Below are 57671 nucleotides of genomic sequence, written 5' to 3'. Positions count from 1 at the left end.
GATGTGCGCGATGAGCCACATTGGCTGGATCGGGCGCTGGCTATCGTCGAGCGCTTGATCCATCAACACGCGGCGCCGCGCGACCATCGCATACTCGAACACTTTCATGGCGACTGGTCCGAATGGCCGACGTACAACGCCGAGCAGCCGCATCACGATTTCTACCCGTATGGCGCGACGCCGGGACATGGCTTTGAATGGTCGCGGCTGATGCTGCACCTGGAGGCGGCGCTTCAAGCACGTGACTGTGAGGCGCCTGCCTGGTTGTTCGTGGACGCCGCCGCACTGTTCGAGGCAAGCCTACGTGATGGCTGGGCCAGCGACGGCGCGCCCGGGTTGGTGTACACCGTGGATTGGCAGGGCCAGCCCAGTTCCCGGCGGCGGCGCCACTGGACACATGCCGAAGCGCTGGCAGCTGCCGGTGCGTTGCTGCAGCGCACCGGCGAGGCGCACTACGAGCACTGGTATCGCCATGTGTGGGACTTCATCGACACGACTTTCATCGATCGGGCGCGTGGCGGCTGGTACCAGGAACTGGATCATCGCCTCGCCATCGACCCGGAGCAGGGCGACGTCAAACCCGACCTTTATCACGCCTATCAAGCCACCTTGCTGCCGCGTCTACCGCTGGCGCCCGCGTTGGCCGTGGCGGTCGAGCGCTTGTAAAAGCGTCTTGTGCTTTTGGCCGGCTAGCACATGCGTGCGCCTGCCGGCTTGAACCACTCGTCTCGCGTCCCAAGGATTATCAGACTACCTTTTCAGGCGACTGGATACGTCCCGCCGCTTGGTGAGGCGTGATCCGACGCACAGACCAGGAGGCTTCATGAGCCAAGAAACCGAGTACACCCCACCCCGTGTGTGGACCTGGAAGAGCGAAAGCGGCGGCAAGTTCGCCAGCATCAACCGCCCGATCGCGGGGTCGACCCACGAGAAAGAGCTGCCGGTGGGCGAGCATCCGTTCCAGCTTTACTCGCTGGCCACGCCCAATGGCGTCAAGGCGGGGATCATGTTCGAGGAGCTGCTGGCGCTGGGCCATCAGGGTGCCGAATACGACGCATGGTTGATCAACATTGGGGAGGGTGATCAGTTCGGTAGCGGCTTCGTCGAGGCCAACCCCAATTCGAAGATTCCGGCGCTAATGGACCACAGCAGCGACACGCCGATACGCGTGTTCGAATCCGGCTCGATCCTGCTGTATCTCGCCGAAAAGTTCGGAGAGTTCCTGCCCAAGGAGCATGTGGCGCGCACCGAGGCGCTCAACTGGCTATTTTGGCAGATGGGCAGTGCGCCATTTCTGGGCGGCGGCTTCGGGCATTTCTACAGCTATGCGCCGGTCAAGCTCGAGTACGCCATTGACCGCTATGCGATGGAGGCCAAGCGTCAGCTTGATGTGTTGAACCGTCACCTGGCGGAGAACCGCTATCTGGCGGGCGACGCGTACAGCATCGCCGATATCGCCACTTGGGCATGGTATGGGCAGTTGGTGCTGGGGCGTCTCTACGATGCTGCCGAGTTCCTGCAAGTGCAGGAATACACCCATGTAGTGCGCTGGGCCGAGGAAATCGACGCGCGTCCTGCAGTGCTGCGTGGGCGGATGGTCAATCGCACCTTCGGGGAGCCGGAACTCCAGCTCCACGAGCGCCACGATGTTAGTGACTTTGAGACTCGGACCGAGGACAAGCGCGAGGCATAACGCTCGCGCCGTCAACGAGCGCTACTTCTTCTCCTCCAGCAGTTCCGCAACCGAGTTGAGCACTTCGCGGGGGCGGAAGGGGTAGCGTTCGATTTCCTCCTGCGTGGCGATGCCGCTCATCACCAGCACCGTGTGCAGGCCGGCCTCGATGCCGGCGATGACGTCGGTATCCATGCGGTCGCCGATCATGCCGGTGCGCTCGGAATGCGTGCCGAGTTTGTTCATGGCCGAGCGAAACATCATCGGGTTGGGTTTGCCGACGTAGTAAGGCTCGCGCTTGGTAGCGGCGGTGATCAAGGCTGCAATCGCCCCGGTGGCGGGCAACGGCCCTTCGGGGCTGGGGCCGGTGACATCGGGGTTGGTGGCGATGAAACGCGCGCCGCCGTTGATCAGACGGATCGCGCGGGTAATCGCTTCGAACGAATAGCTGCGCGTTTCGCCGAGTACCACGAAGTCGGGCGCGATATCGGTCATCACGAAGCCCGCTTCATGAAGGGCCGTGGTCAGGCCGGCTTCGCCGATCACGAAAGCTGAGCCGCCGGGTGCCTGGTCGCGCAGGAAGGCGGCAGTCGCCAGGGCGGAGGTCCAAAGCCGGTCTTCGGGGACATCGAGACCCAGGCGCGTCAGCCGGGCGCTGAGATCGCGCGGCGTGTAGATGGAGTTATTGGTGAGCACGAGAAAAGGCGTGCCGTTGGCGCGCCATTGATCGATCAGCTCGACCGCACCGGGCAGGGCCCGGTCTTCGCCGATCAGTACGCCATCCATGTCCGTTAACCAGCAGTCGATCGCGCGTTCGCTCATCGCTTTTGTGTCCTGTTGCTGAATCGATGCGACCAGCATAATGGTAATGTAGCGCCGCCGCAGCCTTCGCATCGGGCATTTTGCCTGGCACGAGGCGAAAATACGGTGTCGACCAAACGAGAAGGAGAGGAAGCGGTGAAAGCATTGTGGCAGGCCTATACGAAGAGCTCGTTGATCCTGCGGGTCACGATTGCGCTGGTGCTCGGCGTCATCGTGGGTCTGGTCGGCGGCCAGGATGTCGCGGATTGGCTGGCGCCTCTGGGGGATTTGTTACTGCGGCTGTTGAAGTTTCTGATCGTGCCCATCGTGTTGTTCACGCTGATGGTGGGCATCAATCAAGGCAGCGCCGGCAGTATGGGCCGTGTCGGGCGCAAGGTGTTCGTCTACTATGTCGGCACTTCGGCGCTGGCGATTGCCGTGGGGCTGACGGTAGCCTCGCTTTTTTCCCCGGGCAGCGGGATGACGCTGGATAGTAGCGCCGAGGTCTCGGTGCCGGAAAATCCCGGTATCGCTCAGGTGCTGCTTGGTGTGGTGCCGGATAACATCATCGGAGCATTCGCCGAGTTGAACCTGCTGGGGATCATCTTTACCGCCATCGTCTTCGGTATCGCCCTATTGAAGCTGCGCACGTCGGAGTCGCACGGGGCGCTGGCCGAGCAGCTGTACCATGTGATCGAGGCGCTCAACGAGCTTACGCTTAAGGTAATGTCGGGCGTGTTGCATTATGTGCCGATCGGCGTGTTCGCCATCGTTGCCGGTACGGTGGCCGAGCAAGGGATGGAGACATTGCTGTCGCTGGGCGACATGGTACTGGTGCTTTATATCGCGCTGGGCGTGCATCTGCTGCTCTATTGCGTCTTGATGGGGGCCTTTGGCGTCAAGCTGCGGCGGTTTTTCCGTGAGGCGCGCACGCCGATGGCGACCGCCTTCGCGACCCAGAGTAGTGCCGGCACGTTGCCCCTGACACTGGACGCCGCGCGGCGCATGGGGCTGTCACGGAGCACCTACGGCTTCAGCCTGCCGTTGGGAGCGACCATCAACATGGATGGCGCGGCGATTCGCATCGCGATTTCTGCGGTGTTCGCGGCCAACGTGATCGGCGCGCCGCTGGATTTTTCCAGCATGCTGGAAATCGTGCTGATTGGCACGCTGGTGTCCATCGGTACAGCGGGTGTACCGGGCGCAGGCATCATCATGATCGCCACGGTGTTCGCACAGGTGGGCCTACCCATCGAGACGGTGGCGTTGCTGACCGCCATCGATGCCTTGGTGGGCATGGGTTGTACGGCGCTCAATGTGACCGGCGACATGGTCGGCGCTTCGATCATCGCTCGCAGCGAAGAAGACGAACAGCGCGACGCATGCGTCGATGCGTCGCGCTCGTGAAAGCGCGTGGCGATGGCATTGCCCGCTATGCTGGGCACCTGAATGCCCCCGCCGCGCCTGACCGGATGGTACGCGCCGGCGCACCCTGTCACGGGAGATGTCATGCAGTGTGAAGCACAACCCGACGCGGCGGATCGGCATACCGATCCCGAGACACACGACGTGGCCGTCGTCGGTGGCGGGGCCAGTGGCTTGACGGCCGCACGCGCGGCAGCCCGGCGTGGGCTGCGCGTGGCCTTGCTGGAACGCACGCCGCAAGTCGGCGGTAATCTGCGCACCCACCGCGATGGTGATTGGCAGATTGAGCAGGGGCCTAACACCCTGGTGATGAAACCGCCGCTGCATGCGTTGCTCGATGAGCTCGGCCTGCTCGACGAGGCGCAGCCTGCTAATCCGAGTGCGCGGCGGCGTTACATCGCCTATCGGGGAAAGCCGGTAGCGTTGCCATCTCATTGGCTCAAGGCGCCTGTCAATTCGCTGATCGGCCCGCGTGGCGTGGGTGCGTTGCTGTGCGAGCCGTTCCAAAGGCGTGCGCCGCAGGTTGAGGAAAGCCTGGCCGATTTCGTCACGCGGCGCTTGGGACGTCGTGCGCTCGATCATCTGGTCGATCCGTTCGTGTCCGGCGTCTACGCCGGAGATCCCGAGCGGCTCTCAGCGCAAGCGGCGATGCCTCGGCTGGTGGCATTGGAGCGCGAGTATGGCTCGCTGGTTCGCGGGGGACTGGTACGGTTGCGCCAGGCACGGCGCGCGCCGCCTTCCTTGCCGCGTGAGTGGCGTGGCCAGTTGGTAAGCTTTCCGGATGGTCTACAGCGCCTCGCCGAGCGCCTAGCCGAAGACATCGCCGCGCAGCCCGACGCGTCGATCCACTGCGAGTGCGAGGTGAGCGCCGTGTATCGCGAGGGTGCATACTGGCGTGTGAAGACGGCATCGGGGCAGGATTTTCGTGCGCGAGAGCTGGTGCTGGCAGTGCCGGCGCCTACGGCTGGCGCGCTACTGGCACCGCTCGATCCGGACTTGGCCGCGCCTCTCGAGGCGATTGCTTATCCGCCGGTCAACGCCGTGTCGGTAGGCTTTCGTCGTGCCGATATCGCTCATCCACTGGATGGTTTCGGCATGCTGATTCCTGGTGTCGAGCATCGCCAGACCCTGGGCGCACTATTTTCCTCGACGCTTTTTCCCGGGCGCGCGCCTTCCGAGCATGTATTGCTCACCGCGTTTCTCGGTGGCCGTCGCCAGCCCGAGGCTGCCACCAGCGATGACGATGCCCAGGTGGCGCAGGTCGTCGACGATCTCCGTGATCTGCTGGGGATTAGCGGCGACCCTGTATGGCAGAGCGTGAGTCGCTGGCCGCAGGCGATTCCGCAATATGAACTGGGGCATCTAGAACGTATCGCCGCCCTCGAGACAGCACTCGAGCGTCATTCGGGGCTCTCGCTGATGGGCAACTGGCGAGATGGTATCGCGGTGGGGGATTGCCTGGAGAACGGACGATGCCTCGGCGAGCGGATCGCCGAGACGTTGGGTGGGGTTTAAACGCGGATAGTTACAGCCGGACGAGCATCTTGCCGGTGTTGCCGCCTTCGAAGAGCTTGAGGAAGGCGTCGGGCGTGCGTTCGAGGCCTTCTTCGATGGTTTCCCGGTAGTCGATCTCGCCACGCGTGACGAGTGGGCCGATCTCTTGCAGAAACTCGGGGTAGTGTTCCCAATTTTCGGCGTCGAGGATGATGAAGCCTTCCATCCGCGCGCGGCGGATCAGTACTCGGGACATGTTGCTGGGGCCGGGCGTGGGTGTCTCTGCGTTATAGGTGTCGATCAAGCCACATACTGCGATGCGCGCGCCGACGCGAATGTTGTCGAGCGCGGCTTCGAGACAATCGCCGCCGACGTTTTCATAGTAGACATCGAACCCATCGGGGCTGGCGGCCTTGAGATCGGCGCTGAGCTGTTGCGCATCTTTACCGCGATAGCTGACCGCGCTCACGCCGAGCGATTCCAGCCACTCGAGTTTTTCCGGCGCGCCGGCGATTCCCACGACATGGCAGCCCTTGGCCTTGGCCAACTGCACGGCCAGCGAACCGACGGCACCGCTCGCCGCGCTAACCAGTACGCGCTCGCCTTCCTTGAGCTGGGCAATGCGGTTGAGCCCGGTCCAGGCGGTCATGCCTGGCATGCCGAGCACGCCGAGGAAGGTCTGCGGTGGCACGTCGAGATCGGGCAATGCCTGCAGGCTGTCGCCGGAAAGCTGCGCGATATCACGCCAGCCGCCCATATGGACGACACGGTCGCCGGGGGCGAAGCGTTCGTCGCGCGATTCGAGTATCTCGCCGATGGCGGCGCCTTCAAGCGGTTCGCCCAAGGTGAAGGGCGGGACATAGGTCGTGACGCCGTCCATCCGCCCGCGCATGTAGGGGTCGACCGACAGCCAAAGGTTTTGCACGCGAACCTCGCCTGCTGCCAAGTCGGGGAGCGTCTGCGACTCCAGCGCGAAAAACTCTTTGGATGGTAGGCCCTGAGGATGGGAATGAATGGTGAAGTAACGTGATTCCATGATGTCTCCCGCGGTAATGACAGGCATGTGTAATGCTGCACACTTGGATGAGTGTGCATGTATTCATGAAATGGGCATGAAGAGGACCCGACGCAAGGGGCATTTCATGGCAGCGTTTTGATAGGCTGTCACTGATGTCTGCCAATCAAGGATATTCCATGAAACGGATCGTTGCCGGCTTGAGTGTGTTGCTCGCCTTCTGCGTCATAGCCGGTTGCGCCATGCAGCAAGAACCGGCCCCCGCCAAGCCGGATGAGTCATTGGTGAATACGTACTGGAAGCTGACGTATCTGGACAGCGCCCCGGTCACGGTCGTTGCCAATCAGCGTGAGCCGCATTTCGTCTTGCATGCCGACCCGGCACGCGTCATGGGAGCGACGGGGTGTAACCGGATGATGGGCAACTACCACGTCAATGGAGACGAACTGCGTTTTGAGGCGTTGGCCAGCACACGGATGGCGTGCCAGCAGGGCGCCCGAACCGAGCAACGCTTTCTCGAAGTGTTGAATGCTGTAGCGGCCTGGCGAGTCGAAGGCGAGCACTTGACGCTTTTGGATGCGCAAGACCAGGAACTCGCGCGCTTCAAGGCAGTGCATTTGCAGTAGGCCATCAAAACAGAGAGGGCGAACGATGAACCGACGTTGGTCTAGCATGGCACGCAGTGGTCGGTAGCGAGATCGCTGCCAACGACGTGGCTTGTGTTGCGGCGATATCCATTAGGACATGAGGATGTCGTCACTCGGTTATTGGTGAAGAAAAGACTGCCCGACTAGCGTGAAATATGAGGCGTCGCATGGGGCGACGTGCTTGCAGATGCGTTATCGGGAGACCGGGGATGACACGATTTCAGACGATTCCGCGCTTGGCGTTGGGCATGGGAATGTCGTGCTTAGCGTTGAATGCGGCACAGGCAGACGAGATGACCACACAAACTCCTTCCGTTGAAAAGCATAGCTTCGGCCAACTTCCCGATGGCCGAGAAGTCGAGGCATACCACCTGCGCAACGGCCATGGCATCGACATGCAGGTGATTACCTATGGCGGCATCATTACGTCCCTGCGCACGCCGGATGCGCAGGGTAACGTCGACGACATCGTGCTGGGCTTCGATTCCCTGGAAGACTATCGTTCCGAGGCATATCGCAAGTCCAATCCTTATTTCGGTGCCCTGATCGGGCGTTATGGCAACCGTATCGACGAGGGGCGTTTCACGCTCGATGGCACGACCTATGAGCTGGCGACCAACGATGGCCCCAATCATCTCCACGGGGGCGATAAAGGGTTCGATAAGCGGCTCTGGCAGGCGCATTCCTTCGAGAACGACACCGGCGTCGGTGTCGAGTTGCGCTATACCAGCGAAGATGGAGAGGAAGGCTATCCCGGCACGTTGGAAACCCGCGTGCGGTATACGCTGACCACTGACGATAAAATGATCATCGACTATCACGCTACCACCGACAAGGCGACGCCGCTCAATTTGACGCAACACAGTTACTTCAATCTCGAGGGCGAAGGCAGCGGCCCGATCACCGACCACCGTTTGATGCTCAATGCCGATGCTTTCACGCCGGTCGGGGAAACATTGATTCCGACGGGTGAGATCCGTCGAGTAGCGGGTACGCCGTTCGATTTCCGCGAGGCCACGGCGATCGGTTCACGCATCGGCGATGACAATACCCAGCTCGAGTACAGTCAGGGCTACGATCACAATTTCGTGCTGGCGCGTGATGACGCCGACGCAGACGAACTGATACAAGCTGCCCGCGTTGTCGCACCGGACAGTGGTCGCGTGCTGGAGATCGCCACGACCGAGCCTGGGGTTCAATTCTACTCGGGGAATTTTCTCGATGGCACGCTAACCGGCAAGGGGGGTGATTCTTACGAAAAGCGCGGCGGGTTCGCACTGGAAACTCAGCACTTTCCGGATTCTCCCAACCAGGCGGATTTCCCGTCGACGATCCTCAAGCCTGGCGAAGCGTATGAGTCGCGCACGGTATGGCGCTTTACCACGCAGGGTGATGACAGCTAAGCGAGGTCAGGGGCGCGCGTAGTACGTCGCCCAGTCCAAAGCTTCACCGAGGGGTAAGGCGGGGCTGTAAAGAAAGCCTTGCCCCATGTCGCAGCCCATGGCGATGAGTTTTTCCTCGGTGGCGTGATGCTCGACGCGGTGAGGCTTGCGTTATCCATTAACACGCCGCGTGTCACGTGCTATGAAACTTCTTGATGAGAAAGGTTGCTTAATACTATCGAGAGGATCGCTTTGATTGATTTTGGTTCATGGTGACTCCTTGTCATGCGGGGCTTGGCGGGCTTCTGTGCCTCATCGACGGTGGTCGGGGAGAGGCTGGTAATGGCCTTTCTGGCCGCCTGGGCAACTGTATATAGGTAGACAGTTCCTGCGATTATTTCCTATACATTGAGTGGGGAGACGGGAGATCCCCCGCCAGATTGCACTATCGCGCCAGCGGTTCGATCCCAAGGCCAGCGGTTCGATCCCAGGGAAAGGGCGTGGCGGCATGCTGTGCCACATACGAAAATGATGGGGAGATATTATCGTGACGCAAGACAATCGCAAGCCGACAACGACAGATGCCGGAATTCCGGTGGCCAGTGATGAGCATTCGCTGTCAGTGGGGCCTGACGGTCCGATCGTAATGCACGATCACTATCTCATCGAGCAGATGGCGAATTTCAACCGCGAGCGGATTCCTGAGCGTCAACCGCATGCCAAGGGCAGCGGGGCATTCGGTCATTTCGAAGTGACCGAGGACGTCAGCAAGTACACCAAGGCGGCCGTCTTCCAGCCTGGCACCAAGACGGACGTACTGATTCGCTTCTCCACGGTAGCCGGCGAACGCGGTAGCCCTGATACGTGGCGCGATCCGCGCGGGTTTTCGATCAAGTTCTACACCAGTGAAGGCAACTACGACATGGTGGGGAACAACACGCCGGTGTTCTTCATCCGCGACCCGATGAAATTCCAGCATTTCATCCGCAGCCAGAAACGTCGCGCCGACAACAATCTGCGCGACCACGATATGCAGTGGGATTTTTGGACGCTGTCGCCGGAATCCGCGCATCAGGTGACCTGGCTGATGGGGGATCGCGGAATTCCCAAGACTTGGCGCCACATGAACGGCTATTCCAGCCATACTTATATGTGGGCCAACGCTCAGGGCGAGAAGTTCTGGGTCAAGTACCACTTCAAGACCGACCAGGGCATCGAATGCCTGACCCAAGAAGAAGCCGACCAGCTGGCCGGTGAGGACGGTGACTACCATACCCGCGATTTGTATGACGCCATCCAGCAAGGCGACTACCCGAGCTGGACGCTCTACATGCAGGTCATGCCGTTCGCTGATGCCGATACGTACCGCATCAATCCGTTCGATCTGACCAAGGTCTGGCCGCATGACGACTATCCGCTGATCAAGGTCGGCAAGCTGCAGCTGAACCGTAACCCGACCGATAACCATGCCGAGATCGAGCAGGCGGCCTTCGAGCCCAACAATCTCGTGCCCGGCATTGGTATCAGCCCGGACAAGATGCTCGTCGGGCGTGTGTTCTCCTACGCCGATGCGCACCGTGCGCGCCTCGGGGTCAACTACAAGCAGATCCCGGTCAACGCGCCCAAGGCCCCCGCGCACAGCTATAGCAAGGACGGGTCGATGCGCGTCAACAAGGTTTCCGATCCGGTCTACGCACCCAACTCCAAGGGTGGTCCGGCAGCGGATGGCGAGCGTTATCCTACTGACTCTACTTGGGAATCCAACGGCCAGATGGTGCGCGCACCTTATGCCCTGCGCAAGGACGACGATGACTACAGTCAAGCCAATGAACTGATCAACAAGGTCATGGACGATGCCGCGCGGGATCGCCTGGTCAATAACGTGGTCGGGCATGCCTCCGATGGTGTCGAGGAGCCGGTGCTGTCACGCGTATTCGAGTACTGGAAGAACATCGATGCCGAGATCGGTCGGCGTATCGAAGAAGGCGTGAAGGCAAACAAGGGACTGTAACGCACGGCCCGCTTTAGCCTTTACCTACTTACTTTATCACTACACGGTCCGCTTCCTTTCAGGGAAGCGGACCGTGCTTTTTGCAAGGTCATCGTTAGTGGCGGGGTTGCTCGTCATGGGCGTGCGCAGGCGTCGGTTCAGCGCTTGGCGTCGGCCAGTTGCTGGCGACGATAGTCGCCCTGGCGTTCGAACATCCAGCCGGGATACTCGGCGGGGAGCGCGCTGACGGCGTCGAGTTCGGCGAGTTCCTCGTGGCTCAGCGCGACCTGTGTGGCGGCAATATTGTCGTCGAGCTGATCGACGCGTTTGGCCCCGACGATGACACTCGTTACCGCCGACTGATGCAGCAACCAAGCCAGTGCGACCTGGGCCACGGAAACGCCGTGTGCCTTGGCGATCTTGCCCATCACATCGATGCAGTCAAAGGCACGCTCTTTATCGACTGGTGGGAAGTCGAAGGTGAGGCGACGGCTGCCCGCTTCGCCCTGACTGTCGCGCGTGTACTTGCCGCTCAAGAAGCCACCCGCGAGCGGGCTCCAGACCATCAGTCCGAGATTTTCGCTCTGCAGCATGGGGATCAACTCGCGCTCGAGATCGCGCCCGGCAAGGGTGTAATAGGCTTGTAGTGACTCGAAACGCGCCAAGCCGTGACGCTCGGCGATGCCCAGTGCCTTCATGATCTGCCAGGCTGCCCAGTTGGAGACCCCGACGTAGCGTACATGACCATGTTGTACGAGGGTGTCGAGTGCACGGACGGCTTCTTCGATGGGCGTGGCGGGATCGAAGCCGTGTATCTGGTAGACGTCGAGATGATCGAGCTGCAGCCGTTTCAGGCTGGCCTTGATGCCCTCCATGATGTGGTAGCGCGACATGCCACGGGCGTTGACGCCGCCATGGCCGGTTTCGCCGAACACCTTGGAGGCGACGACGAGCTCGTCGCGCGGGACATCCAGGTTCTTGATTGCCTGGCCGGTGATGATCTCGGACTGGCCTTGGGAATATACATCGGCGGTGTCGATGAAGTTGATGCCGGCATCCAGCGCGCGACCGATCAGGCGCTCGGCGTCGCTTTGCTGTAGATCGCCGATCTGGCTCCAGCGCTCGCCCTGGCCTCCGAAGGTCATGGTGCCGAGGCACAGTTCTGAGACGAACAAACCGGTATTGCCGAATGGTTGATAACGCATGAAACACTCCTGACGGTGATGAAATCGACCCTCGCAGGTAACCGCCCGGCCTCTTTTCAGTATGGACCCTATAATTACAGATAAAATGCGCGATTCTGTCGAGTTCATGCCCGATCCTGTTGTCAGCTCGTCAGCTCGTCAGCGCTTTCGTTGCGTCTTCCCGCCCAATGGATGGCAAAGGGGGGCAGTATGGCAAGCAGGGCCAGTGCGGACTCACGCCTTCATCACTGGATATCGTCTATAGTGGGGCATGCGCAACGCGGTGGAACCGCGTCAGGAGTAATAGCCGGGCCGGCCCCGGCGTATCAGGGAGGAAGAATCTTGTTCTGTGAGGCTAATGTAACGATCGCATGCCGTCTGGCGGGCGGTGGCGTCATGTTGGGTGCCCTGGCGATGTTGGGAGGTTGCCAAGCATTGTCATCGTCGCCTGAAAGGCTGGATGCCGAGCGCGTGGAGAAAAGCTTCGTCGAGCGTGATTGCCCGGCAGAGCGTTGCGCGACCGTCGAGGTCGACTCGCTGCGTTTTCCCGGCGCACCAGGGCTTAGCGAGCAGCTACGAGAAGAGTTGCTGAGCATGGGCTCGGGTATTACCAATGGCAAAAGCGAAACGATGGCGTCCTCCTGGGAGACATACGCGAAGACGTTTTTCGACGAGGCCAAGGCGACGCGGGAGCGCGTACCTGAATTGCCCGGTTACCAGGCGGTCTTCAAGGCGGAGGTCTATGACCGGCATGCCGATCTAACCACCGTCAAACTCGATAGCTATGTGTTCACCGGTGGGGCACACGGTATGCCGCTGACGGAATTCATGGTCATCGACGAACGCGAGCGACGCGTGGTGACACTCGATGACATGCTGCGCGAGGGGCAGATGCCGGCCTATCGCGAGGCGCTGTCGCGCGCGCATCGACGTTGGCTGGAAGAACAGCAGGCGGGTGCCGACTTCGCTGAATCCTGGCCACTGAGCATGAGCCGCAACGTGGCACCGTTTGCCGACGAATGGCGGGTACGCTACAACGCCTATGACATCGCGCCGTACTCCTATGGGCAACCGGAGCTACGTATTCCTGCCCAGGCGCTCGAAGGGATCATCAAACCGCGCTATCTGGAGCGCTGATTTTCAAGTGCGTTCCGCTAATACCTAGTCCCGGCGCTGCTTGAGCTGTTCCTTCAGGGGGCCGGGCACCTGCTTGATGATCAGGCGATCGCGCTCCGCGTCGAATTCGATGCTGTTGCCGAGCAGGTGAGAGTCGAAGCTGATCGAGACGCCACTGGCGCGCCCAGCGAAGCGCCGGAATTGATTGAGCGCTCGCTTGTCCGGCGGAATCTCCTCGGAGAGCCCGTAATCCTGATGGCGAATGTAGTCATAGAACGCTTTGGGCTGCTGTTCGTCGATGAGTTCGGACAGTTCGTCGAGGGTCACCTTTTCGCCATTCTTGGCCTGGTTGCTGGCGTAGTCGATCACGGCATCGGTCTTCTCGCGGCTCTCGTCGTCGGGCAAGTCCTCGCGCTCGACATAGTCGCTGAATGCCTTGAGCAAGGTCCGGGTTTCACCGTTGGCATCCACGCCTTCCTCGACGCCGAGCAGTTCGCGGAAGCCTTCGGCGAACTTCTTGCCGCCGCGATCCTTGATAAACGACACATACTGCTGTGAATTGCCGCCCTGCCATTGGTCGAGGTCGATACGCACGGCGAGCATCAATTGACCGAGATTGAGCTGCGGCGATTCGGTCACTTCGAGGGCATTGTCGATGGCGAAGCCCTGGCGATGATGGAGGAGTGCCACGCTGACGTACTGCGCTTCGCCGCGCTGATAATGTACGAACAGCAGGTGGCCGCCCACCGAGAGGTGGGCGTCGATCAAGGCATTGACGCGCTCCGCCATCCGCGCACTCCAGGTGACGAAATCGATCGTTCCGGCAAGATATTCGGAGAGTCCTGCGGCGAAGGCGCTGCTACCGGTCTCGCCGAAATGACCCCACGCCTTGGGCTTGGCATGAAAGCTGTCATTAACGCTCGCCAGCAGCGCCTCGAGAGATACCGTCGATGACTGTGCATGCTCGGCGCAGGTCAGCGTGGCGGGTGTCTCGGTATCGGGCTTGTCGATGCGGTGGATGGTACTGGTCAGAATCGGCATGGCGACATCTTGGTGAAAACGAAAATGAGCATAGTAACGCGCAGTATGGGCTGGCTTCTAAGGCCTAGGGCTTGATGTTGTAGCCGGTCTTGAAGATCCAGCCGACCAGGGCCAGACACAGGCCCAGAAATATCAGAATCATTAGCAGGCTGGCGCCGACACTCACATCACTGATGCCGTAGAAGCTCCAGCGAAAGCCACTGACCAGATACACCACCGGATTGAACAGCGTCACCGTTTGCCACACAGGGGGCAGCATGTCGATGGAGTAGAAGCTGCCCCCCAGGAAGGTCAGCGGCGTAATGATCAACAGCGGCACGATCTGCAACTTCTCGAAGCCTTCCGCCCAGATTCCGATGATAAAGCCCAGCAGGCTGAAGGTGATGGCGGTGAGCGCTAGGAACAGCACCATCCAGACCGGATGATCGATGCGCAAGGGCACGAAGAAACTGGCGGTGGCCAGAATGATAAATCCCAGGATAAGTGATTTGGTGGCGGCCGCGCCCACATACCCGAGGACGATTTCGAGATAAGAGACTGGCGCCGAGAGTACTTCGTAGATGGTGCCGGTGAACTTGGGGAAGAAGATCCCGAACGAGGCGTTGGAGACGCTTTGGGTGAGTAGCATCAACATGACCAGTCCCGGCACGATGAAAGCGCCGTAGCTGACGCCTTCGACCTCCTGAATGCGCGAGCCGATGGCAGCGCCGAAGACCACGAAATACAGCGAGGTAGAGATCACCGGCGAGACCAGGCTTTGCAGCAACGTACGCCACGCGCGTGCTAATTCGAAATGGTAAATGGTGCCGACCGCGCGGAAATTCATGCGTCCTTCCTCACCAGGTTGACGAAAATTTCCTCCAGTGAGCTTTGCTCGGTATGGAGGTCTTTGAAACGAACGCCTGCCGCTTCGATATCGTTGAGCAGGGCACTGATGCTGGCTGGCGTCGAGTGCTCGTCAGATGACGCAGCGTAGGTATACACCAGTACATGACCGTCGTCGGCGAGACTCAGCGGATAGTGCGCCAGCGTCTCGGGAATGGCCGCGAGTGGCGTCTGCAGATCGAGGCGGAGTCGCTTACGGCCCAACTGGCGCATCAGGGCGGCTTTCTCTTCGACGAGCACGATTTCCCCATCGTTGATCACGCCGATGCGGTCGGCCATCTCCTCGGCCTCTTCGATGTAGTGCGTGGTCAGTATGACGGTGACGCCTTGATCGCGTAGCGACCGCACCACGTCCCACATGTCGCGGCGCAGCTCGACATCGACCCCGGCGGTAGGCTCGTCGAGAAACAGGACCTGCGGCTCGTGCGCCAGCGCCTTGGCGATCAGTACCCGGCGTTTCATGCCGCCCGAGAGCGTAATCATCTTGTTGCGACGCTTGTCCCACAGCGACAATGACCTGAGCACACGCTCGATGTGCGCAGCGTCGGCGCGCTTGCCGAACAGGCCACGGCTGAAGCTGACCGTGTTCCAGACCGTGGCAAAGGCGTCGCTGGTCAATTCCTGCGGGACGAGGCCGATTTGTTTGCGCGCGGCACGGTAGTCGGTGACGATGTCATGGTCATTGACACGGACCTGACCGTCGCTGGCGTTGACCAGCCCGCAGATGATGCTGATCAAGGTGGTCTTACCGGCGCCATTGGGGCCCAGCAGCGCGAAGATTTCGCCACGCTGGATATCCAGATCAATGCGTTTGAGCGCCTCGAAGCCCGAGGCATAACGCTTGGTCAGCCCCCGAACGTCGATCACCGAGGGCGTGGCTTGCAAGGTGTGGGCGCGCGCGGCGGGGCGAGTGTCGGTGGCAGTGGCGTCTGCGGTGTCATGACTCATGCGATACCGGGCTCCCGTGGAGAATGGGCCGATCAGTATAGGCATGCGCCGGCATGTCGTGGCCGGCGCTCACCTGATCGGTAAGTATGTCGTCGGCGAGTGCATCTTCGGCGAGTGCATCGTCGGTCAGGCCGGGTCAGTCCTGCGGCTCGGCGCTACGGTAGATGTTCTGCACATCGTCGAGGTCGTTGAGGGTGGCGAGCAACTTGTCGAGCATGACCACGTCATCGCCGGCGACGGGGGTCGTGGTCTGCGGCAGGAGCTGGACCTCGTCGGCCTCGAACTCGAGCTCACCGAAGGCCTCGGCGCGTGCCTGCTTGGTCTTGGCGTCGGCCGTCTTGGCCATGGATTCCTTGCGGTTCTGGAAAAGCCCTACCCATGTCATGCCCTATCAAATAGTTCGCAACGCACAAGATTCTACGCAACATCGCCGGTCGAGGCAGGTTTAATTTTGCGCTGCTGGCATTTGATCTTCGACGATACGCCGTTCCCTTCAGTCGACGCTATGCTTAATGCGCGCTCACCTGTAGCTTAGGGAGTCTCTATTTCCCCACCTTCATCGGAAATGCGTATGTCGATGCGATCCTTGCCAATGCCGTTTACAGCTCGCTCCGTCTGGCACGTCATGCTGTGGCTGTGTCTTGCCGTCTTGCTGACGGGCTGCGGCATCAACAATATTCCCACGCTGGACGAGAAAGTGAAGTCGGCCTGGTCGCAGGTCGAGAACCAATATCAGCGGCGCGCGGACCTGGTGCCCAATTTGGTGGAAACCGTCAAAGGCTTCGCCGATCAGGAACAGGAAACGCTGACGGCCGTGATCGAAGCGCGCTCCAAGGCGACCTCGATCAACATCGACGCCGACTCGCTGGACAATCCCGAGAAGCTGAAGCAATTCCAGCAGGCTCAGGGCCAGCTGACCGGGGCGCTTAGCCGCCTGATGGCGGTGTCCGAGCGCTATCCAGAGCTGAAGTCGAACCAGAATTTCCTGGCGCTGCAATCGCAACTGGAAGGCACCGAGAATCGCATCGCCGTGGCGCGCCGCGACTTCATCCAGGCGGTCGAGCAATACAATACCGAGATTCGTACTTTCCCCGGGCGACTCTGGCATGGCCTTTTGTATAGTGACATGCCGATTCGCGAAAACTTCGAAGCGACAGCCGAGAACGCCGATCAGGCGCCTGAGGTGGAGTTCTAATGAGGCATTGCATCCGTCTGACATGCTTGCTGTTGCTGTGGGCCTGTGCCCTCAGCGTTCAGGCCCAAGACCAGAACCAGGATATCGAGTTTCCCGAGCTGACCGGGCGCGTGGTCGATCAGGCCGATCTGCTGGATGCGTCGACGCGAGATGAGCTGAGCGGCATGCTCGCGGCGCACGAGGAAGATACCGGCGAGCAGGTCGTGGTCGTCACGCTGCCCGATTTACAGGGGGCGCCGATAGAGAAATACGGCTACCAGCTGGGGCGCCATTGGGGTATCGGTCAGGAAGGCGAAGATAACGGCGCCTTGTTGATCGTCTCCATGGAAGAGCAGGCCATCCGCATTGAGGTCGGCTATGGCCTCGAGGGTCGCCTGACCGACGCACAGTCCTCGGCGATCATCACGCAGAAGATCGCTCCGGCGTTTCGTGAGGGCGATTACGCGACCGGGATTACCCAAGGCACCGAAGCGATCATCCAGGTCCTGGGTGGCGACCCGATGGCTGATGCGCCTCCTGCCGGATCGGCGTCCGGGCACGATAAATCGCGCGATGTCGGCGGCGCATCGGTGGCGTTCTTCGTCATGCTGATGATCGTCATGGGCATCGTACGCGGTATCGGTGGTGGCGGACGCGGTGGGCGTCGTCGCGGACGCGGTGGCGGCTTGCTCGGCGGTATCCTGCTCGGCGGCGCCATGGGCGGCGGTTTCGGAGGCGGCGGTGGCGGCCTCGGAGGCGGCGGCTTCGGCGGCGGCGGTGGTGGTTTCGGCGGGGGCGGCGCCTCCGGTGGCTGGTAGATCAACGCAAGGGACATCACCATGGCATTATTGAGCGACAGCGAGCAGCAGCAGGTGCGCGATGCAATCACGCACATCGAGCGCGATACCGACGCCGAACTGGTGACCGTACTCGCGCCGCAGGCCGACGATTACACCTACATCCCGTTGCTTTGGGCAGGGATTCTGTCCCTGCTGATTCCGGGGGCGATCAATTATTTCCCCCAATGGCTGGGGGCCTCGGAGCTTTTGATCGTGCAGTGGGCGTGTTTCGCGGTGCTCGCAATCGTGTTTCGGCTGCCGTCAGTGACGACGCGGCTGATCCCGCGTCGCGTTCGCTTCTGGCGGGCCGCGAATCTGGCAAGGCGGCAGTTTCTCGAACAGAACCTGCATCACACCCAAGCTGGCACCGGCATGCTGATCTTCGTCTCCGAGGCTGAGCGCTACGTGGAGATCCTGGTCGATCGCGGGATTTCCAGCCGGCTCGATGACGAGACCTGGCAGGGTATCGTCTCGACCTTCACCCAGCAGGTGAAGCAAGGCCAGACGCTGCAGGGCTTTCTCTCCTGTATCGAAGCATGCGGCGAGCATCTTCGAGAGCACGTGCCCGCCACGCACGAGCGCAACGAACTTCCCAATCGTCTGGTCGTGCTGGAGTAAGCGCTCCTTGCCTCGCGTCGATTCGTCACCATCATCTAGGGAGGATGCTTGAGGGGCGCGTCATGTTGGACGCGCTTCGCAGGCATAGGATGACAGCACAGGAGAGTACGATGAACGTCGTTACATTACGTAGTCCGGGCGGGCTGGATAAGCTCGATGTTCACGAATGCGAAGCGCCGGGTGAACCGGGGCCGGGCGAGGTGCGCGTGCGCGTGCATGCCAGCTCGCTCAATTATCATGACTACGGTGTCGTCGCCGGCGCCATGCCGACCGAGGACGGTCGCATTCCCATGTCGGATGGGGCCGGTGTCGTCGAAGCCGTGGGGGAAGGCGTCGAGGAATTCACCGTGGGTGACCGCGTGGTCTCGACGTTTTTCCCCGAGTGGCTTGAAGGGCCGGCGCGGATCGGTGACTTCACCACCACGCCTGGTGATGGCGTCGATGGCTACGCCCGCGAGCAGGTCGTGCGTCCGACGACATGGTTTACCCATGCGCCGCGCGATTATGACCATGCCGAAGCCGCTACCTTGACCACGGCCGGGTTGACCGCCTGGCGCGCGCTGGTGGTGGACGGCAATCTCAAGGCGGGTGACACGGTGCTGGTGCTGGGCACCGGCGGCGTCTCGATCTTCGCCTTGCAGTTCGCCAAGTTGATGGGCGCCACGGTGATCGCGACCTCGTCCTCGGACGAGAAGATCGCCCGGCTGAAGGAGCTGGGCGCCGATCACACGCTCAACTACAAGACCGAGCCGGAATGGGGCAAGCGCGTCAAGGCGCTCACCGATGGCCGGGGCGTGGATCACGTCATCGAAGTGGGTGGCCCTGGCACACTGCCGCAATCCATCGATGCCGTGCGCATCGGCGGACACATCTCATTGATCGGTGTTCTCACCGGACGCGGCGGCGAGATCCCCACCGCCAAGCTGATGGCCAAGCAGGCACGCCTGCAGGGCTTGATCGTGGGTAGCCGGCGCGATCAGATCGAGATGATTCGTGCCATCGACGCCAGCGACCTGCACCCAATCATCGACCGGCGTTTTGACCTCGATGAGATCGCCGACGCGTTTCGTCACCAGGAAGCGGGGCGTCACTTCGGCAAGATCTGCCTGGAGTTCTGATTGTCAGCATTTGATTGCCAGTAAATGGAACACTAAAACGCCGCCGGGGGCTCTCCGGCGGCGTTTTTTCATCTCCGCGATGCGGGCCGTAGATCGTAGTCGAAATACTTTTCCATCAGTTCGACGAAAGTGCCGTCGGCGTAGACGCTATCCAGCGCTTGATTGAAGGTGTTGGCTAGTTCCTTGTCGCGTGATTGAACGGCGATGGCGTTGCCCTTGCCGAAGATCGACTCGGGGCTATTGATACGCGGCCCGAGTTGGACAAAATCGCTGTCAGCGTTATCGACTTCCAACGTATCCAGCGCGACCGGATAGTTGATGAATGCTAGCTCGAGGCGCTGCGACTGCAGGTCGAGTGCCACATCTGCCGCCGTGGCATATCGCTGGATATCAAGAGTATCTGCGTAGCGCTCGGTGACATAGTTATCTTGTGTCGTTCCGCGCTGCACGCCGACGGACAATCCTTTTAATGTCTCCCTATCGTCGATGTCGATGTCGCTGCCACGTCGTGCGACCCACACTTTGGGTGACATGGCGTAGGGCTCGGTGAAGCGTACCTGCTTTTCTCGGGCCGGGGTGATGCGCATCGACGACAGGATGGCGTCGTACTTGCGCGAAAGCAGCCCGGGGATGATGCCATCCCAGCCTTGGACCACCCATTCGCAATCCAGTTTGGCACGCTGACAGAGTGCGTTACCCAGGTCGATCTCGAAACCCGCGAGTTCGCCATCGGCGGTGCGGTATTCGAACGGCGGATAAGGCACGTCGACGGCAATGCGTACTTGTTGTCTGTCGTCGTTGGGCGAGTCGTTGGCCAGGGCGGAAGCAGCACCGGTCAGGCTGAAGCCCACGAGCAGAAAGGCGATTGCCAGCTTGAGAGGCGCGGTCAAGGTTGGCTGAAAGTCTAGAAAGCGTGAAGGCGACATGAGCGGTTTCCTTGTTGCCATCGTTGGGGCGTCGAAGTGGTCCCCGAAGGGACCGGGTCAGGCGGTCTTTTCGCTGTTTCGCTGGCGCATACGATGACGAATCGCAAAAGCCACCGATACCACGGCAAGGATCAACAGTGTCAGCGAGATCGGTCGGGTGAAGAACAGGGTCCAGTTTTCGTCGGTCATCAGCGCGCGTCGCAGGTTGGTCTCGGCAATCGGGCCGAGGATGACGCCAAGCACTAGCGGTGCTAGTGGGTAATCCAGCTTGCTGAGGATATAGCCGAAAATTCCCACCCCAAGCAGAAGATAGATATCAGTGACGCGATTGTTGAGGGCGAAAGCACCGACTACACAGCACACCAGCACCACCGGCACGATGACCGAGCGCGGCACGTCAGTAACGCGCAGGAAGAAGCGCATACTGAATAGGCACACTACCAAGACCATGAACGCGGCGAGCAACATGGCCATGAACATGCCGTAGACCAAGTCGCCGTGATCGAGGATCAGGCGTGGACCAATACCAATGCCATGGACCATCAGCGAGGCCAGCAGCACTGCGTCGACGGCGCTGCCGGGAATGCCGAGTGCGATCATGGGAATCAACCCGCCGCCGGACGTCGCCGAGTTGCCAGACTCCGAGGCGACTACGCCCTCGGGCGTGCCGGTGCCAAACTTCTCGGGTGTTCTGGAGGCACGTTTGGCTTGGTCGTAGGCCAATAAGTTGGCAATACTGCCCCCGGCCCCGGGTACTGCGCCGATGAATACCCCGACCAGAGATGAACGGATCAAGTTGATGGGATAGACCAACGTCTCGCGGAGCGCATCCAGCGGGTTGAAGGTCACATCGGCGGAAATCAGCTGCTTGCCGTGTTTTATTTGTTCGGCGTCTTCGACCTCCTGAAGCAATTGGCTGACGGCGAAGATGCCGATCAATACCACCAGGAAGGGAAATCCGTTTGCGAGCAAATCGAGATCAAAAGTGAAGCGTGCCTCACCCATCATTGGATCGGTGCCCACCGTCGCGATGAATAATCCAAGCAGGCCGGTCATCAGCCCCTTGAGCATCGATTTGCCGACCAAGCTGGCGACCACTGTCATGGCAAAGATGATCAGCGAGAAATACTCCCAGGCGCCCAGCTTGACGGCAATCATTGCCAGCGGCGGGGCGGCGATGATCAGCACGATCGCGCTGATCAGGGCGCCGAAAAACGATGACCAAATGCCCAGCGCCAGGGCACGACCGGGCTGGCCGCTGCGCGCCATCGGGAAGGCATCGAAAGTGGTAGCCACCGACGACGGCGTGCCGGGAATGCCCAGCAGGGCGGCGCTGATCAGACCGCCCGAATAGCCGCCGACATAGACCGCGAGCATGGTTGCAATGCCCTGCAGCGGGTCCATGGTGAAGGTCAGTGGTAGGGTCAGCACGATCGCCATGGTGATGGTGAAGCCAGGAATCGCCGAGGCGATAACGCCAGCGACCACGCCGAGCAGCATGGTGGCCATCGTCGACAGCGTGAATAGCTGGTCCATACCGGCGAAAAGCGCTTCCGTCATGTTGCTTCTCCTCTCGAGGGCAGCCGCGAAGCCAGAGAATCAGCCAGCGATCAACTGAAAGGGCCGCGGGGAAGGCTGATGATAAAGACATCCCGGAACAGCCAGTCGATGCCAAACGAGAACGTCACGGCGATAACCGCGGCGATCGCCAGGCTACGCGGGCGGCGCACACCGAGTGTGAGCTGTACCAGGATCAGGAAGAGCAGCGAGGTCAGGCGAAACCCCAGCGCCGGTACGCCCACGATGTACAGGGCGAAAAGCGAGAGTACGCCGAACACTAGCCGGTGGCGCCATAGCCAGCGCCTGATCAGCCCCGGTGCGGCCTTGGGTGCGTCACGGTAGTGTCGCCATTCCTGGACCATGATGCCCAGGTTGATCACTATCAGGACGGCCAGTACCAGGCGTGGAAAGCTGCCCGATCCCAACGGCTCCCACATCGACGAGGGCAGCGCCCCGGCATGCACGAACAACGCGGCGAACAGCACTACCAGCGAGCCATTCAGCACCAGGTGGGCGAGTGCATTGGCGCGACGAGTGTCGGGGTCAACGACCCGGTCCGACGACCGAGTCTGCTGCGAATGAGCCTGCGCATTCATTTGGCCAGCTTCCCTGATAGCTGCTCGATGGTCTCGTCAGTAGTCTCGAGGTAGTTGGCGAACGCCTCTGGGCCTTCGAAATGTACCTGTGCGCCGGCGTTGTTCACCGCCTGAATGAATTGCTCATCCTGGGCGAGTTCCTGCATGGCGTCGGCGAGTACCGCGACCTTATCCTCGGGAGTGTCCTTGGGAGCGATCAGGCCGCGTACGATATTGAGGCTGAGTGAGTCGTAGCCGAGTTCCTTGAAGGTCGGCACGTCAGGAGTCTCCTCTAGGCGTTCTGCGCTGCCGACTGCCAGAAAACGCAAGTCCCCGTTCTTGACGAACTCGCCACTCGAAGCGATATCGCCGATCGCTGCGTCGATGTGCCCGCCGACCAGCGAACGGATGCGCGCGCCGGTGCCTTCGAAGCCGACGTAGTGGAACGATAGGTTGGCGGCGTCTTCAAGCATTGCTGCGTGGACGTGGGGGATACCGCCGAGAGTCACGCCGACACGGACCTCGCCAGGGTTGTCCTGCGCGTAGTCGACGAATTCGTCGAATGTTTCCCAGGGGCTGTCGGCGTTGACCGTGAGGTATTGCGGTGAGGCGGTCATGGCGGCGACCGGAGTGAAGTCATCCCAGTTGAGCTGGGTCAACTGGGTATGGTTGGCGACTAGCAGGCCCTCGTGGATCTGGCCTACCGTGTAGCCGTCGGGATCACGTTTGGCGAGCTCCTTGAGGCCAGTAGTGCCGCTGACGCCGGGCATATTGATGATGGGCATTTGCTGGCCCAGATAGGGTTCGACATGATTGGAGATCACTCGCATCAGGGTGTCGCTGCCACCGCCCGGTGACCAAGGCACGATGAATTCCACCGGCTTGCTAGGGTAGTCTTCTGACTGGGCTAGCGCCGTGGCGCTGACGCCGAGTGCAGTACCCAGCATTAGCCCCCCGATGATTAGCTTGAAGCGGAAGGAGCGGCTTGCTTGGGACCGATCTTGGATAGTGTCGTACTGCTGAGAAGTAAATGACATGGCTGTATTGTCCTTGTTGGTCATCGTGTTCATGCATTGCGTAGTTGTCGGCTCGTAAGAGCCTTGTTGGATTCGCTCGGTATGCCGCCGAATCCGAGAACGGGCAGATCTCGCCGCTCACTACCCGAGTAGCAGGGCGCCGTAGACGAGCCCGAAACACACGACGAACGCCGGGTGTACCCGGGTCGCCAGGAGTAATACGCCGGCCACGCCACCGATGATCGCGGTGTGCACGGCGCCAGCGGTCGTCAACCCTTCGTCGAGAAAGCTCCAGGCCAGATAGGCCATCAGCGTCATCACCACCGGGCGGACCCACTGGCTCATTGATTTGACCTTGATCGAGTCGCGGTAGCGGTACAGTGTGCCCAGCGCGATCAGCATGAGTAGTAGCGACGGCGCGACGGTGGCGAAGGTGGCGATCAGCGCACCGGCGATACCGGCGACGTCGTAGCCGATGTAGCCGGCCATCTTGGTAGCGATCGGGCTGGGCAGGGCGTTACCCAGCGCCAGGGTCTCGGCGAAGGCTTGTGAGCTCATCCACCCATAGCGGCCGACCACCTCGTTCTCGATCAGCGGGATGATCGCCGGACCGCCGCCGTAACCGACGATATTGGGAATGAAGAACGCCAGGAACAGGTGCCAATAGATCATTTGTCCGTCTCGCTGGTCGTGTGCTTCGGTTCGGGACGTAGCAGTGCGGCGATCAGGATCGCGCCGATCACCAGCCCCGGATGCACGTCGAACCAGTAGATCAGCCCACCGGCGACGGCACCCATTACCAGTGTCACGAGCCAGCCGAGGCTGGCCCGCGACTTGGTGAAGAAATCCCAGGTCAGCTTGGCCATCATCACCATGACCACGGGCACCACACCCTGTCCCATGCCCTGCACCCAGCGCTGGTCGCCGTGACGCGCATAGAGGCTGAGCAGCGCGATCATTGCCACGATTATGGGCCCTATCACCGCGATGACGGCGTTGAGTGCGCCTAGACTGCCCCCGACTCGATAACCGATATAGCCGGCCATCTTGGTGGCGATCGGGCCGGGTAGGGTGTTGCCGATCGCTAGCACGTCGGCGAATGCCTCGTCGTCCATCCAGGCGTGGCGTTTGACCACCTCTTGATGAACGAGCGGGATCATCGACGGACCGCCACCGAAACCGAACAGACCGATGCGCAGGAAGGCCATGAACAACTGAGCTTGTGTCTGCAGCATGGTCATAGCACCGCGATGCTGGCGTCGGTACGCGGCTCGGTGCCGCCACAGTAGATCCCGCTGCTGGGATCGCGGATGATCACCTGCCCGCGACCGAAGCCGCGTGGATCGTGATCGATTTGCATGTCGTGACCGCGCTCAGCCATCGCTCGTACCAGCGGGGCCGGGTAGCCGTGTTCGATGCCGATGCGCTTGCCGCCCATCCACTGCCAGCGCGGTGCGTCCAGCGCGACCTGGGGGTTGAGGCCGAAGTCGATCAGGTTCATCACGACCTGGACGTGACCCTGGGGCTGCATGAAACCGCCCATCACGCCGAATGGCCCGAGCGGTGTGCCGTCGTCGCGTGTCAGAAAACCGGGAATGATGGTATGGAAGGTCTTCTTGCCCGGCGCGAGCACGTTGTCGTGGGTCGGATCGAGGCTGAAGTTGTGGCCGCGATTCTGCATCGCGATGCCGGTGCCCGGGACCACTACGCCGGAGCCGAAGCCGTGATAATTGCTCTGGATGAACGACACCATATTGCCGTCGTCATCGGCGGTGGCCAGGTAGACGGTGCCGCCGGCCTGCGGAGTGCCCGGTGTCGGATCGAGTGCCGATTCGCCGATCAGTGCGCGGCGCTCGTGCGTATAGGCGTCGCCGAGCAGCGCCTCGACGCTGTGGGTCATGTGCTCGGGCTGGGTGATATGGGTCTGCCCGTCGCTGAATGCCAGCTTCATCGCCTCGAGCTGGCGGTGCAGCACCTCGGGATTGTCGCGGCTGTCTACCCGAAAGCCCTCGAGCATGCGCAGTGCCATCAGTGCGACTAGCCCCTGGCCGTTGGGCGGAATCTCCCAGACTTTATGGCCGCGGTAGTCTGCCGCGATCGGCTCGACCCATTCTGGCTGATAAGCGGCAAGATCCGTCGCGCGCAGATAGCCGCCAGTCTCCCGCGAGAAGGCGTCGATGCGTTCGGCCAGCTCGCCGCGATAAAAGCTCTCACTGTGGCTTGCGGCGATCGCCTCCAGGGTTTGCGCCTGATCTTCGCAGCGATGCCAGTCGCCGGCGCGCGGGGCACGCCCGGTTGGTGTAAACGTCTCGAACCAGCCCGCGGTGGCGGCCTCCGTCAGATGTTCGCGGAAGGTCGTCTCGGCGCGCTGCCAGAGGCTGGCGATGACCGGCGAAACCGGGAAGCCCTCGCGGGCCAGGCGGATCGCCGGAGCGAGTAGCGTCTGGAAATCGAGTTTGCCGAAACGCCGCGACAGTTCGGCCCAGGCGGCGGGAATGCCGGGCACGGTCACCGGCGTCCAGCCGTAAAGGGGCATGTCCTCGAAGCCAGCCTCGGCGACTGCCTGTGGAGTTAGCGCGGCGGGGGCGGTACCGCTGGCGTTGAGGCCGTGGAGCTTGCCTTTGCCTGCATTGTCGTCGGCGATCCAGACCAGCGCGAAGGCATCGCCGCCGATCCCGCAACCGGTGGGTTCGACCACGGTGAGTGCCGCGGCGGTGGCGATGGCAGCGTCCACGGCGTTGCCACCCTGAGCGAGGATGTCACGGCCGATCTGGCTGGCTTGGGGCTGGGAGGCAGCGACCATGCCGTTTTGGGCGTAGGTAGCGCTGCGCTGGGAAGCGTAGGGCGTTGCCTGGGAAAAGGGCGTCAACATGCCGTCTCCGATCGATTGTTATGTTATAAATCGTTTTGAGTAAAAAAATCGATTTTGTTGAGATGACTATGGCGCGCACTTTGATTAACGTCAATATGGAATTGAGCAAAGGGCTTGTTACACAGAGGCAGAGCCTGCTCGCCAGTCGTAAACGCTCATCGCCGGCCATTACCTTTGAACTGGATAAGCCATGACCTTCGAACTTGAGAAGAGAGCCACGCCATGACCGCATCGTCATCCGTCAGCCGCGACATGGCCTCGAGCCGGATCTTCGAGACGCTCAAGCAGGACGTGATCCGCGGGCGTTTCGCGGCGGGCGAGAAGCTCGCCATCAGTGCCTTGAAAAATCACTACCAGGTCGGGCTCAGCCCACTGCGCGAGGCGCTCAACCGGCTGGCGGCCTACGGCCTGCTCGAGCAGGTCAATCAGCGTGGCTTTCGGGTGCCGGCGATGCACCTCGAGGAGCTCGACGATATCGCAGGGCTGCGCACTCAGCTCGAATGCATGGCGTTGACGCAGGCGTTTCAGGCGGGCGATTCAGAATGGGAGTCACAGGTACTGGCGGCGCACCATCGGTTGCGCCGTGCCGACGAGCATCCTGAGCGGGTGGAGGAGTGGGAGCAGGCACACCTGCGCTTTCACCGTGCGCTGCTAGCGTCGTGTGGCTCGCACTGGTTGTTACGCTTCATCGAACAGCTACACGACCAGTTCGACCGCTACCGGCGTCTGGCGCCGCCCAATCCAGCGGTGCGCAAGGCGCTCGATCGCCAGCACGGCGAACTGGTCGAACTGGCGCTGAGTCGAGACATTCGCGCTGCGCGAGCATTGCTCGATGATCACATCCGCATGTCTCATAGCGTTGCCCGCGGTTGTTGCGCGTCACCGGCATCCGACGATGCGACGTGAGCCGTTGGGCGGTGTTCTCGCCACGACTCATCGTATCAACACCTAATGTGGCTCATGCCTTGCCTTGGGTGCCGTTACCGCGACCCTGTCCGCCGCGACGACGGCGCGGGCGGTTTGCGCCGCCATCATTGCGATTGCGTGAGGCACTATCGTTGCGTGAGCTGCTGTTGCGTGAGTCGTTACCGCTTGAGTTGCTGCCACCGCGACGTTGAGCATTGTCGCGTCCGTTACCGTTGCGCTGCCCGCCGCCGCTATTGCCACTGCGTGGGCTGGTACCCTTGCCGCTGATGAGGGCTTCGCTGGGTTCGAAGCCGGCGATGGTTTGGCGTTCCAGTGGCTGGCGAATCAGTCGCTCGATCCCTGCGAGTTCCTTGCCCTCTTCGGGGCTGACCAGCGACACCGCTTGGCCGCTGGCGCCGGCACGTCCGGTACGTCCGATACGGTGGACGTAGTCCTCGGCGACATTGGGCAGCTCGAAATTGACCACTTGCGGAAGCTGGTCGATATCGAGGCCACGCGCGGCGATATCGGTCGCCACCAGCACACGAATCTCGCCGCTCTTGAAGCCGTCGAGGGCTTTGGTGCGCGCATTCTGGCTCTTGTTGCCGTGAATGGCCGCTGCCTCGATGCCGGCGTCTTCGAGCTGGCGACTCAGGCGGTTGGCGCCATGCTTGGTACGCATGAAGACCAGCACTTGCTGCCACTGATTCTCGTGGATCAGGTGCGTGAGCAGCGCCGGTTTGCGTGTCTTGTCGACCGGGTGAATCCACTGCGTGACCGTCTCGGCGGTGGTGTTGCGCGGTGTGACCGAGATTTCCACCGGGTCGTTGACCATGCCTTTGGCGAGGCTACGGATTTCCTGCGAGAAGGTTGCCGAGAACATCAGGTTCTGACGCTTGGCGGGCAGTGTCTTGAGGATGCGACGGATATCGTGAATGAAGCCCATGTCGAGCATGCGATCGGCTTCGTCCATCACCAGCACCTCCAGCGCCTCGAAGCTCACGGCGTTCTGGCTATATAGATCCAGCAGTCGACCCGGCGTTGCTACCAGGATATCGACCCCACCGCGTAGCTTGGCGATTTGCGGGTTGACCTTCACGCCGCCGAAGACCACGGCGCTGCGTAGCGGCAAGTGCTTGCCGTATGCCTCGATATTGGCGCCGATCTGGGCGGCCAGCTCGCGGGTCGGCGTGAGAATCAGTGCACGTACCTGCTTGGCGGGCGCGCGCGTGCCGGAAGAGAGGCGTTGGAGGATCGGCAGCGTGAAGCCGGCGGTCTTGCCGGTGCCTGTCTGGGCGGCCGCCATCACGTCGCGTCCCTCGAGAACGGCGGGGATCGCTTTGGCTTGAATCGGTGAGGGTGTCTCGTAGCCTTGCTCGGCCACGGCATCCAGAATCGGAGCGGAAAGCCCCAAGGAGGTAAAGCTCATTAAATCGTCTCGGTGGCTGCGAAGTGGGCCAGAGTAGGCGGGCAGCGGGCGTGCAGCTTACCGGATATGATCCAGGCATGCCACTTTAGGCGTATAGCCGCAGGCACTGCTCAAGCGGTGTTCAGGACCCAGGCCCGAAATGCACGCATGGGCTCGGTCAGGTGACGATGTTGCGGAGTGAACAGTGACAGAGCCCCCCGACTGGGCAGCGTATGGGGTAGTACCTGGACCAGGTTGCGCTGTGCCAGATCCGCCTCGAGCAGGCGTTTCCAGCCCAGAGTGACGCCTTGTCCGGCCAAGGTGGCATTCATCAGCAATTGGAAGCTGTTGGCACGCAGGCTGTGTTCCGGTGCATGCCATCTCAGCCCTTGCGCCTGATACCAGTTTTCCCAGGTCAGCCAGTCGTGGTAGTGATCTTCCACCACCATCAGAGTATGGCGCGCAAGCAGGTCATCAGCATCGCGGATGTCACCATGACGGGCCAGGTAGGCCGGGCTGCATACGGCGGCGACCTCTTCGTGGGAAAAGATCGCCTCGGCACCAAGGCCGGGCGGATCGACTTCACGCGGCACATGGTAATAGATACCCAGATCGAACTCGGCAAGGTCCAGGCGATGCGGGTCCTCGACGGTCAGGATGCGGATTTCGATGTGCGGATGGGCGCGCTGGAAGTCGGGAAGCTGCCGCGCCAGCCAGATCGAGGCGATGGTGGGGCTGGACGCCAACGTCAACTGGCGATCATCGCCACGACGACGCAGGCGCGCCGTTTCGTCGCGTAGATCACGCAAAAGGCGTTGCACCACGCGAAAGTAATGCTCGCCGGCGGGTGTCAGGCGCAAGCCTTCGTAATGACGCTCGAACAGCGGTCGGCCCAGGTCGTCCTCGAGCCGTTTGATCTGACGGCTGACGGCGCTCTGGGTCAAGCTGAGCTCGTTGCCGGCTTGCGTGAAGCTGGCATGTCGCGCGGCGGCCTCGAAGGCACGCAGACAAGACAAGGGGGGAAGCGCATCGCGAGTAGGCATGAAAGCATCCGGAACCGAGTTCTCTCGGTCCCGGAGCATAACATGCAACCTGCCGGTCAGAGGGCCGTGCGTGGAATCTTCCGTTCCCATCGTTTATCGCTGATCAACGTCTCGCCCTCATGGGCGATCTGCTCGGCGTTGAGGTAAAAGGTCTGCGCGTCGCAATGCAGGTGATAACGGCTCACCACCTCGACCGCGAATTGATCGTTGTTGACGTTCTGACCCTCGCCCCGGCTGGCACGGTAGACCCACTCGATATCAGCACGCGTCTGTGTGGCATCAGTCGGATGGCTGGTATAGACCTCCTTGGCCTTCTGCTCGACGCGTAGACCGTGATCTTCGAAGCGAATGTCGCCCATGTCGTCCTCGACGGTCACGGTGACCTCACCGCTGCCGACGTCCTCGCTGATGGTACGCTTGGGCTGCCCTGAGCGTAGCGTCTCGACGCGACACGGCGCGGCACTTTCAGGCGCTTCGAACGGCATCGGGATGTAAGCCGCTTTTGAGCATGGCAGCTCGAGCGTCGGCATGCCCGATTGGAGGGTCAGGTCGGCGCGCTTTTGGGGCGACCATACCAGCGGGAAGCTGGCGCTGGAGAGCGCCACGCGCAGGCGGTGTCCCGGGGGCAGGCGATAGCCGATCAGATCCAGCGGCACGCGAACGTCCATTGGCTCGCCCGGCACCGGTGGCGTGATCGTGCCGGGATCGTCACGCAGGTTGAGGTTGAGCGTGCCGTAGGTGATCAACGCGCTTTCGCCGCTGGGGGCCACATCGCACAGGCGCACGTGCAGTTGACCGCATGCCTCGGTGCTGGTGACCGATACCGCAAGCGTCGGCTGGCCGAGAATATCGACGCCTTCGATGTAGGGCGCGGAGTCGAAGGTCAATGACAGGCCGTCATCGCGGCGCTGATCGGTCGGGAAGTCGGCGCCGAACCACAGCGGGATGTATTCGCCCTGCAGCGAGCCTGCGGTCAGCGGCGAAGCGATTTGCCGATCGTTGCTCAATCGGCCGTTGGTTCCGAGGCCGTGATCGCCGAGCACCAGGGGCTGCGTCTCGATCTCGTCGCTGGGCGCTGGCCAGGCGGAGGTTCGCACCCACTTCCCGGGGCGCTCGAGATACTTGGGCGCCGGCGGCACGCCGTCCTGCAGATAAAAGGTGCAGGGCGGCTCGTCCATGATTCCGGTGTCGACGTCCTTGAGCCAGTAATCCCACCAGCGCAGCGCCTCCTGCAGGAAGCCGATGGCCGGATCAGGGATCGCAAAGTGCGGGTATTTGTGCATCCAGGGCCCGATCAGCGCCTTCTTAGGGCACGACAGATGCTCCATCATGCGCGGAATGGTATCGATGTAGGAATCGGCCCAGCCGCTGATCATGTAGACGGCCGCTTCGATATCGTCATAGTTCTCGCAGATCGAACCGTGTTTCCAGTAGTCGTCGCGATGCTGATGCTCGAGCCAGGTTTCCGCCAGCAGCGGCATGTTGTCGAGGCGGTGCTTCCACATCTCGCGCCACCGATCGCCGACCAGCGCTGGATCTGGCACGGCGGCGGAGAAGCTCAGCATGGTCGCCGCCCAGCCGAGATTCTCCAGCAGCATGTTGCCGCCCTTGTAGTGGATGTCGTCGGCGTAGCGGTCGTCGGTGGAGCACAGCGTGATGATCGCCTTGAGTGGCTCGGGGCGCAGCGCGGCGAGTTGCAGGCTATTGAAGCCACCCCAGGAGATGCCCATCATGCCGAGCTTGCCATCGCACCAGGGCTGCGCGGCGATCCATTCGATGACTTCCAACGCATCACGTTGCTCCTGTGGGGCGTACTCATCCTCCATCAGGCCGTCGGATTCACCGTTGCCGCGCATATCCACGCGAATGCTGGCATAGCCGTGACCGGCGAAGTAGGGATGGGTTAGCTCGTCGCGCACCGCCGTACCGTCGCGTTTGCGGTAGGGCAGGTACTCGAGGATCGCCGGTACGGGCTTCGATTCGGCGTCCTCAGGCAGCCAGATGCGGGCTGCCAGCCGAGTCCCATCGGCCAGCACGATCCATTGATTCTCGATCTCGCGCACGCGGTGTGGAAAGTCGAGCTTGATGTTCATGTGTCGTCCTTGGAGGCGTGAGAAGAGTGAGGCGGTGTCGCGAGGCGCTCAGGATGTTTCAACCAGCGCCATAGCGAGCCCGTGGCGAGCAGTACGACGATCAGCGCGGGCAGGCCACCGAGATTGGAGAGCATCTTGATGCCGTCGATCCCCACGAAACTGACCATGACCCAGGACACGATGCCGACGATGACGCCCCACAGGATTTTCATCGACACGCCGGTATTGAGATCCGAGTCGGCGGTCAGGCCGCGTGTGCACAGATTGCCGATGGCATCGGTCTGCGAGTCCGCCGCTGTGACGTAAGAGATGTAGGCGATGAACAGCAGCAAGGGAATCCAGATGCCGGCGAAAGGCATTTGCCGGAAGAGCTCGTACAGCACGTTCTCCACGCCGCGATCGTTGAGAATGGCATGCAGGTCGATGCCGGTATGCGCCTGATAATAGAGCGCCGCGCCGGAGAAGATGATCACCCAGACGGAGGCGAAAAGGGCCGGATAGAACAGGTTGACCCTGAGGAACTCGCGCACTGTATAGCCGCGTGAAATCTTGCCCAGGAACAGGGCCGCCATGGGTGCCCAGGCGAACCATACCGCCCAATAGAAGATCGACCACCACTGTGGCCACTGATCCTCGCCGGCGGCCCCGGTGAATAGGCTCTTGGTGAAGAAGCCGTCGAGATAGACGCCGAAGGACTCCACGCCCAGCGAGAGCATGAAACTCGTCGGGCCTATCACGAAGATGAAAATACCGAGAATCGCGAGCAATACGGCATTCAGCGACGAGAGGCGCGCAATGCCTTTCTGCAAGCCGCTAGCCGCCGAGATCACGAACGTCACCACGATCAGAGCGATGACCACGCCCAGGCGCAGCGGACTGGCGTCGCCGCCCAGATATTGTCCCGCGCCGCCGGCCAGCGTCAGCGCGCCGGTGCCCAGCGACGAGGCCATGCCGGCCACCAGTGCGTAGAGCGAGACGGCGTCGATCAAGCCGCCGAAGCGCTTGACCTTGGGTCCGAAGACGGGCTCCAGCATGCTCGAGATCGAGAAACGCAGGCGCAGATTGTAGAACGCCAGCGCGAAGATCAGTGCCGGCACGGCATAAATGGCATAAGGCGTGAACGACCAGTGCAGAAACATGGTCGACATCGCGAACAGCATGGCATCGCTGGAGCCAGCTTCCAGACCTAGCGACTCGGGGGGCCCCATGAAGTGATAAAGCGGCTCGGCGGTGGTCCAGAACAACACGCCCACGGCGAGAGTGGTGCACAAGGTGATCGAGAACCAGCGCAGCCGTGACAGCATGGGCGTTGCCTGCTCGCCGCCGATACGCAATTTACCCAGCGGCGAGAAATAAACGACGACGGCCAACACCAGCAGGTACAGGCTGCCCAGGCTGAAGAGCCACGCAAAGTTATCCAGAATGGCATCGTTGAGCGCGCTGGTGGTCGCCAGGAAGGCATCGAGATTGACGTAGCTGGCGATTACCGCCGCCAGCAGCACCAGGAAGGTTGGCCAGAAAACCAAGGGTCGTAGCGATGTTTGCATCACCCAGTCTCCGTTTGTCGTTATCGTGTGGCGTCATGCGCTAATATCATGACTTGCCACTCTACCGACACACGGGGCGCAACACTCAAACGCTACTTGGTAATGGGGGTATGCATGAAACGCATGGCATGCGCGTCATGGCGACGTGTACTGCCGCGTCCGTTAGCATGACTCCTTAGAGACGTTACGCGAGAAGCCCCGACATGAATCCCGAAGACCTGCAACAGCTCACTACCCGCAAGATGCCTTTCGGCAAATACGAAGGTCAGCTGATCGCTGACCTTCCGGGTCCCTACCTGGCCTGGTTTGCCCGACAAGGTTTCCCGCAGGGGGAAATCGGGCGGCTGCTCGCCCTGATGCACGAGGTCGACCACAACGGTCTCAACGCGCTACTTGAGCCGCTGCGCTGAGTGTCATTCTGTGGCCGGCGCCGTCGAAGCCGTCACCTGCCGCCGCCGCGTATTGCTCAGATAAATCAGCACCAGGGCGCCGGCGAGCATGGCCAGAGCCGTATACCGAGAGGCATCCAGCGGCATGGCGGTGTTGCCCAGCCAGCCGAAGTTGTCGATCAGCACGCTCATCAGCAACTGACCGGAAATCGTCGCGACGGTGGCGGCTGCGGTGCCAACGCGGGGAACGGCGAAGACGATGATGAGCATATAAACCACCCCGAACAGAGCACCCATCAATTGCCATTTGGGTACCGTGAACAGGGTCTCGCTATGTGCGGGCTCAAAGAAGAACATCAGCAGGAACGTCACCAGCGCTCCCGAGACGAAAGTCAGCCAGGCGCTTTCCAACACGCCGATATTGGCGCCGAGACGCCCGTTGATTGATGATTGCGCGGCGAGGGCCGCGCCGCCGACGAGAAGCACGAGAAAGACGATTATCAGTAGCATGGGAATCTCCTTAATGCATGAGCCAGAGAGCGGCGATGATCAACGCCAGGGCGAGGATGCGGTACCCGTCGACGGCACGGCGCTCGCTACCCAGCAGGCCAAAATGATCGATGACCAGGCTGGCAGCGACCTGCCCGCTGAGAATGCCGATCATGGTAGTGCCGACCCCCACGATGGGCGTAGCGATGGTGAGTACGACAACGTACACCGGACCGAGAATGCCGCCGGTCAGTAGCCAACGGGGTTGCTGGAAGAGCTGGCCGATTCGGGACCGGCTGAAAATCAATGCCAGAGTCAATAACAGCCCGCCGACGAGAAAAATCGACAGGGTTGCCGAGAAGTGACCGACTTCCTCTCCTAAGGGGCCGAGCAAGCCAGCTTCCATGGATAAGCCCATACCACCTAGCAGTACGGCTAATAATATAACGATAGTTTTCATGGTCGGATCTCCTTGAACGGCTGGTGACGATAAAGAGTTGCTTTTATCGCTACAATGGGGATATTTGGCATAAGTGAATTGCAATATGAGCAACTCGATTTCATTGGTAGCATTGCGCTTGTTCGTACGCGTGGCAGCGACGGAGAGTTTCGCGACGGCGGCGCGCCAGCAGGGGCTGCCGGCGTCGTCGGTGTCGCGGCATATCGCGGCGCTCGAGAAAGCGCTGGGCCAGCGGCTGTTGTATAGGCACACGCGCGCGGTGCGGCTCACGGAGGTGGGTGAGCGGTATTACCAACAAGTGCGAGAGATACTGGATACGCTGGATATCGCTACGGAACAGGCGGCGGGTGAGGCGACGCACCCCCAAGGGTTGCTACGCATCAATGCGCCGGTGGCGTTCGGGCGGCGGCATATCGCGCCGCAACTGGCGAACTTCCAGCGTGCGTATCCCAATATCGAGACAGAGTTGACACTCAGCGATGCCTTCATCGACCCGGTGCAGGAAGGTGTCGATGTCGTGGTGCGGGTGGGCGCTCTTAACGACTCCAGTCTTGTCGCGCGGCGGCTGGCGAATCAGCATTTTGTCGTGTGCGCCTCGCCGGAATACCTCGAACACTGGGGAGTGCCGGCGACACCAGACGCACTGTCGGAGCACAACTGTTTGATCTACAAGGGCACGCGCGGCAAGCAACCGTGGTATTTCCGCGATTCGGGGGCGCGTAAATACCGTATTAGGGAAGTACGTGGCAACTTGCGCAGCAACAACGCGGAAAGCCTGCTTGAAGCGGCCTTGCAGGGGCAGGGCATCGTGCTGTTTCCGACCTGGTTGATTCACGAGGAACTCAGTGTCGGGCGATTGGTGCCGATTCTGTCGGCGTGGGAAGCGTCCGGTGAGCCGGCGCCTCAAGGCATCCACGCCATCTTCCCGGAAAACCGCCTGCGCTCCTCCAAGGTGGCGGCTTTCCTAGAGACGTTGCAAGGTGCGATAGGCGAGCCGCCGTATTGGGATGCCTGATGTCCGTTGTCCACCTCACACGGAAGGCGGTATCTCTGGTCCGCAGACACCAGGCAATAGTTGCGCCACGCTGTCGGGCGTTCGCCGGAGCCGCTGCCAGACAGTTTGGCGCTTTCGCGCTAGCCCTGAGCGATCATCACGTCAAGGGCCCCGGTAGCGCGGTGATCAGTTCGGTTCGGCCTGATGGCCATCCCAGTGGGTATCTTGGGCCGATATGGGCTCGGCCGCTCGACGCTTGTGGGCCTCTGTATAAGTCGCCGTATGACGATCCAGGCCGCGCAGTTCCACCGTGATGCCGCGCTTGGGGGCTCCACCGATGAAATGTGTGAGATCCTCCCGGATGTCTGGATCGATGAATTGAGTGGCCGAGGCGTCGATCACGAGATGACCGTCGTCCGGTACCCGCGACAGGAAGTGGCGCAGCGATTGGCGATTGAGGAACGAGACCTCGCTGTTGAAACGCAGCAGCGCGAAATCGCCCTGCGTCGTCATCGACATGGCCGAGCGATAGTGCGCCCGGATCAGGAAGTACAGCGCCACCACGATGCCCATCAGCACGCCGATCAATAGATCGGTGGCCAGGATCGCGACGATAGTCACGACGAACGGAATGAACCGTTGCCAACCCGCGCGATATTGCGCGGCGATCAGCGCCGGCTTGGTCAGTTTATAGCCGGTGAACAGTAGGATCGCGGCCAGTGCGGACAGCGGTATCGTCTCCAGCGCGAAGGCTAGAAACGCCACCGACACCAGCAGCAGTAGGCCGTGCACGAAGCTGGCCAGAGGGGTCCGACCGCCGGCCTGGACGTTGGCCGAGCTACGTACGACCACCGCCGTCATCGGTAGGCCGCCGATCAGACCACAGAGCGTATTGCCCATGCCCTGAGCACACAGCTCGCGATGCGTCGATGACTTGCGGCCCATCGGGTCCATTTCGTCGACGGCCTCGACGCTGAGCAGCGTCTCGAGGCTGGCTACCAGTGCAATGGTGATGGCCGATAGGTAGATGCCCGGCGCCAGCCAATAGCTCAAATCCGGGGATTCCAGCGAAGCCAGCAGCGAGGCCGGTCCTTCCAGATCGGGCAGGCTGACGTACTGCTCGGGCGACAACGCGAATCCGGTCCCAGACGCCTGCACGGCCAAGCTCATAAGCACACCGACGATTACCGCCAACAGTGGCGGTGGTATGATCGCTAGCTTCGGGTAGCGCTTGGCCAGCGGTGTCTCGAAGAACGCCAGAATCGTCAGACAGACGAGCGTGATGGTTAGCGCTATTGGCGAGAAGCCATCGGCGAGCAGTCCTGGCGTGGTGATGCCGGCCTCGGTATCGGCCCCGTGGCCGATGGCTAGCGGTACTTGGGTGCCGATTAGGATCAGGCCAATACCGGCCAGCATGCCCTTGATTACGCCCGAAGGCACGAAAGCGCCGATGATGCCCATGCGGGCAAAACCGAGGCCGATCTGAATCAGGCCGGCGAGTACGGTCGCATAAAGTAGGCCACCATAGCCGTATTGCTCGATTATACCGAGCACGATGGCTGTCAGGCCGGCGGCAGGCCCCGACACGGATAGCGGCGAGCCGCTGGCGAGGGCGACGATAAGCCCCCCGACCATGCCGGTGATCAGGCCTGCCAGCGGTGGTGCGCCCGAGGCAATGGCGATGCCTAGACACAGTGGTATGGCGACAAAGAATACGACCACGCCGGCGCGTATATCGCGCCCCAGGTACCGGGTATTGAAAAACGAAGCGTTGCTGGACATGAAAAAACTCGTTAGGGCGCTTGGCAGAACCAGGCGCCGGAACTTTGAAAATTCGTTAGCGGGGCATTGGGCGGCTCGGCTGGCGCCGTCGGGCGCCTTCGCTCGTTCTCTATCATCTCGTAGTGCGCCACGACAGGCTTCAGAGAGGCATCGATATATGCCAGGCCGGTCGGCTCGCCCGAGCAGGCGGCATCCATTCAGCCTTCATGGCCACAGACAATGATATAGCGTACCCCCAGAGCTGAAATGGCGTATTCCAGCGCGCTCAGAAACGTTGGGTCCTCGATGGCCGACGTTGCGATGCACGAACAGATCGCCCGGTGAGGCGTTGCACAGTTGTTCGGCCGGAACCCGACTACCGGAACAGCCGATCCAGAACACTTCGGGGGAGTGATTGGCTTGTAGCCGATCACAGTAGTTGGAATCCCAGCTTAGCATTGAGTCGACCCAGGCCTGATTCTCGAGGAAAGCGCGTTCATCAAACTGCATGGTTAGAAGTCCTCGTATGATCTTGGAGGATGAAGCGTCATGCACGTCAAATAATCTACGACGATTATATTAAACGCAAGTCATGTCCTCGTATAGCCAGACAATTTTAAATTCAATGAGTTCAGTGAGTTAATATTCTTTTCATAAAATTACAATAAATAATATTTTCGATAAATATCGCTTTTGCTGCGGTAGATTGTTGCTTGTATATTAGTCGTGTGGGGTATTAAATACCGATGCAAAATCCTAGACTCGCTGCCAATGATATGGACAAGAGAGTAGTCCGAATCAGCGAATTGTGGAGCGGCGTAAATAAGAGGCGGGATCAACAATCCGCAGGCTGCCGATATCTTTTGCCACACGTTAGTGAGCGAGCGCCGTTCACGATGAGGCCGCTGCTGATGGATAACGGCATAGGCACCTCTAATCCCTTTCCAACGTTGCGTGTTACTCAGGACGGCTGGCGAGCTACAGCGGACGAGACTCCCCCGGAGCGGTGCGCTCACCGTTGACGTAAAGCGATCGCGTATCACCGTTCGGCAGTTCGACGCGAAAGCCGTCGTAAGCGGGGCGATAGCTTCCCTCGTGACGCCAGTCGAGACGAATCGATTCGGCGTCGCAGGTCAGGGTCACGTGAGTTACGAGGGTGCCCGCGCCTTCGCCGAGGATGCTCTCGCCGTCGTCGTCGAAGAGTGTGACGGTACGCGTTCCGCTCGCGTCGAACGGATAGACGCGCAGCGCGCGGATATCGTCCCTGGTCGCATTGACATGAGCGAGGCGGTCGGCGGTGGCGACGATCCCGCCGGCGCGCACGAACAGCGGCAGATGTGTGAGCGGGGCATCGACAACGAACTCGCGTCCACCTTCCAGGCAGGCGCCGCCCTCGAAGGTATACCAGCCGCAGCCGTTATCCGGTAGATGCAGCCGCCGGGTGCGAGCGCCCGGCTCCATTACCGTTGCCACCAGAAGCTCTTCGCCGAGTAGGAATTCGTCGTTCTCGGCGAAGGTCGCCGGATCGTTCTCGTGGTCGAGGAAGGTGGGACGGATCATCGGCTCGAGTTCGACATGCGCGCGCCACGCCACGCTGTAGAGGTAGGGCAGCAGCCGATAGCGCAGGTGGATCGCCTCGCGCACGCCATCAAGCACTTCGGGATACATCCACGGCTCGTTGACGGTGCCATCGTCGTTCCAGGAGTGGATGGTGAAGCGCGGGTGCATCACGCCGTTCTGCACCCAGCGTAGGAACAGCTCCGGATCGGGGCGCGGGCCGGCGAAACCGCCGACGTCGTGGCCGACGTTGGAAATGCCGCTCAGCGCAAGCCCCAGGCCCATGCGCTGGTTGTAGCGCAGCGTTGGCCATTCGGTGCGGTTGTCCCCGGACCAGGTCTGGGCGTAGCGCTGCAGCCCCGGTCCGCCGGAGCGGGTGATCAAAAACGGGCGCCGTGTGGGGGCATGCGCGAGCTGGGCCTCTTGGGAGGCGCGCACCATCAACAGCGAAAGCACCGGCTTGGCTACCGAGGCGGGCAGCGGCTCACCGAAGCCGTCGAGACGTGCCTCGCGATCGACGATCTCGAACTCGTTGTTGTCGTTCCAGGTGCTGTCGATCCCCAGCGACAGCAGCTTGTCGTCGACGTTGTGTTTCCACCAGTCGACCGTCGCCTGACGCGTGAAGTCCAGGTGCGAGCCGGCGGCATCCCAGAACGGCGAGGTCTCCGCCTCACCGCTGTCGGAATCCGTGACGAACAGCCGGTTCTCGTTCGCCTTGGCGTAGGTCGGGTGATCGGCCAGCAGACATGGCTTAATGTTAGCGATCAGGTGCATGCCGGCATCGCGGAACGTCTTCACCATCGCCGCCGGGTCCGGCACCTTGTCGCGGTTCCAGGTGAAGACGTAGCGCTTGTCACCGATGGAGGAGTAGCCCGAGGAGAGCTGGAATGAGTCGCAGGGGATGTCGTGCTCGCGACAGAGAGCGACGAATTCGCCGAGCCGCTCCTGAGCGTTGGGGGCATCGGTGTAGTGCATCGTCGAGCCGGAGTAGCCGAATGACCACTTCGGGCCGAAGGCGACGCCGCCAGTGAGACCGGTGAACGACTTGACCACGTCGAGCACCCGCTCGCCGAGGAGGAACCAGAGATCGAGATCGCCATCCTCGGCGCGAAACGCGCGATAGGGCGCGTGGTAGTTGTCGAGCTCGTTGCCGAGATCGATCCGCGAGGTGGCGAGGTTGTCGTAGAAGAGGCCGTAGGCGAAACCGTCGTCGCGCCGCGTGATAGTGAACGGCACATGCTTGTAGAGCGGGTCGGTGGACTCGGCGCGATAGCCCATGGCGTCGAGCGTGCGCATCTCGTAGCGTCGCCCCGAGCGCTCCAGGTTGCCGCTCTTCTCGCCGAGGCCGTAGTAGCGCTCGTCATCGAAGCGCCGCAGATAGTGTTCGACACCCTGGCCGCGGCGCGCCACTGCCACGCCGCCGGTGGCGCGGTCCTCGGCGAGGGCGGTCCAGGCGTCGTCGCCCTCGGCGCGCGCGGACCAGGTCAGCTTGAACGGGTGGGCGACGTGCAATTTGAGCCGTGTAGTTTCCACGCTGACGCCGTCGTCGTGTTCGGTTAACGTCCAGGCCGGCGGGATGAAACCTTCGCCGGAGAGGCGCTCGCGTCCCTCCCAGGGGAGCGTGCCGTCGGGATCGATCGACCAGGTGCGCCCGGGACGCGGAGCGTCGGGCCGATGCACGAAAACGCGAAAGAGCGACTCGCCGAAGATAAAGATGACGACCTGGCGGTCGCCTGCGTCGAGCACGATTCGGTCGCTGTCGACCGCGTTGAGCGACCAGTCGGTGAGAAAACGCATGCAGACCTCGGTTATCGGGTGACTTAGCCGCCCAGCAGCAGGTTGGGGAGAAAGAGACTGATCTGGGGCAGATAGGTGATCGCCATCAGCATCGCGAAAAGCGCGACGAACATCGGCACCAGCGGCACCACGACCCGCCCGATCGAAACGCCGGCGATGGAGCTACCGACGAAGAGCGCGCTGCCCACTGGCGGCGTACAGATGCCGATACAGAGATTGAACGCTATCAGCACGCCGAAGTGAACCGGGTCCATGCCGAACTTCGAGACGATGGGCAGAAAGATCGGCGTGAAGATCAAAAGCGCCGGGGTGATGTCCATGAACATCCCGATGGCGAGCAGGATCAGGTTGATCAGCAGCAGGATGACCAGCGGGTTGTCGGAGAGCGACAGCAGCGCATCCGAGATCTGCTGCGGAATGCTCTCCAGCGACATTGCCCACGACATCGCCCCGGAGACGGAGATCAGCGGCAGTACGATGGCGGTGGTCATCGCCGCTTCCAGCACGATCGCCGGCAGCGTCCTGAAGCTGATGGTGCGATAGATCGCCATGGTGAGAATCAAGGTATAGATCACCGCGATTGCCGAGGCCTCGGTGGCGGTGAAGACACCGGCGACGATACCGCCGATGACGATCACCATCAGCAGAATCGAGGGTAGAGCGTGGAGCAGTGTGGGAAGGATCGGTGCCCGCTCGGCGACGTCCGCCCGGTAGCCCCTACGCTTGGCGATGACGCCGGCGACCAGCATCAGTCCGAGGCCCATTATCAGACCCGGCAGGTAGCCGGCGAGAAACAGTGCGGCTATGGAGGTGCCGCCGGAGACCAGCGAGTAGACGATGAAGGTCGAACTCGGCGGAATCAGAAGCCCTGCCGGGCTCGAGGCGATATTGACCGCGGCAGCGTAGCCGGGATCGTAGCCTTCCTGTTTCTGTAGCGGATTCATCACGCTACCCACTGCCGCGCAGGAGGCGACGGCGGAGCCGGAGATGGCGCCGAACATCATGTTCGCCACCACGTTGCAGTGGGCGAGGCTACCCGGCAGGCGACCGACTAGCAGTCGGGCTAGATCGATCAGGCGGATGGCGATACCGCCGCGGTTCATCAGGGCGCCCGCGAGTATGAAGAATGCGATCGCCAGCAGTGTGAAGCTGTCGAGCCCGCTCAGCATGCGCTGGGAGACGATGAGCGCGGCGTCGTGCAGGGCAAAGCTGGTGGCGATCGATACGAGTGAGGCGACACCGATGGCGAAGATGATCGGTAGGCCCAGGGCGAGAAGTATGAAGAAGGTGCCGAACAGAATGGCGCTATCGATTAGGGTCATGCGTCGTCTCCCGCCGGCCGGGGCGTGCGTGCGAGCGTGGCGATGTCGAGCAGGGAGAAGAGGGCGATGAACACGCCGGCCAGCGGTAGCGCCAGATAGATCCAGCCCATGCTGACGCCGAGCATCGGCGTGGTTTGGCCGCTGGCGAAGGTCTGGCCGGCCAGCTCGGCACCGCCGTACAGCATCACGTAGCCGGCGAAGACAAGGATGATCAGTTGAAGGGCGATCTTGAGCCAGCGACGTATCCTAGGTGGGAGATGCTCGGGCAGAAAGTCGATCGCTAGATGGTGCGAGGCGCCGGACGCATAGGCCGCTCCCAGTAGGCCGAGCCAGATCAGGAGAAAGCGGGCCATCTCATCGGTGACGATCGTCGGGGAGCCGGTGAAGTAGCGGCTCGAGACCTGCAGTGCGACCACTGCTACGAGAAGCGCGAAAATGGTCAGTAGCAGAACCGCCAGTACGCGGTTGGCCACATTTCGCGACCGTTCGATCAGGCTGTGACTTTGCTGAGTGCTTGCCATTGTCTCACCGCCTCATAGCTTGTCTGACATATGACATTCGGGCTAAAGGCGCAGCGTCTCAGCCTCGCGGCCGGCTGACAATATCGACCAAGGTCGGTTTGACGTCGACGAGCGAAGCTGTTGCTCTGTTGCGTCTTCCGGTGACGAGAGGCGAGCGATGACGACACGGCGAGAACTGTGTGCCTGGGGGGCTGGGTCGCTCTTGCTGGCGGGATTGGGGATTCGTGGCGCCGTCGCTGCGGACACCCGGACGCTGCGGCTCAGCCATAACCTGACCACGGCGCATCCGGTCCACCGGGCCATGCAGCAAATGGCGGAGCGTGTCCTCGCGCTCACCGACGATACGTTGAAGATCGAGATCTATCCTAACGCCCAGCTCGGCAACCAGCGCGAATCCGTCGAGCTGGTGCAGGCGGGCATTCTCGACATGGCCAAGACCAACGCCAGCGAACTCGAGGCGTTCGATCCGGTCTTCTCGCTGCTCAACGTGCCCTATCTCTTCGAGAGCGATGAACATTACGACCGCATACTCGAAGGCGAGATCGGCCGCGATATCCTGGCCGCGTCGGCGGGGCGAGGCTTTCGCGGGGTGACCTACTACGATTCCGGCGCGCGCAGCTTTTACGCCACGCGACCCATCGAATCGCCGACGGATCTGAAAAACGCCAAGATACGCGTGCAGCCGAGCCCCACCGCCATCGAGATGGTCGAGCTCATGGGTGCGAGTCCCACGCCGCTGGCCTTCGGCGATCTTTACACTGCACTGCAGCAGGGCGTCGTCGACGGCGCGGAGAACAATCCAACGGCGCTGGTCACCGCCCGTCATGGTGAAGTCGCCAAGTACTTCACCCTCGACGAACACACGCGGATTCCCGACATGCTGGTGATCTCCGAGGCGAGCTGGCAGGGTCTCTCCGAGGCGCACCAGGACGCCTTGACGCGTGCCGCTGCTGAGTCGACCTCGACTCAAAAGGCGGCGTGGCAGCGTGCCAGCGAGGATGCGGTCGCCACGGCCAAGAATGAGATGGGAGTGGAGTTCATTGAGGTCGACAAACGCGCCTTTGCTGAACGTACCCGCCCGATTCGCGACCGTGTCGCCGCACAGTCCCCACGCGCCCGACAGTGGATCGAAGAGATCGAGGCGCAGGCCTGAAGCCGGGAATGGCAGTGGTTTTTCACAGCGATGCGCCAGTTTGTCGTGCTCCGATGATCAGCCCATTCTCGAGTTTTTTTGCAGATTTTCCGGGCCGAAGGAGTCGGGCAGTAACTGTTCCATGGTGTATTGCTTGAGCGGAGTGCCTTCACCGTCGAGGACGACGATATAGGTGTCCGGCGTGGCGAATTCGCGGATACGCTGGCGGCAGTCGCCGCAGGGTGTGCACAGATGTTCACCGGGCCCGATGACGTAGAGCGTGGCGATCTCGCGCTCACCCTGGGCGATCATCGCACTGATGGCACCGGCCTCTGCGCAGAGCCCCTTGTAGTTGGCACTTTCCACGTTGCAGCCAAGGTAATGCTGGCCGCTCTCGGCGATCAGCAGGGCCCCGACTGGGTGCCGGGAGTAGGGCGCGTAGGCGCTGTCGCGCACCGCGATCAAGGCTTGGCGCGATGCATCGCAAAGCGGTGCGGAGAATGTCTCAGCCATGGGTCGTTTCTCCCGCGTCACGGAGCAGGGCATCGAGAGTGATCGCCATCATCTCGTGAAAGCCGGTCTGTCGGGTGTGCGCATCGAGGGCTTCGCCTTTCAGGATATGATCGGAAACCGTGCATACGGTCAATGCGCGGGCGCCGAACTCGGCGGCAACGCCGTAAAGGCCGGCGGCTTCCATCTCGACGCCGAGTACGCCGTGGCGCTTCATGAGTTCGAACATGGCGTCGTCGGGCGAGTAGAACAGGTCCGCCGAGAACAGATTGCCGACCTTGACGGGAGTGCTGCGGGCGCGGGCAGCGTCGGCGGCGTGCCGGGTCAGGTCAAAGTCGGCGATGGCGGCGAAATCGTGGCCCTTGAAGCGGGTGTGATTGACCCCGGAGTCGGTACACGCGCCCATGCCGACGACGATGTCGTTGACGGCGACATCGTCGCGCACCGCACCGCAGGAGCCCACACGCACCAGGCGCTTGACGTCGTACTCGGTGATCAGTTCCTTGGCATAGATCGAGATCGAGGGAATGCCCATGCCGCTGCCCATCACCGAGATGCGCTGGCCCTGGTAGGTGCCGGTGAAGCCAAGCATGTTGCGTACCTGATTGACGCATTCCACGTCGTCCAGAAACGTCTCGGCGATGAATTGCGCGCGCAGTGGGTCGCCGGGCATGAGCACGGTGTCGGCGAACGCGCCTGCGGGGGCATCGATATGCGGCGTAGCCATCTCATTCGTCTCCGTTCTTGGGGCTTTCGTTCAACATCGTTCGTCCGTGTTCCATCGCGCTCAGGCCAAAATGTTCGGCGAGCGTCTGACCGATGTCGGCGTAGGTCTCGCGGCGGCCGTAATTGCCGGGAGTGAGGGCATCACCGGCGATCAGAATCGGGACCTGTTCGCGAGTGTGATCGGTACCGCGCCAGGTTGGGTCGTTGCCGTGATCGGCGGTGAGGATGAGCAGATCATCGGGACGCAATTTGGCGAGCACTTCCGGCAGGCGACGGTCGAAGGCTTCCAGGGCCTCGGCGTAGCCATCCGGATCGCGGCGGTGGCCGTAGAGCGTGTCGAAGTCGACGAAGTTGGTCATCACCAGCGTTCGGTCGCCCGCTTCATCGATGGCTTTGAGCGTGGCATCGAACAGCGCGTCATGGCCGTGCGCCTTGAGCACTTTCGAAACGCCGCAGTGAGCGTAGATATCGCCGATCTTGCCCACACCGAGCACCGTACCGCCGCCATCATGCAGTTTCTGCAACACGGTGGGCGTGGGCGGTTCGATGGCGTAGTCGCGGCGGTTGCCGGTGCGCTCGAAGGTGGCCGATGTCTCGCCGACGAAGGGGCGAGCGATGACGCGACCGATGTTGTAGGGCATCAGCAGCTCGCGGGCGATTTCGCACAGCGCGTACAAGCGGTCCAGCCCGAAATGGGTCTCGTGGGCGGCGATCTGGAATACCGAGTCCGCCGAGGTATAGACGATGGGCTTGCCGGTGGCGATATGTTCTTCGCCCAGCTCCTGAAGCACCGGCACGCCGGACGCATGGCAGTTGCCGAGTATGCCGGGCAGGTCGGCGCGCTCGATTAGCGCTTTCAGAAGCTCGGATGGGAAGCTCTGCGTCTTGTCGAGAAAGTAACCCCATTCGAACAGCGCCGGCACACCGGCGATTTCCCAGTGCCCGGAGGGCGTGTCCTTGCCTGAGGAAATCTCGGCCGCCGCCGCGTAGGCGCCGTCGACGCGCTCGGGCAGGGTGACGCCTGCTGCCCACTCGCCGGTGGCAAGGTGATGCGCGTGATAGAGGCCCAGGCTTGCCAGGTTGGGCAATGCAAGCGGCCGGCCGGCAGCGGCGCGATGACGGGCGATATGGCCTAGCGTATCGGCCCCGGCATCGTCGAAGGCGGTGGCGTCCGGCGCGTTGCCGATGCCGAAGGAGTCAAGTACTAATAGAACGGCGCGGGTCATGACAGATCCTCCTTACGCAGAGTGGCGTGGATCGGCGACGCCGACGCGACGAGACTTTCCTCGCCGAGTGTGAAGGCCGCCTCCAATTGGCGTTTGATGGCCTCGGCGTTGGCCTGGCTGGCGGCGTGGAGGCGCAATAGAGGTTGGCCGGCATCGACGCGCTGACCCAACGCGGCGATCTGCGAGAGGCCGACGCGATGATCGATGGTATCCCCGGCGTTGCGACGCCCGCCGCCCAATTCGACCACGCCGAGCCCCAGCGCGCGTGTGTCGATGCCGTTGACGGTGCCGGTTCGAGGCGCGACGACATCGGTCGTGAAGGGTGCGGGCGCTAAATAGTGCTCGGGACGTTCGGCGAGGTCGCTCGGGCCGCCGAGGCCATGCACCATGCGCGAGAAGCGCTCCAGTGCCTCGCCGGAATCGAGGGCCCGATCCAGGCGAGTTTCGGCGTCTTCTGCGTCGCTTGCTAATCCCGACTGGAGCAGCATTTCTTGGGCCAACGACCGCGTCACTTGATAGAGGCGGCTCTCTTTACCACTACCGCCAAGCAGCCGCAGCGCCTCGTGGACTTCCAGCGCATTGCCGGCGCAGTCGGCCAGCGGTTGGTTCATGTCGGTCAACAGCACACTGGTGGGCGTGCCAGCGCCGCTACCGATGGCGACGATGGCCTCGGCCAGCTCCCGGGAGGCCTCGGGAGTGGGCATGAAAGCGCCGCTGCCGACCTTGACGTCCATGACCAGAGTATCGAGGCCGCAGGCCAGTTTCTTGCCCAGAATCGAGGCCACGATCAGCGGCATCGATTCCACCGTGGCGGTCACGTCGCGTACGCCGTACAAGCGCTTGTCGGCGGGGGCGAGGGTACCGGTCTGGCCGATGATCGCCACGCCGACGTCTTTGACCAGTTGGCGGAAGCGCGCGTCGCTGGGGGTGACGTCATAGCCGGGAATCGCTTCGAGCTTGTCCAGTGTGCCGCCGGTGTGGCCGAGTCCACGCCCCGAGATCATAGGCACGTGGCCGCCGCAGGCGGCGATCCACGGTCCCAGCACCAGTGACACGAGGTCGCCTACGCCGCCGGTGGAGTGCTTGTCGAGCACCGGGCCGTCGATGTCCAGGTCGTTCCAGCGCAGGACTTGGCCGGAGTCGCGGGTGGCTTCGGTCAGCGCGATGGCCTCTGCGCGGTTCATGCCATTGAGCACGGCTGCCATGGCGAAGGCGCCGATCTGGGCGTCGCCCACGCTGCCGTCGGCGACGCCGCGCATGAAAGTATGGATGGCGTCGGCGTCGAGGGCCTCGGCGTCACGCTTACGGCGGAGGATGTCTTGAATCAGCATGGCGATGTCCGCGTTGTTGTTGGTCCTTGATTGTCGATGTCTGCCGTTGAGTGTCGATATCTGCCGATGAACGCAGATACTTTTCGGGCAGTGACTAGTAACCGTCCTGGGGCGCCTGGGTTTCACCGACTTCCAGAGTGGCGAGCAGTGCATCGAGCAACCCCGAGGCGCCAAAACGGAAGTGTGCGGGACTAATCCAGTCCTCGCCCATGATCCGCGCAGCCAGCTCGAGATAGGCCTTGGCATCCTCGGTGGTGCGAATGCCGCCGGCGGCTTTGAAGCCGACGTCGCGGCCGCTGTCACGAATCGTCTCGAGCATTATCTCGGCGGATTCGAGGGTGGCGTTGACGGCGACCTTGCCGGTAGACGTCTTGATGAAGTCGGCACCTGCCGTTATGGCGATTTCCGCAGCCTGGCGGATAAGAGTGGGATCCTTGAGTTCGCCGCTCTCGAGGATAACCTTCAAGGTTGCGCCGCCGCAGGCTTCACGGCAAGCCTCGACGAGCAGGCGGCCGACATCGGGCGCGCCGTCGAGCAGGGCGCGATAGGGAAAGACCACGTCGACTTCGTCGGCGCCGGCGGCCACGGCGAGACGTGTCTCGCGCGCGGCGCGCTCTGCGTTGGGGGCGCCGTCGGGAAAATTGGTTACCGTGGCAATGTGCACGCGCCGGGTCAGGCCGAGGGCGTCGAGTTCGCGCTGGGCGTCCTCGATGAAGGCTGGATACAGGCACAGCGCGGCAGGACGACCGTCGGGCGTGTCGGCACGGCGGCATAGTGCCTGGATGCGGGTGCTGTCGTCATCGTCGTTGAGTGAGGTCAGATCCATCAGGCCGAGCGCCTGACGAGCGATGGGTTGGAGGTCGGTCATATATGTGAGTTCCCGAGTGATATGCATGCGCCAGACGCGTATGCATGGGTCGATGAGTCGGTCGCGCGGACGACGAATGTGCCGGAAGACGCGCAGGAAGACGTTGGCATGGTAATGTCCTTGTCTTTATTGTTGGACCGCTTTTGTTATTTTTCTAACAGAAAAATTGTGGCTAAGCTAACAAAATGTGCCGGGGGAGGGCGAGCTAGGCTCGTTGACCGGCGTGTCGACGGAGATATTTGCAATGAACAGCCGCAGTGCGGCACGCCTTCAATGGCTACAGGACACCTTGCGCTCGGAAGGCATGCTGCCGATTGCCGAGGCCGCCCAACGCTGCCAGGTGTCGGAGATGACCATACGCCGCGACATAGCCGCCAGCCAGGACACCATCGTCTCGCTGGGCGGGCGCTTGCTGCTGGCCGAGCATCCGCAGGTGTCCGCCGGATACGACTTCGCCACCCAGCAGGATAGCTTCGCACAGGCCAAGCAGCGTATGTGCGATGAGGCGGCACGCATGATCGAGGCCGATGACACGATCTTCGTGGATTGTGGCACGACGCTGATTCCGTTGTTCGACCGGCTCGATCCCGACATGCCGCTGACGGTGGTGACGTACGCGCTAAACGTTGCCAATGCCATCGAGCAAATGGCATTGCCCCATGTGCGTCTGGTGTTGCTGGGTGGTCTCTATTATCCCGTGTCGCAGTCCTTCGGAGGTGAGGAACTGGTCACTGCGATTCGTCGCTTGGGTATCAACAAGGCCTTTATATCCGCCGCCGGCGTGCATGCCGACAAGGGGGTGAGCTGCTTCCATTTCCATGAGGTGGTACCCAAGCAGGTGGCGCTGGAGACTGCTGTGCAACGCATCCTCGTCGCCGACGAGAGTAAACTCGACCGGGTGCGTCCGGCGTTTTTCGCCGACCTCGAAAGCTTCGATGTGATGCTGACCAGCGGGGCGGCGGGTGAGGCATTGAGTGACACCCTGGTGGCGCGGCCGAGACACGCCTGGCCGACGCTCAAGGTGCTGTGAGCGTGCGTGAATGTGTGCTGATTAATAGGCGATACGGAGGCGGCCTGGGACAGGCATGACGTTTCCTCTTTCTTTGGTGTTTCTCGGCGTGGTGTTTTTTGCCTCGGCGCTATCCGGCGTCTTTGGCATGGCGGGCGGCTTGATCCTGATGGGGTTTCTGCTGGCGTGGATGCCGGCTACCACGGCCATCGCTGTGCACGGCATCATCCAAATGGGCTCCAACGCCTCGCGTGCCTGGCTCTCAAGGCGTTACATCGATTGGCGCATCGTGGCGTGGATCGTACTGGGCGTGATTATCGCGGCGGCTTTGCTGGCCAGCATGCGCTATACCCCCGACGAGCATGTGGTGCTGCTTTTGATCGGGGTCATGCCGATTCTGGTGTGGCTGCCTCGTCGCTGGTTCCGGTTCGATGTCTCGCGTCGTGTCGATGCCATTCTGTGCGGCCTGGTGGCCGGTGGCTTGACGATCGCCGCGGGGGTGTCCGGGCCGACCATCGATATCGGCTTCGTACGCACGCGGCTCGACCGGCGCACGGTCGTGGCCTCCAAGGCGGCGATTCAAGTCATCGCGCATACCATCAAGGTGGTGTTTTATGTCCAGGCGGTGCTGGCACTGGAGCGGGGACAGTGGGGTTGGATCGCCCTGGCGATCCCCTTGAGTTTCCTGGGGACGCGTTCGGGAAACGCCATCCTGAAGCGGCTCACCGATGCGAGCTTCCGTGGCTGGACGCGCTGGTTGGTCACCCTGGTGGGCGGTTACTACGCCGTGCGAGGCGTGATGGGGCTTATTTGAGTGTCGCCACTTGAGGTATCACGACGCGGCGTGGGTGACGCGTTGTCGATCCTCCAACGGGCTTCGTCCGAAATAGCGTTTGTAATCGCGGCTGAACTGCGATGCACTTTGATAGCCCACTTGGGTGGCGGCCTGCGCGACCTGATGCCCCTGCTGGGTGAGTAGGGCGCGCGCCTTGAGCAGGCGCAGGCGCTTGAGGTACTGCATCGGCGCGAGTTGCGTGGTGCGCTTGAAGTGATGGTGAAAATGCGAGGCGCTCATATTGACGCGTTGCGCGAGCGCGTCAACGTTCAGGGTCCTAGTATAGTGATGATGCAGGAAAGTCAGCGCCTCGGCGATGCGCGAGTATTGGCCATGGTAGGCAACCAGCTGACGCAACGAGGCGCCCTGCGGCCCGCGCAGCGCGGTGAACAGGACTTCACGGATGCGCCCATCGCCTAGCGCTGCGGCTTGCTCGGGGTCATCGAGACAATCGATGAGCCGTGACACATTCTCTTCCATGTCGGGATCCATGGATACAGCGGCCATGGGGGCGGGCATGCGTGCACAGGTCGTCGATGGCAGGCGCGCCACGAGGTCGCTGAGCATGGCCATGTCGAGGCTCACCGACAAGCCCAGCAAAGGCCTGGAGTCGGAAGCGTGAGTTTCGCACTCGAACGGCAGCGGCATGGCCTGGATCAAATAGTGGCCGGCGCCGTAGTGAATGATGCGTTCGCCGAGATAGCCTGTCTTGTTGCCTTGGACGATGATCACCAGGCTGGGCTCGTACATGAGGGGCGTGCGCGGGTGACCACAATGCGAGGTAATCAGTTGTACGCCGGGCAGCGTAGTGGACGTGAAGCCATCTCCGGTAGTCAGCGCTGCCAAGCGCGTCGCCAACCGAGTCTCCGAGGAAGGTTCAGCACTGGCCCCGACGGCCGTCAAGTGCGGGGGCAATGGGTGAGTCATGGGGCAGTTCCTCGACAATGGCGAATACAGATAAAGATAATATCGTGCATGAAAAATACCGTCTATCAGGCGGTTGAGAGGGCGATGCAAGAGCTCTGGGCAAATATCACACAGAATCGGGCATGGAGGAAATCGTCGACGACGCTCACACTAGGCGTGTTCGCGACCCAGGTTGGGCGATTCGCCGAGCCGGTACGCGGTTGCACTCATCAGTGATAGGATATTCGCTATGCCACAAGCTACAGGCTATGCAATGCATTCTGCGGAGTCGGCACTCGAACCATATGCTTTCGAGCGCCGTACGCCGCGCCCCGATGATGTCGCCATCGAGATTCTCTACTGCGGCGTTTGCCACAGCGATCTGCACTTCGCGCGCGACGACTGGGGAATAGCGCAGTATCCGGTCGTGCCGGGCCATGAGATCGTCGGGCGCGTGACATCCGTCGGTAGCGATGTCGCCAATTTCAAGGAAGGTGACGTTGTCGGTGTGGGGTGCATGGTCGATTCCTGCCGCCATTGCCAGGCTTGCGACGATGGGCTGGAGCAGTATTGTGCCGAAGGGTTCACCATGACCTACGGCAGCCCCGATCGTCACGATGATAGCCTCACTCAGGGTGGCTATTCCGACCGGGTCACGGTCAGCGAGCGCTTCGTAGTGCGCATGCCTGAAGGCATTGATTTGAAATCCGCTGCGCCACTGCTGTGCGCCGGTATCACTACCTATTCGCCGCTCAAGCATTACGGCGTCAAGCCGGGTCATAAGGTCGGCGTCATCGGTATGGGCGGGCTTGGTCACATGGGTGTCAAGCTGGCCCAGGCATTGGGTGCCGAGGTTACGCTGTTCACGCGCTCCGAGAGCAAGATCGCCGAAGCCAAGTCCAACGGCGCCGATCATGTGGTGGTTTCCACCGATGAGGAGCAGATGGAGGCGGTCACCGAGACCTTCGACTTTATGCTCGATACCGTGCCCAACGAGCACGACCTGAATCCGTACCTGGAGGCCCTGAAGTACGATGGTACGCACATCTTGGTCGGCCAGATGCAACCACTGGAGCCCGGCGTGGCAGGTGGCAACCTTATCTTCCGGCGTCGTGTGCTGGCGGGCTCGTTGATCGGCGGTATGCCCGAGACCCAAGAGTTTCTGGATTTCTGCGCCGAGAAGGGCATTACCTGCGATGTCGAGATGATCGATATCCAGAACATCAATGAGGCCTGGGATCGTATGCAGAAAGGCGACGTACGTTATCGCTTCGTCATCGACATGGCATCGCTCAAAGAGGGCTGAATAGCTACGAGCTACGAGCTACGAGCTACGAGCTACGAGCTACGAGCTACGAGCTACGAGCTACGAGCTACGAGCTACGAGCGAAAACGCCAGCGGCACTGCCGCTGGCGTTTTTTCGTCTCGGGTAAAGTGCCATTATTTTGCGGCTCAAGAGCGACGCCTGACCAATCCTTCCTGCGCCACCGACGCTACTAAGCGCCCCTGGCGATCGTAGATGCTGCCACGCGCGAATCCGCGTGCCCCACCGGCCCACGGGCTTTCCATGTCATATAGCAGCCAGTCGTTGATGGTCACGTCGTCGTGGAACCACAGGGCATGATCGAGACTCGCGATCTGCAGCCGAGAATCGCCGAAAAAGGTGTCGTGCGAGACGAGGCTGGTGGTCAAGAGATTGAAATCGGAGCTATAGGCAAGTAGGTAGCGATGCAGTGAGCCATCCTCGGGCAGTTCACCCGCGAGGCGGAACCATAGGCGCTTGCGCGGCATGTCGGTGGTGGTATCCGGGAAATGCAGGAACTCGATGGGATGACCGTCGAAGCGCTGTACCTCGGCGCCGGCTTCGAGCAGCGATTGGGGTGACGCGAGGTCGGGCATCTCGCGCTGATGGCCGAAGCCCGGTTCTTCGCCTTGGAATGAGGCGCTGCAGAAGAAAATGGTCTTGCCGTTCTGGATGGCGCTGACGCGCCGTGTGGTGAAGCTCCCGCCGTCGCGTACGCGATCGACCTGATACACTACCGGGCGTTTGGCGTCACCGGGACGCAGAAAGTAGCCGTGCAACGAGTGGGCGCGGCGTGCTGCATCGACCGTGCGGGTGGCGGCGGAAAGCGCTTGGCCGAGCACCTGGCCGCCAAACAACTGAGGAAGGCCGAGATCCTGGCTACGACCGCGAAACAGATCCTCTTCCAAGGATTCCAGGCCTAGTAGTTCGACGAGGGTGGCGAGTGGTTGCGTCATGCCGGCATCCTTCTGATGACTCATGTTCATACGATTGTCTCAATTCTACCAGCATACCGGAGCGCCCCTGTGATGCGCAGCGATACCTTCTACATGCACCGTGCGCTGGATCAAGCGCGCATGGGACTGGAGGCAGGCGAAGTGCCGGTGGGCGCGGTGGTGGTCGAGCCCAGTGGCGAGGTCGTGGGGGCGAGTTTCAATGCGCCGGTGTCGTGCCATGACCCGAGTGGGCATGCCGAGGTGCGCGCCTTGCGTGATGCCGCCGCGCATCTGGGCAATTATCGGCTGGATAGCTGTACGCTCTTCGTCACCTTGGAGCCTTGCATGATGTGCGCCGGGGCGATCATCCATGCGCGGTTGGCCCGGGTCGTGTACGGTGCCGCCGAACCCAAGAGCGGTATGGTCGAGTCACGGGCCAACTTGTTTGTTCAGCCTTGGTTCAATCATCGTGTCCAGGTAGAAGGCGGGCTGCTGGCCACGCGTGCGACGCGACTCCTGCAAACCTTTTTCGCCGCGCGGCGCGACTGATCTGAGGCATGGGGAGAACGCTAAAGCACGGGTGGAACGGTGTCGAAAGGCGTTCCCTGTAGCATCGAATCGTCGCGTTCGCCGAGCTGGTGAAACTGGCGTCGACTGCGATCCACGTAGTTGAGAATTTCGTAATAGCGACGAATATTGCGCACGTAAATCACCGGCTCGCCGCCACGCGCGTAGCCGTGATGGACCTTGCTATACCACTGTTGCTTCTGCAGTAGGGGTAGCGCCTTGCGCACGTCCTTCCACTGGTAAGGATCGCCTCCCCGCATCTTGGCGATGTCCTGGGCATCGTAGAGATGCCCTAGGCCGACATTGTAGGCGGCAAGCGCCATCCACGTACGGTCCGGCTCGGTGATCTCTTCCTGCAGACGACCCTTCACATTACCGAGATAGATGGCGCCTCCCTCGATACTCTGCTCGGGGTCGAGCCGGTTGCTTACGCCGACCTCGGCGGCGGTGGCGTTGGTCAGCATCATCAGGCCGCGAACGCCGGTCGGCGAGGTCGCGCGCGGTTTCCAGTGCGATTCCTGGTAGCCCAGTGCAGCCAACAGTTTCCAGTCGAAGCCGGAATCGCGCGCCGCTTGCTTGAAAGCGTCTTCATAGCGGGGTAGGCGATTTTGGGCATGACGGATGAAAAGGCTCGCACCCACGTATTCGAGGTAGCTGTCATGACCGAAGTAGCGTGTGATCAAGTCCGCCAAGTCACCGTGGTCTCTAAGACGCGCGATAAACTGGTTGGCGGCTTGCAAAAGTGCCACGCCGCTGTGCTTGGGGAGCGCCCACACCAGACTTTGTGGCTCGCCCAGAGGAAAGCCGCTCTCGACGTCGGGAAAGAACAACCGATTGAGCTTGAACTGATGGGCATAGACGACGGCGGCATCGAGTTCGCCATTCTCGACCATTTCGATGAGATCGGTGACTTCCAGCTCGTCGGTTTCTCGCCACGTCAACTTGGGGAGAGATTCCTGCAGATCGCGAAGCGCATGGCCGGTTCCCGAGCCACGCAGTGCGGCGATATCCAGCCCCAGGAGGTCTCCCGGTGCCTTGGGAGGGGTAATGCCGTGGTGATAGATGACGATGGGCTGCATCGACATGATCGGGCGGGTGTAATTCACTCCGGGTTCGGCGGGGTCGAGCGCCAGAGTGGCGGCACCGATGTCGGCGCGACCATCGCGCACGGCATTGAGTACCTCGCCGATGCTGCCCTGGCTATCGATCGATAGGCTGACGTCCAGCGACTCGGCGAATTGCCGTGCCAACTCGTATTCGAACCCCGTCGGACCGTGGCGACCTTCGTAATAGGTCGACGGCGTATTGCGGGTGAATACCTGGATGAAATCACGCGAGAAAACGTCCGACAACGCGGCGTCCCGATTGGGGAGCGTCCGGCCGTCGGGAATCAGCAGCGCCAGCAGGGCGACGAGTGTGGCCGCGGCTGGCCGCATGTAGCGTAAGAGAGCATCGAGCATGCCAGTTCGAGTCAGCGATGAGAAAGGCCACCTTAGCGGGCGTTGCGCCTTGTGTCACCTGGCAGCGATTCCACGCAATGGCCAGGACATGAAGGTGTCTTCGCCCGTCGGGGCCTTTTCCAGTATCATGATCGCTCATTGGCCGCCGCCCGCGGCATCGTCTACTTGTTGTCCCAGAGGCCCATTCGACATGCTCGAACTGCGAGGAGCGCCCGCCCTTTCCGCCTTCCGTCATGCCAAGCTGCTAGCTGCGTTGCGTGATGCCGTGCCCGAGGTCGAGGCGCTGCATGCCGATTACGTTCATTTCGTCGATCACCAGGATGCGCTCGATGACGCGGCGCAAGAGATGCTGGCGCAGCTGCTGAGCTACGGTCCCGTCCGTGACGGTGGAGACGCCGATGACGCAGGGCATCTGTTGTTGGTCGTGCCACGCTTGGGCACGCTATCGCCGTGGTCATCGAAGGCCACCGATATCGCCCACAACTGTGGTTTGACGCAAGTTCGCCGGATCGAGCGCGGCATCGCCTACCGTGTGACGCTCAAAGGTTCGTTCGACGAGGCGGCCTTCGCCAGCCTGGTAGCGGCGCTTCACGATCCGATGACGGAAACGGTACTTTCCAATGCGAGCGACGCGGCCAAGCTCTTCGAGCGCCACGAGCCGGCGCCGCTGGGGCGTGTTGATGTGCTCAGCGGTGGGCGTGCCGCGTTGGCGGAGGCCAATGACGCCTTGGGACTGGCGCTGGCCGACGATGAGATCGACTACCTGCTCAATGCCTTCCAGGGGCTCGATCGCAATCCCACTGATGTCGAATTGATGATGTTCGCGCAGGCCAATTCCGAGCACTGCCGACATAAGATCTTCAATGCCGATTGGCATGTCGACGGCGAAGCGCAGCCGTACTCGCTGTTCAAGATGATCAAGAACACGCATGCGTGCTCCAGCGACGGGATCCTTTCCGCTTATAGCGATAACGCCGCCGTGATACGTGGCACTGAAGCCGGACGCTTCTTCGCCGCGCCGCTGCTTAACGCGCCCGAAACCGCGCGACTGCTTAATGCGCCCGAAGCCGCGCGAACGGCGAACATCAACGCGCCCGAAGCGACGCGGGCCAGCTACGCGGCTCATCAGGAGCCGATTCACATCCTGATGAAGGTGGAAACTCACAACCACCCGACGGCCATCGCGCCGCATCCCGGTGCAGCGACCGGTGCCGGCGGCGAGATTCGTGACGAAGGTGCGACGGGTATCGGCGGCAAGCCCAAGGCGGGAATGTCCGGGTTTGCGGTCTCCAACCTGCGTATTCCCGAGTTCGTGCAGCCCTGGGAAGCCTTCGATTACGGCAAGCCTGCGCGCATTCAGTCGGCGCTGGAAATCATGCTGAAAGCGCCCATCGGCGGCGCTTCGTTCAACAACGAATTCGGCCGCCCCAACCTGGCTGGCTTCTTCCGCACTTTCGAGCAGGACGCAGTGGGGGCCGGCGGCATCGAACGGCGCGGCTACCACAAGCCGGTGATGCTGGCCGGCGGTTACGGCAACATTCGCGAGGGCCATGTCGCCAAGGGCGAGATTCCGGTCGGTGCCAAGCTGATCGTGATGGGTGGCCCGGCGATGCTGATCGGCCTTGGCGGTGGCGCAGCGTCGAGCATGGCCTCGGGGGCTTCTAGTGAGGACCTCGACTTCGCCTCCGTGCAGCGTGACAACCCGGAAATGGAACGCCGTGCCCAGGAGGTCATCGACCGCTGCTGGGCATTGGGCGATGACAACCCGCTGTGTTTCATCCACGACGTGGGCGCCGGCGGGCTTTCCAACGCCTTGCCGGAATTGGTCAAGGATGGCGGTCGCGGCGGACGCTTCGAGTTGCGTGACGTGCCCAATGCCGAGCCCGGCATGAGCCCGTTGGCCATCTGGTGCAGCGAAGCTCAGGAACGCTATGTGTTGGCGGTGGCGCCGGACGATCTAGAGGCATTCGATGCGCTGTGCGCGCGTGAACGCTGCCTTTATGCGGTGGTCGGCGAGGCCACCGAGGCGCACCATCTGGACGTCCGTGATGGACATTTCGACACGCGTCCCGTTGACCTCCCGATGAGCGTGCTGTTCGGTAAGCCGCCCAAGATGACGCGCTCCTTCGAGCGCCATTCACTGGTCATGCCGGGGCTGGGGCTGGACAATCTCGACCTGCGCGAGGCGCTGGATCGTGTACTACGCCTGCCGACGGTAGCCTCCAAGAGCTTCTTGATCACCATAGGCGACCGCTCGATCACGGGAATGGTGGCGCG

At 61.7% G+C, this 57671-nt stretch carries 52 protein-coding genes and 1 pseudogene (1 of these 53 running past the window's edge); 21 read left to right on the top strand and 32 right to left on the bottom strand.

Features of this window, described 5'->3' with window-relative positions; all coding sequences use genetic code 11:
* Positions 1-666, top strand: partial view of an AGE family epimerase/isomerase gene (locus tag OP495_RS08215; RefSeq protein WP_280568490.1) — the 3' portion only. Its footprint begins 582 nt before the window's first position; 666 of the gene's 1248 nt are visible here — the last part of the coding sequence; the start codon falls outside the window, past its left edge; its stop codon occupies positions 664-666.
* Positions 667-823: 157 nt separating this feature from the next.
* Complete coding sequence (gene yghU, locus OP495_RS08210) at positions 824-1693, top strand: glutathione-dependent disulfide-bond oxidoreductase (RefSeq protein ID WP_280568487.1); 870 nt, start codon at positions 824-826, stop codon at positions 1691-1693.
* A 21-nt stretch (positions 1694-1714) separates the two neighbouring features.
* On the opposite strand, the gene OP495_RS08205 is transcribed toward yghU, so the two are convergent.
* Positions 1715-2494 carry an HAD-IIA family hydrolase gene (locus OP495_RS08205; protein WP_280568485.1) on the bottom strand — a complete coding sequence of 260 codons (780 nt, stop codon included), beginning with the start codon at positions 2492-2494 and terminating at the stop codon, positions 1715-1717.
* A 135-nt stretch (positions 2495-2629) separates the two neighbouring features.
* On the opposite strand from OP495_RS08205, the gene OP495_RS08200 reads away from it, so the two are divergent.
* Both OP495_RS08200 and hemG read left to right on the top strand, forming a co-directional pair.
* Entirely contained in the window at positions 2630-3880 is a 1251-nt protein-coding gene (locus OP495_RS08200; RefSeq protein ID WP_280568511.1) for a dicarboxylate/amino acid:cation symporter, read from the top strand.
* Positions 3881-3982: 102 nt separating this feature from the next.
* Positions 3983-5413, top strand: a complete 1431-nt coding sequence (gene hemG, locus OP495_RS08195) for a protoporphyrinogen oxidase (protein ID WP_280568482.1) — start codon at positions 3983-3985, stop codon at positions 5411-5413.
* A 10-nt stretch (positions 5414-5423) separates the two neighbouring features.
* Here hemG and OP495_RS08190 read toward each other — a convergent pair whose 3' ends face one another.
* Positions 5424-6428, bottom strand: coding sequence for an NADP-dependent oxidoreductase (locus OP495_RS08190; protein ID WP_280562923.1), 1005 nt, complete (start codon positions 6426-6428; stop codon positions 5424-5426).
* Between the two features lie 158 nt (positions 6429-6586).
* On the opposite strand from OP495_RS08190, the gene OP495_RS08185 reads away from it, so the two are divergent.
* From OP495_RS08185 to OP495_RS08175, 3 genes are all read left to right on the top strand, one after another.
* The gene (locus OP495_RS08185; protein ID WP_280568480.1) at positions 6587-7033 is read left to right on the top strand and encodes an META domain-containing protein; all 447 of its coding nucleotides are present in this window, start codon (positions 6587-6589) and stop codon (positions 7031-7033) included.
* Positions 7034-7263: 230 nt separating this feature from the next.
* Entirely contained in the window at positions 7264-8457 is a 1194-nt protein-coding gene (locus tag OP495_RS08180) for an aldose epimerase family protein (protein ID WP_280562925.1), read from the top strand.
* Positions 8458-8983: 526 nt separating this feature from the next.
* On the top strand, positions 8984-10447 hold the full coding sequence (locus tag OP495_RS08175; protein WP_280568478.1) for a catalase: 1464 nt from the start codon (positions 8984-8986) through the stop codon (positions 10445-10447).
* Between the two features lie 137 nt (positions 10448-10584).
* Here the strand turns inward: OP495_RS08175 and OP495_RS08170 are convergent, their stop codons facing one another.
* Positions 10585-11631, bottom strand: coding sequence for an aldo/keto reductase (locus tag OP495_RS08170; protein WP_280568476.1), 1047 nt, complete (start codon positions 11629-11631; stop codon positions 10585-10587).
* A 321-nt stretch (positions 11632-11952) separates the two neighbouring features.
* Here OP495_RS08170 and OP495_RS08165 point away from each other — a divergent pair, with 321 nt between their 5' ends.
* Entirely contained in the window at positions 11953-12747 is a 795-nt protein-coding gene (locus OP495_RS08165) for an RsiV family protein (protein ID WP_280568474.1), read from the top strand.
* Positions 12748-12771: 24 nt separating this feature from the next.
* Here OP495_RS08165 and yejK read toward each other — a convergent pair whose 3' ends face one another.
* The 4 genes and pseudogenes from yejK to OP495_RS08145 all read right to left on the bottom strand — a co-directional run.
* Positions 12772-13767 (bottom strand): nucleoid-associated protein YejK, encoded by a 996-nt coding sequence (gene yejK / locus OP495_RS08160; RefSeq protein ID WP_280568472.1) that lies wholly within the window; start codon positions 13765-13767, stop codon positions 12772-12774.
* Positions 13768-13831: 64 nt separating this feature from the next.
* On the bottom strand, positions 13832-14593 hold the full coding sequence (locus OP495_RS08155) for an ABC transporter permease (RefSeq protein WP_280562930.1): 762 nt from the start codon (positions 14591-14593) through the stop codon (positions 13832-13834).
* Positions 14590-15600, bottom strand: coding sequence for an ABC transporter ATP-binding protein (locus OP495_RS08150; protein WP_280568470.1), 1011 nt, complete (start codon positions 15598-15600; stop codon positions 14590-14592). Before OP495_RS08150 ends, OP495_RS08155 begins: the two co-directional genes overlap by 4 nt.
* Positions 15601-15736: 136 nt before the next feature.
* Positions 15737-15928: pseudogene (locus OP495_RS08145) on the bottom strand (YebC/PmpR family DNA-binding transcriptional regulator); the annotation flags it as partial.
* 264 nt (positions 15929-16192) lie between these two features.
* On the opposite strand from OP495_RS08145, the gene OP495_RS08140 reads away from it, so the two are divergent.
* From OP495_RS08140 to OP495_RS08125, 4 genes are all read left to right on the top strand, one after another.
* Entirely contained in the window at positions 16193-16795 is a 603-nt protein-coding gene (locus tag OP495_RS08140; protein WP_348521304.1) for a LemA family protein, read from the top strand.
* Positions 16795-17592 (top strand): TPM domain-containing protein, encoded by a 798-nt coding sequence (locus OP495_RS08135; RefSeq protein WP_280562933.1) that lies wholly within the window; start codon positions 16795-16797, stop codon positions 17590-17592. The genes OP495_RS08140 and OP495_RS08135 overlap by 1 nt, the downstream gene beginning before the upstream one ends.
* Positions 17593-17613: 21 nt before the next feature.
* On the top strand, positions 17614-18231 hold the full coding sequence (locus OP495_RS08130) for a TPM domain-containing protein (RefSeq protein WP_280562935.1): 618 nt from the start codon (positions 17614-17616) through the stop codon (positions 18229-18231).
* Positions 18232-18341: 110 nt separating this feature from the next.
* Positions 18342-19349: an NAD(P)-dependent alcohol dehydrogenase gene (locus tag OP495_RS08125; RefSeq protein ID WP_280562936.1), complete on the top strand. Its 1008-nt coding sequence runs from the start codon at positions 18342-18344 to the stop codon at positions 19347-19349.
* 68 nt (positions 19350-19417) lie between these two features.
* Here the strand turns inward: OP495_RS08125 and OP495_RS08120 are convergent, their stop codons facing one another.
* The 7 genes from OP495_RS08120 to OP495_RS08090 all read right to left on the bottom strand — a co-directional run bounded on the left by OP495_RS08120 (position 19418) and on the right by OP495_RS08090 (position 26298).
* Entirely contained in the window at positions 19418-20275 is an 858-nt protein-coding gene (locus OP495_RS08120) for a transporter substrate-binding domain-containing protein (RefSeq protein WP_280562937.1), read from the bottom strand.
* Between the two features lie 57 nt (positions 20276-20332).
* A complete protein-coding gene (locus OP495_RS08115) occupies positions 20333-21835 on the bottom strand; it encodes a tripartite tricarboxylate transporter permease (RefSeq protein ID WP_280568466.1) in 1503 nt (500 codons plus the stop codon).
* 50 nt (positions 21836-21885) lie between these two features.
* Positions 21886-22431 (bottom strand): tripartite tricarboxylate transporter TctB family protein, encoded by a 546-nt coding sequence (locus OP495_RS08110; RefSeq protein ID WP_280568464.1) that lies wholly within the window; start codon positions 22429-22431, stop codon positions 21886-21888.
* Complete coding sequence (locus OP495_RS08105; RefSeq protein WP_280562941.1) at positions 22428-23447, bottom strand: tripartite tricarboxylate transporter substrate binding protein; 1020 nt, start codon at positions 23445-23447, stop codon at positions 22428-22430. Before OP495_RS08105 ends, OP495_RS08110 begins: the two co-directional genes overlap by 4 nt.
* Positions 23448-23567: 120 nt before the next feature.
* Positions 23568-24098, bottom strand: coding sequence for a chromate transporter (locus OP495_RS08100; RefSeq protein WP_280562942.1), 531 nt, complete (start codon positions 24096-24098; stop codon positions 23568-23570).
* Positions 24095-24661, bottom strand: coding sequence for a chromate transporter (locus OP495_RS08095; protein ID WP_280568462.1), 567 nt, complete (start codon positions 24659-24661; stop codon positions 24095-24097). Before OP495_RS08095 ends, OP495_RS08100 begins: the two co-directional genes overlap by 4 nt.
* Before the next feature lie 2 nt (positions 24662-24663).
* Positions 24664-26298 carry a gamma-glutamyltransferase family protein gene (locus OP495_RS08090; RefSeq protein ID WP_280568460.1) on the bottom strand — a complete coding sequence of 545 codons (1635 nt, stop codon included), beginning with the start codon at positions 26296-26298 and terminating at the stop codon, positions 24664-24666.
* Between the two features lie 222 nt (positions 26299-26520).
* Here OP495_RS08090 and OP495_RS08085 point away from each other — a divergent pair, with 222 nt between their 5' ends.
* Positions 26521-27204 (top strand): FCD domain-containing protein, encoded by a 684-nt coding sequence (locus tag OP495_RS08085; protein ID WP_280568458.1) that lies wholly within the window; start codon positions 26521-26523, stop codon positions 27202-27204.
* A gap of 52 nt (positions 27205-27256) precedes the next feature.
* Here the strand turns inward: OP495_RS08085 and OP495_RS08080 are convergent, their stop codons facing one another.
* From OP495_RS08080 to OP495_RS08065, 4 genes are all read right to left on the bottom strand, one after another.
* Positions 27257-28633, bottom strand: a complete 1377-nt coding sequence (locus tag OP495_RS08080) for a DEAD/DEAH box helicase (protein ID WP_280568456.1) — start codon at positions 28631-28633, stop codon at positions 27257-27259.
* Positions 28634-28743: 110 nt separating this feature from the next.
* Complete coding sequence (locus OP495_RS08075; RefSeq protein ID WP_280568454.1) at positions 28744-29655, bottom strand: LysR substrate-binding domain-containing protein; 912 nt, start codon at positions 29653-29655, stop codon at positions 28744-28746.
* Between the two features lie 56 nt (positions 29656-29711).
* Positions 29712-31748, bottom strand: a complete 2037-nt coding sequence (locus OP495_RS08070) for a CocE/NonD family hydrolase (protein ID WP_280568451.1) — start codon at positions 31746-31748, stop codon at positions 29712-29714.
* Entirely contained in the window at positions 31745-33295 is a 1551-nt protein-coding gene (locus OP495_RS08065) for a BCCT family transporter (protein WP_280562952.1), read from the bottom strand. The genes OP495_RS08070 and OP495_RS08065 overlap by 4 nt, the downstream gene beginning before the upstream one ends.
* Positions 33296-33498: 203 nt before the next feature.
* Between OP495_RS08065 and OP495_RS08060 the strand changes: the two genes are divergently transcribed.
* Positions 33499-33705 carry a DUF3820 family protein gene (locus tag OP495_RS08060; RefSeq protein WP_280562954.1) on the top strand — a complete coding sequence of 69 codons (207 nt, stop codon included), beginning with the start codon at positions 33499-33501 and terminating at the stop codon, positions 33703-33705.
* A gap of 3 nt (positions 33706-33708) precedes the next feature.
* On the opposite strand, the gene OP495_RS08055 is transcribed toward OP495_RS08060, so the two are convergent.
* Positions 33709-34194 (bottom strand): DMT family transporter, encoded by a 486-nt coding sequence (locus OP495_RS08055; RefSeq protein WP_280562955.1) that lies wholly within the window; start codon positions 34192-34194, stop codon positions 33709-33711.
* A 10-nt stretch (positions 34195-34204) separates the two neighbouring features.
* The gene (locus tag OP495_RS08050; RefSeq protein WP_280562956.1) at positions 34205-34633 is read right to left on the bottom strand and encodes a DMT family transporter; all 429 of its coding nucleotides are present in this window, start codon (positions 34631-34633) and stop codon (positions 34205-34207) included.
* Positions 34634-34718: 85 nt separating this feature from the next.
* Here OP495_RS08050 and OP495_RS08045 point away from each other — a divergent pair, with 85 nt between their 5' ends.
* A complete protein-coding gene (locus tag OP495_RS08045) occupies positions 34719-35648 on the top strand; it encodes a LysR family transcriptional regulator (RefSeq protein ID WP_280562958.1) in 930 nt (309 codons plus the stop codon).
* A gap of 165 nt (positions 35649-35813) precedes the next feature.
* On the opposite strand, the gene OP495_RS08040 is transcribed toward OP495_RS08045, so the two are convergent.
* The 4 genes from OP495_RS08040 to OP495_RS08025 all read right to left on the bottom strand — a co-directional run bounded on the left by OP495_RS08040 (position 35814) and on the right by OP495_RS08025 (position 42585).
* The gene (locus OP495_RS08040) at positions 35814-37409 is read right to left on the bottom strand and encodes a SulP family inorganic anion transporter (RefSeq protein ID WP_280562960.1); all 1596 of its coding nucleotides are present in this window, start codon (positions 37407-37409) and stop codon (positions 35814-35816) included.
* 957 nt (positions 37410-38366) lie between these two features.
* A complete protein-coding gene (locus OP495_RS08035) occupies positions 38367-40742 on the bottom strand; it encodes a TIM-barrel domain-containing protein (protein WP_280568449.1) in 2376 nt (791 codons plus the stop codon).
* A gap of 23 nt (positions 40743-40765) precedes the next feature.
* On the bottom strand, positions 40766-42064 hold the full coding sequence (locus OP495_RS08030) for a TRAP transporter large permease (protein WP_280568446.1): 1299 nt from the start codon (positions 42062-42064) through the stop codon (positions 40766-40768).
* Complete coding sequence (locus OP495_RS08025) at positions 42061-42585, bottom strand: TRAP transporter small permease (protein WP_280568444.1); 525 nt, start codon at positions 42583-42585, stop codon at positions 42061-42063. Before OP495_RS08025 ends, OP495_RS08030 begins: the two co-directional genes overlap by 4 nt.
* A gap of 157 nt (positions 42586-42742) precedes the next feature.
* On the opposite strand from OP495_RS08025, the gene OP495_RS08020 reads away from it, so the two are divergent.
* On the top strand, positions 42743-43738 hold the full coding sequence (locus OP495_RS08020) for a TRAP transporter substrate-binding protein (RefSeq protein ID WP_280568442.1): 996 nt from the start codon (positions 42743-42745) through the stop codon (positions 43736-43738).
* Positions 43739-43795: 57 nt separating this feature from the next.
* Here the strand turns inward: OP495_RS08020 and cdd are convergent, their stop codons facing one another.
* From cdd to deoC, 5 genes are all read right to left on the bottom strand, one after another.
* Complete coding sequence (gene cdd / locus OP495_RS08015) at positions 43796-44230, bottom strand: cytidine deaminase (protein ID WP_280562966.1); 435 nt, start codon at positions 44228-44230, stop codon at positions 43796-43798.
* On the bottom strand, positions 44223-44954 hold the full coding sequence (deoD, locus tag OP495_RS08010) for a purine-nucleoside phosphorylase (protein ID WP_280568440.1): 732 nt from the start codon (positions 44952-44954) through the stop codon (positions 44223-44225). Before deoD ends, cdd begins: the two co-directional genes overlap by 8 nt.
* A gap of 1 nt (position 44955) precedes the next feature.
* Positions 44956-46179 (bottom strand): phosphopentomutase, encoded by a 1224-nt coding sequence (locus tag OP495_RS08005; RefSeq protein WP_280568435.1) that lies wholly within the window; start codon positions 46177-46179, stop codon positions 44956-44958.
* Positions 46176-47510, bottom strand: a complete 1335-nt coding sequence (gene deoA / locus OP495_RS08000; protein ID WP_280568433.1) for a thymidine phosphorylase — start codon at positions 47508-47510, stop codon at positions 46176-46178. The genes OP495_RS08005 and deoA overlap by 4 nt, the downstream gene beginning before the upstream one ends.
* Before the next feature lie 94 nt (positions 47511-47604).
* Positions 47605-48378 carry a deoxyribose-phosphate aldolase gene (gene deoC / locus OP495_RS07995; protein WP_280562971.1) on the bottom strand — a complete coding sequence of 258 codons (774 nt, stop codon included), beginning with the start codon at positions 48376-48378 and terminating at the stop codon, positions 47605-47607.
* A gap of 244 nt (positions 48379-48622) precedes the next feature.
* Here deoC and OP495_RS07990 point away from each other — a divergent pair, with 244 nt between their 5' ends.
* Both OP495_RS07990 and OP495_RS07985 read left to right on the top strand, forming a co-directional pair.
* Positions 48623-49408: a DeoR/GlpR family DNA-binding transcription regulator gene (locus tag OP495_RS07990; protein ID WP_280562973.1), complete on the top strand. Its 786-nt coding sequence runs from the start codon at positions 48623-48625 to the stop codon at positions 49406-49408.
* A 55-nt stretch (positions 49409-49463) separates the two neighbouring features.
* Positions 49464-50201 (top strand): sulfite exporter TauE/SafE family protein, encoded by a 738-nt coding sequence (locus OP495_RS07985; protein WP_280562974.1) that lies wholly within the window; start codon positions 49464-49466, stop codon positions 50199-50201.
* A gap of 18 nt (positions 50202-50219) precedes the next feature.
* Here the strand turns inward: OP495_RS07985 and OP495_RS07980 are convergent, their stop codons facing one another.
* Positions 50220-51149 (bottom strand): AraC family transcriptional regulator, encoded by a 930-nt coding sequence (locus OP495_RS07980; RefSeq protein WP_280562975.1) that lies wholly within the window; start codon positions 51147-51149, stop codon positions 50220-50222.
* A 229-nt stretch (positions 51150-51378) separates the two neighbouring features.
* Between OP495_RS07980 and OP495_RS07975 the strand changes: the two genes are divergently transcribed.
* A complete protein-coding gene (locus OP495_RS07975; RefSeq protein ID WP_280568431.1) occupies positions 51379-52434 on the top strand; it encodes an NAD(P)-dependent alcohol dehydrogenase in 1056 nt (351 codons plus the stop codon).
* A 147-nt stretch (positions 52435-52581) separates the two neighbouring features.
* On the opposite strand, the gene OP495_RS07970 is transcribed toward OP495_RS07975, so the two are convergent.
* A complete protein-coding gene (locus OP495_RS07970) occupies positions 52582-53388 on the bottom strand; it encodes an acyl-CoA thioesterase II (RefSeq protein ID WP_280568429.1) in 807 nt (268 codons plus the stop codon).
* A 72-nt stretch (positions 53389-53460) separates the two neighbouring features.
* Here OP495_RS07970 and tadA point away from each other — a divergent pair, with 72 nt between their 5' ends.
* Entirely contained in the window at positions 53461-53916 is a 456-nt protein-coding gene (gene tadA / locus OP495_RS07965; protein ID WP_280562979.1) for a tRNA adenosine(34) deaminase TadA, read from the top strand.
* 20 nt (positions 53917-53936) lie between these two features.
* Here the strand turns inward: tadA and mltF are convergent, their stop codons facing one another.
* Positions 53937-55394, bottom strand: coding sequence for a membrane-bound lytic murein transglycosylase MltF (gene mltF, locus OP495_RS07960; RefSeq protein ID WP_280562980.1), 1458 nt, complete (start codon positions 55392-55394; stop codon positions 53937-53939).
* Between the two features lie 190 nt (positions 55395-55584).
* Here mltF and purL point away from each other — a divergent pair.
* Positions 55585-57671 (top strand): phosphoribosylformylglycinamidine synthase (gene purL, locus OP495_RS07955; RefSeq protein ID WP_280568427.1); only part of this gene is annotated, 2087 nt, incomplete at its 3' end.

This window comes from Chromohalobacter sp. 296-RDG, from assembly GCF_029889885.1.
Classification (GTDB): domain Bacteria; phylum Pseudomonadota; class Gammaproteobacteria; order Pseudomonadales; family Halomonadaceae; genus Chromohalobacter.
Note: the sequence above shows the minus strand (reverse complement) of the source record. Positions and strands in the feature narration are given on the sequence as shown.

Coding starts and splice junctions, on each gene's coding strand:
- yghU (WP_280568487.1), top strand. CDS start 824: ATGAGCCAAGAAACCGAGTACACCCCACCCCGTGTGTGGACCTGGAAG.
- OP495_RS08205 (WP_280568485.1), bottom strand. CDS start 2,494: ATGAGCGAACGCGCGATCGACTGCTGGTTAACGGACATGGATGGCGTA.
- hemG (WP_280568482.1), top strand. CDS start 3,983: ATGCAGTGTGAAGCACAACCCGACGCGGCGGATCGGCATACCGATCCC.
- OP495_RS08190 (WP_280562923.1), bottom strand. CDS start 6,428: ATGGAATCACGTTACTTCACCATTCATTCCCATCCTCAGGGCCTACCA.
- OP495_RS08185 (WP_280568480.1), top strand. CDS start 6,587: ATGAAACGGATCGTTGCCGGCTTGAGTGTGTTGCTCGCCTTCTGCGTC.
- OP495_RS08180 (WP_280562925.1), top strand. CDS start 7,264: ATGACACGATTTCAGACGATTCCGCGCTTGGCGTTGGGCATGGGAATG.
- OP495_RS08170 (WP_280568476.1), bottom strand. CDS start 11,631: ATGCGTTATCAACCATTCGGCAATACCGGTTTGTTCGTCTCAGAACTG.
- yejK (WP_280568472.1), bottom strand. CDS start 13,767: ATGCCGATTCTGACCAGTACCATCCACCGCATCGACAAGCCCGATACC.
- OP495_RS08155 (WP_280562930.1), bottom strand. CDS start 14,593: ATGAATTTCCGCGCGGTCGGCACCATTTACCATTTCGAATTAGCACGC.
- OP495_RS08150 (WP_280568470.1), bottom strand. CDS start 15,600: ATGAGTCATGACACCGCAGACGCCACTGCCACCGACACTCGCCCCGCC.
- OP495_RS08140 (WP_348521304.1), top strand. CDS start 16,193: ATGCCGTTTACAGCTCGCTCCGTCTGGCACGTCATGCTGTGGCTGTGT.
- OP495_RS08135 (WP_280562933.1), top strand. CDS start 16,795: ATGAGGCATTGCATCCGTCTGACATGCTTGCTGTTGCTGTGGGCCTGT.
- OP495_RS08130 (WP_280562935.1), top strand. CDS start 17,614: ATGGCATTATTGAGCGACAGCGAGCAGCAGCAGGTGCGCGATGCAATC.
- OP495_RS08125 (WP_280562936.1), top strand. CDS start 18,342: ATGAACGTCGTTACATTACGTAGTCCGGGCGGGCTGGATAAGCTCGAT.
- OP495_RS08120 (WP_280562937.1), bottom strand. CDS start 20,275: ATGTCGCCTTCACGCTTTCTAGACTTTCAGCCAACCTTGACCGCGCCT.
- OP495_RS08115 (WP_280568466.1), bottom strand. CDS start 21,835: ATGACGGAAGCGCTTTTCGCCGGTATGGACCAGCTATTCACGCTGTCG.
- OP495_RS08110 (WP_280568464.1), bottom strand. CDS start 22,431: ATGAATGCGCAGGCTCATTCGCAGCAGACTCGGTCGTCGGACCGGGTC.
- OP495_RS08105 (WP_280562941.1), bottom strand. CDS start 23,447: ATGTCATTTACTTCTCAGCAGTACGACACTATCCAAGATCGGTCCCAA.
- OP495_RS08100 (WP_280562942.1), bottom strand. CDS start 24,098: ATGATCTATTGGCACCTGTTCCTGGCGTTCTTCATTCCCAATATCGTC.
- OP495_RS08095 (WP_280568462.1), bottom strand. CDS start 24,661: ATGCTGCAGACACAAGCTCAGTTGTTCATGGCCTTCCTGCGCATCGGT.
- OP495_RS08090 (WP_280568460.1), bottom strand. CDS start 26,298: ATGTTGACGCCCTTTTCCCAGGCAACGCCCTACGCTTCCCAGCGCAGC.
- OP495_RS08085 (WP_280568458.1), top strand. CDS start 26,521: ATGACCGCATCGTCATCCGTCAGCCGCGACATGGCCTCGAGCCGGATC.
- OP495_RS08080 (WP_280568456.1), bottom strand. CDS start 28,633: ATGAGCTTTACCTCCTTGGGGCTTTCCGCTCCGATTCTGGATGCCGTG.
- OP495_RS08075 (WP_280568454.1), bottom strand. CDS start 29,655: ATGCCTACTCGCGATGCGCTTCCCCCCTTGTCTTGTCTGCGTGCCTTC.
- OP495_RS08070 (WP_280568451.1), bottom strand. CDS start 31,748: ATGAACATCAAGCTCGACTTTCCACACCGCGTGCGCGAGATCGAGAAT.
- OP495_RS08065 (WP_280562952.1), bottom strand. CDS start 33,295: ATGCAAACATCGCTACGACCCTTGGTTTTCTGGCCAACCTTCCTGGTG.
- OP495_RS08060 (WP_280562954.1), top strand. CDS start 33,499: ATGAATCCCGAAGACCTGCAACAGCTCACTACCCGCAAGATGCCTTTC.
- OP495_RS08055 (WP_280562955.1), bottom strand. CDS start 34,194: ATGCTACTGATAATCGTCTTTCTCGTGCTTCTCGTCGGCGGCGCGGCC.
- OP495_RS08050 (WP_280562956.1), bottom strand. CDS start 34,633: ATGAAAACTATCGTTATATTATTAGCCGTACTGCTAGGTGGTATGGGC.
- OP495_RS08045 (WP_280562958.1), top strand. CDS start 34,719: ATGAGCAACTCGATTTCATTGGTAGCATTGCGCTTGTTCGTACGCGTG.
- OP495_RS08040 (WP_280562960.1), bottom strand. CDS start 37,409: ATGTCCAGCAACGCTTCGTTTTTCAATACCCGGTACCTGGGGCGCGAT.
- OP495_RS08035 (WP_280568449.1), bottom strand. CDS start 40,742: ATGCGTTTTCTCACCGACTGGTCGCTCAACGCGGTCGACAGCGACCGA.
- OP495_RS08030 (WP_280568446.1), bottom strand. CDS start 42,064: ATGACCCTAATCGATAGCGCCATTCTGTTCGGCACCTTCTTCATACTT.
- OP495_RS08025 (WP_280568444.1), bottom strand. CDS start 42,585: ATGGCAAGCACTCAGCAAAGTCACAGCCTGATCGAACGGTCGCGAAAT.
- OP495_RS08020 (WP_280568442.1), top strand. CDS start 42,743: ATGACGACACGGCGAGAACTGTGTGCCTGGGGGGCTGGGTCGCTCTTG.
- cdd (WP_280562966.1), bottom strand. CDS start 44,230: ATGGCTGAGACATTCTCCGCACCGCTTTGCGATGCATCGCGCCAAGCC.
- deoD (WP_280568440.1), bottom strand. CDS start 44,954: ATGGCTACGCCGCATATCGATGCCCCCGCAGGCGCGTTCGCCGACACC.
- OP495_RS08005 (WP_280568435.1), bottom strand. CDS start 46,179: ATGACCCGCGCCGTTCTATTAGTACTTGACTCCTTCGGCATCGGCAAC.
- deoA (WP_280568433.1), bottom strand. CDS start 47,510: ATGCTGATTCAAGACATCCTCCGCCGTAAGCGTGACGCCGAGGCCCTC.
- deoC (WP_280562971.1), bottom strand. CDS start 48,378: ATGACCGACCTCCAACCCATCGCTCGTCAGGCGCTCGGCCTGATGGAT.
- OP495_RS07990 (WP_280562973.1), top strand. CDS start 48,623: ATGAACAGCCGCAGTGCGGCACGCCTTCAATGGCTACAGGACACCTTG.
- OP495_RS07985 (WP_280562974.1), top strand. CDS start 49,464: ATGACGTTTCCTCTTTCTTTGGTGTTTCTCGGCGTGGTGTTTTTTGCC.
- OP495_RS07980 (WP_280562975.1), bottom strand. CDS start 51,149: ATGACTCACCCATTGCCCCCGCACTTGACGGCCGTCGGGGCCAGTGCT.
- OP495_RS07975 (WP_280568431.1), top strand. CDS start 51,379: ATGCCACAAGCTACAGGCTATGCAATGCATTCTGCGGAGTCGGCACTC.
- OP495_RS07970 (WP_280568429.1), bottom strand. CDS start 53,388: ATGACGCAACCACTCGCCACCCTCGTCGAACTACTAGGCCTGGAATCC.
- tadA (WP_280562979.1), top strand. CDS start 53,461: ATGCGCAGCGATACCTTCTACATGCACCGTGCGCTGGATCAAGCGCGC.
- mltF (WP_280562980.1), bottom strand. CDS start 55,394: ATGCTCGATGCTCTCTTACGCTACATGCGGCCAGCCGCGGCCACACTC.